Raw genomic sequence first — 57,671 nt, 5'->3', positions numbered from 1 at the left:
CCAAAGCTTGTTGACGGCCAACTCGTCATTACTTCTGACTTGATTGACCGCGTAGCTGACAATGCGCGAAAGGCTAAGACTGCGGTGGAGCAGACGCTATCGGAAAACAACATTGCTCTTGCTAGGGAGTTGATCGTGAATGGGGAAATTTTGTCGTTGCCTGACCAAAATGGTTTTACAATCAAGCTTTACAAGGATAGCTTCACGAATCGTAAGGATGTCGACTATCTTACCGTCCATGCGGGGGATGCGAAACTGACGTTTAACCTTGCGACTGTAAATCGCCTGTTCCATTCGCTCCCGGTTATCGTTATTCGCTTGGTCGAAAACAATAACGGCGGATATCACGTACAATTTTTAGATGAACAAGGGCAGGAGCTTTCGAACGTATCAAGCAACATCCGTCTCATTCTGCCTGCAAATCAGGCGGACGCGACAAATAATAGCGTGTTCTATTCGAATGGGAAAAGCACGCAGCCTATCGGTGGAAAGTTCAATCCGTACAATAACGGCATGGAAGCCGAAATAAACCGTTCCGGAACGTATTTCGTGGACGATAATACCAAAACGTTCCCTGATGTTGACAACCGGGATCCTGAACTACAGCAAGCCGTACAATTTCTGGGATCGAAAGGAATCGTAACTGGGAAAGAAGATGGCAACTTTGAGCCTGATTCACCGCTTACCCGTGCTGAGTTCACGGCGATGCTGGTAAGAGCTTTTTACGCTTTGGACGAAACAGCGACGGAGAGCTTTTCAGACGTGAATCCGCCACAATGGCATGTTCCATTTATCGCTTCATCCGAAAAAAAGGATATCGTGAAAGGTTATCCAGACGGCACATTTAGGCCGGATCATACCATATCCCGGGAAGAAATGGCTGCGATTGGCGCAAGATCATTACATGAAAAGAAGAATTACTATTACCCTTCGAATACAGAGGACTACTTGAATCAATTCACAGACCAACACACGATTTCCGAATGGGCGAAACCAACGATGGCTTTGGCTGTGAAACAGCGCTTGATCGATGTTCCTGCGGATAAACAGATTAGAGCTGGCGAGGCTGTCACTCGCGGGGAAGCTGCCCGAATGCTATATCGATTATATTTGCAGCTTTGATACTGTTCATAAATTGCGAAAGGCTTATTCCAACTTGAATGATGAGGGGGAATGAGTCTTTTTGCATGAGAATAGATGGAGGATTTTTAACCCATTCGGAGGTATTTCACAAATCCAAAGAGTATCTTTTAAAAGAATTGGATCGTTTGGATATGCAAAAACTAAAGGAAAAACTGTCACTGGAACAATTCGATGATGTGATGACAAGAAAAGCCTTGTTATTAGAAAAAATTGAACAGAAGCCAATTGCATATCATTTAGATACGATAGTTTAAGTGGAAATTTTCAAACCCATCCCCTAAGAAATTTGACAGCTATTTACATATAGTTGTATAGTAAACTACCAAATGTAACCCCTTATATACATAAACAATTCTTCTATCAAAACTCCACGAGGAGGAATGACACGATGGAAATGTCTATCACAAGAGGACTCTCAGAATTAAAATTACTCGATAAAAGAATCCAAAAAGGAATCAATGAAACGACTTTCATGTCTTCCGCAATTGGACCTAAGCCAGTAACTGGTTATACGTCAACAGAACTGTATGTGGAAACGACAGAGCGAAACTACCAATCCGTTGTTGATCTAATAAAAAGAAGACAAAACATTAAGTCGCTGATCGTCGAGTCCAACGCAAAGACGATGGTAACGATTAGCGGCAAGAGAATGACAGTGGCAGAAGCAATCGAGCGAAAAACGTCCATTCAATACGAGAAATCACTGCTGGAGAAAATGAGAAGAGATTACAACCATGCAGTCACGCAGGTTGAATCGAAAAATGAAGAAGTACAGCTACGATTGGAAAAGCTGCTCGAAGCGAACTTTGGCAAAGACTCCAAGGTGAAGGATACGGAAATGGAAGCGATCTCCAAACCGTTTAAAGAGCAAAATGAAGCAAAGCTCGTAGACCCCTTGAAGTTGAAAGAGAAAATGGATACGCTTAGTAAAGAAATCGATGAGTTTGAGTGTGAAGTCGATTTTATCTTAAGTGAATCCAATACGATTACCAAAATCAATCTTGTGGATTAACAGTGTGGTTTGCTAGTCATTTGAATAGCTGATAAACGAGAGTCCCTTGCCTAGTGGGTTAACTAGGCCATCCTACAAATTATTTGGCGAATACGAGGATGAAAGCTCAAAGATGAACGTTCAGATTTCAAAACTTACGGGTCAAAGCTCTTTAGGCTCAAAGGTTAGGGTTCAAGATGTAAGAATCGATGAAATCTTGGGGTATTGGTCCATAAAAGTACACTCTCTGGACTTTTCAGCAACCACCAAGCTAAATGGTTAGCAACTAGGACTTATTCGAAGTAGAGATATGTTGAGAGAAGATTCTCAGCGTACCTCTACTTTTTTATTTTATAAACGAAACGGTTAAGAGATAGAAAAGATATGTCGATACAAATAGGAAGAAAAGGTAATAAATTGATTGTGCAATACAAGGAAAGTCAGGGAGTGAAGCAATGGAATTTGAGTTTCATGTTACCTTCAACGATCTACAACTTGATGAAAAGGAAGCTTTTATCGATCTCTGCCAATCGGAACAAGTAAAGCCGGTCATGATCGTCTTGGATCAGGGAAATTACATCAATCAACCGATGATAACAGGAGTAATCAAACGACCTGATTTTCATGAAGTGAATAAAGAGATGGAAAAGATTGCAGCTACGTTTCAAAACAACGGTTTTACCATCGTCCGAAAAAAAGTAGAGATTTCTCCAAAAGAAGAAACGTATTTTCACCAGCCCATCATAAACTCGAAGCCTTACTTCGAATGGCATGGAAAAGTACAGGTCGATGATGTCACCGCGTTACGAAATTTATGTGAGGGTCATGGTGGACATATTTCGAGAAACTCTTTGAATGCGAATGGAAAAGTGAGATTTATCACCGTCCGAGAATATGAGAGCCCGAAACAGTTTTACGATCGAGTAGAAAAGATACATACCATTTTGCAAGCAAATCAGATCGGGCTAATCAAAGAACAATATGAACTATGTATTTATGACAGCCGCGAAGAACTGGACAGCGGCTGGATTTCCTAATTTTTAGATGGAGGATCATGATGATTACGTATGATGATGTAGCAGAGTTGGAATATGAAGCGAGAGAGCTCGTTGTTTTGGAAGCACTGTTGAGAAGAATTGCTCTAGTGAATATGCCCTTTGTATTAAAAGGCAGCCTTCTAACCAGACAATATTTGGACAACCGCCAGATTCGGGATGCAGATGATATCGACTTATTGTATGCGGGGAAAATCAGGGACGTCGAACATGCCCATGAAGTATTTACACAATGGATGATTCAAGTAACCGAAATGGATCTGAACGACGGCGTCGTGTTTAGAAGTTTTCGAAAGAATGCATTTTGGAGATATATCGACTACGCTATGGCAGATGATTTTCCGACGATCAATACGGATATTGCCTATTATTTCAAAGGTCAAACAAGGGAAGCGGATGACTATAATGAGCTGAATCTGGATATTTCGTTTCACTTGGAAATGGATGCAGACCCGGTTCCGCTCGAGTACCAACCTGTCTTTGGAGAAAGCTTTCTTGTTCCGTACACTGTGCCCCTGTCTATCCAGGTTGCTTGGAAGCTGCATCAAACAATCGTCAGGCCGAGGTTTAAAGACTTGTACGATTTGAAATTTTTACTCTCTCACCCGTCCTATGACAACGATGCGCTCAAGGAAACATTACAGGCGCTCGTGAACGAATGCAGTATCGATCCATCTATTAAGAAAACGGATATGAAAAAGGTGCTTGTTGATGATTTACAGCCCATATACGATTCATTATCCTACGATTACGACTTGAGAAAATATGCTGGCGGCATGGATCGTGGCCTTTATTTTACGCAGTTTGTCAGTGAGTTGCGTAAAAAGATGGATTTTGCAGGGATTAATGGGTATGCGTTTGAAAATTTGCCAAGTCCAACACCGAAAAAATTGTAACAGGATAGTAAGTAAAGTAGGCTTATTCCGTCTGTCTCGGTAGAAGGAATGAGCTTTTTTTATGGGATACAAGGTTAATGATGAGATTGGTCGGAATCATTCACCATCATCATTCATGAATAATACCCTACATTAACCCAATTTCTTTAGAGCAAATGTGTCTTTTGAGTCAATGGGATGATCCAAACTGTACATGTAGGGGAGTAGCGAATGAGCGAAGGTAAACAGAAAGATAAGAAAATCATTTTTGACTATATTGTTGTAGGCACCGGTCCAGCAGGTTCTGTTATTGCAAAGAAACTAACAGACGATAAAAAAACATCCGTTCTCGTATTGGAATCAGGAGAAAATAATGATAGGGACACGCCAATTAGCAACTCAACGTTTGCCTTAGAGCTGGAGGAGCTGTATCTTCCTCAATATTTTTGGCAAGGAGAAGGAGTACCCCAGGAAAAAGTAAATGAACGAAGTTTTGAATGGACGACGGGTCGATTATTGGGTGGAGGCTCTTCTATTAACACACAGCAGTATGTAAGACCTACCTCAGCAGTTTTTCAACAATGGGAGAAGTTGTTGGGACCTCTTTGGTCTCCAAAGAATGCAACTCGCAGTTTCCGAAAAATGGAGAATTACAATGGGAAGACAAACAATAAAGAGGTTCACGGTTATAAGGGATTGATCGACATTCGGCAAGCACCTGAAAATCCAACACCCATGTCCAAAAAGTTAGTGTCAGCCATCGAGAAAGCAACAGGATTTCGAAAAATTCTCGATTATAATGACCCGAAAACTCCCCTTGGACCCTTTACGCGTTGGCAATTATTTCAGCAACCCAATGGACGGCGAGAAAGTGCTTCCACCGCTTTTTTATCATCAGATATCATGACTACTGCTGGTCAAGGAGTCAATGGTCGAAAGCTGCAAGTTTTCTTTAAATCAACAGCTCTTCGGGTATTATTTAAGAATAAGCGAGCAATTGGCGTTGAATTTCTCAAAGAGGGTAAACGCGTACGAGCCTACTCTCGGAAAAAAGTAATCATCTCAGCAGGCATCCATAGTTCTCAGCTTTTAATGCTTTCTGGAATCGGTCCCGCCAAAATGCTTAAGGACGAAGGAATCCCAGTTGTTTTCGCCAACTCCCACGTTGGCAAAGGCCTTAGAAACCACACGCTCAACTTTGCTGAGTTTAGTGCCAATCCGAAAGATAACCCATTGCCTGATGATGATCCAAATGCGCTTTTTTCAGGTGGCGCCTTTTTGCCAGATCCCACTCCAGGCTCAAACAAAACTCGTCGTGCAGTCCAACTGATTGGAATCGGCTCAAAAGGGAAACTGACGATAGCTATCCTTTTCCTAAAACCAAAGAGCCGTGGTTCCATAAGTATACAAAGTAATGATCCGTTGAAAATTGTGCTGGCTGATGAAGGATATCTCAATAATCCCGCAGATCTTGAAGCAGTTAAAAACTGCTATAAGGTATATATCAAGAAAATAGCCGCACAATTAACCGCGATCGATCGATCATACCGGCTTATTTCACCAACTCTAGACATCATCAACAATAATCGCAAGCTTGAAGAGTTCATCAAAAATAATTTTGACCATAATCATCATGAACAAGGTGCGCTTCGCATGGCGCCTCTTAGCAAGGGGGGAGTGGTGGATAGCCAAGGTCAAGTCCATGGAGTAAAAGACTTAATTGTTGCTGATGATTCGATTATTCCATTCACGGTGGATGGCAACACGTCTGCACCAGCCTACCTTATTGGAAATACAATTGCGCAGCAGCTCTTGAAACAAAACTCGCGAGATAATATGAAAAAGTGAAATTAGTAATGAAAATAGTAATATCCCGTGAATCCGCAATTGTACGGAGATTCAGGGGATATTATTCATGGATTGCCGTTGTACGAAATCTCGGGTTTTTGGTTTGTAGCTACAGCGAAAATCTAGGACGATAGTATCGCGTCTTTAGATGCCGCTGTATTCTGTTATTGGTTGATTAACCCAAAAAGGCAATAGAACGCTTCACTTTCCTGGCGAATGCAATGGGATTATCAATTGATTCCCAATGAATATACATAAGACGCGGGTTTTCAAAGAGCCAGTGATTATGGACTGCTGTTACCTTTATCCCGTTTTTGCGAAGGTTTGACAACAAACGGTTTACCTGGTTTTGGAAGAGAGCCGTTTCCCCTAAACATAGGGCACGTCCTGAACTGTTTAAGGATTCGAACGAGAACAGTTGATAACGGACCAATGGGGATGTGGTTCTTCTGCCTAATATGGACGCATTGAATATTCTATTTCTGGAGACGAAACAAACGGGACCTCTCGTAATTTCATGCTCTGTTCCACCTAAAATGGCAGAAAATCGGTTACACAGTCTTCTAAACTGGGGACTTGCCTTTGCTTTTGCCTTTACTTTGCCCATATCCGTCATCCTTTCGATTATGATGAAATGAAAACTTCATGGCTCCACCATGTTAACCCAGGAATGCGATGGACTCTTTGGTTTTCCTGGCGAATACGATCGGATTTTCTATCGCTTCCCAATGCATATACATTAAGCGCGGGTTTTCTTTTAGCCAGTGGTTGTGAAGTGCTGTCACTTTAATCCCACGTTTGCGGAGATTCGACATCAAACGGTTCACCTGATTTTGGTGAACGGCAGTCTCGCCCAAACAAAGGGCACGACCCGACTTATCAAGGGATTCAAACGAAAACATTTGAGCTCGAACTAAAGGGGAAAGCGTTCGTCTTCCCAAGATTGTTTCTCGAAGATTTGTAAGCCGCATGACAAAACAAACAGGCCCATTATCAACTTCCGACTCGCCCCCTAATATTCTTCCAAATCGGGCACAGAGCCTTTTAAATTGGGGGCTAACCTTCGCTTTTGCTTTATTCGCCATAGTAATCCTCCTTTTGTCAATCTAGAAATATCTTATGAATGACAGAAAAAAGGGAAATGAGTAATCTGTGGCTTTTTTACATGAAAAAGATACAGATTTCATTCTAGGTTCTAGTTATTCTCCCTAATCAAGCTTCTGAAGATTTTCTCGTAGCGGAGTTTATCGGATAAATATCATGACGATGCAGTATTGTTTGGGAGTGAGACAATCATCGTTGATCACGTAAAACTTGAATATTGAATGGAGGTGACCAGTATGTACAAAGAATTAGATGTTTTCATAACAGGCTGCCAAAATACTGTTGATTATTGGTATGACTATGGCTGCATAATAGCGTCTGACATGCTAGCGAAGTTCAGCCAAAAGGATTGGGAAGACTTGTCCAGTCATGTGCTGATGAAACCGTTAGAATGGCAGCGAAAACTCGCATACTGTATGGACAGTTCTTGTAACGAGCATGAACTAAATATTCTACTATCGTTGCTGGATACGGATGATGAGGAACTTTTCGTGATCTGTGTAGATACGTTGAGAAGCTTTACGACTCTAGAAGGGAAACAAATGATACGTGACAATCCTGCCATGCTCGTTCGCGTAAATGAATTGCTTCCCAGAGCTGGCGTTGCGACTAGGAGAGTATTAGAGGATTTTCTTGTGAAAATACATGGCTAAGTTAGCTTCATTACTTAAGTTGCTAAATTACGGAGAGCTGTATTTAGCAGTACAGGGAATATTCTTGCCAATGCTTTATTTTTTTGTATAAGGAATGCAGTGGAAATAGGGCGAGGAAGTGCAATTAGAGGGATTGAACGGAGTCTTCCTGTTGAATACAGCCATGTCTGTATGGGAAGTGAAAAGAAGGGAGGGAAGATTCTGCTAGCGGTCTTTATCTCGCAAGCGGAATACGAATGGAAATGAATTTTTTCGAGCTTCAATATTTGATAGCAGACAGCTTCTATACCGAGGTATGCGTGAATGGACGTACTTACGGACAAGCTGCGGGTATTTGTCATCTCGCTTTCGATCAATACATCTATTCCGATACGATTCTAAGTATCGTAGCTGTATCATTACTAACCAAATTGATGGTAAGGCATGACGTACCACTATCCGAAAGTGATCGAGAGGATATGCTAAGGGTCTTACGTTTGGCAAAAGAGATGGATTATCGGCCAATGTTGTCTGAGGATGAAACGGAATATGTAGAAGAGTATCTTTCGCTCGTTCGTCAGAAATACGAGGAAAAGGACTGACGAAAGATGATAACCCAAAAAGAAATCAATCAGATGATTGATAAGCATGAATTATGGCTTAGTGGGGAGAAAACGAAGGGTGTACAGCTATATGTTGAGGATGGCATTTTCTCAGAACTAAACGTAGCTGATAGATTCTTAATCGATGTCATGTTGGCAGGATCAACAATAAAGAAATGCACATTAGCCAATACAGACTTTTATTATTCTAACCTTGCGTCAGTCATTTTTTTAGAAGTGAGAATGAGTGGGGTTATTCTGACAAAATCAAATCTGGATTACTCCATAGTAAAAAATTGTGATGTGACTTCTTCGAAATTAATTAGAGCGACCCTTTGTGAAGCAGAAGTGGAAGGAGTTGATTTTTCCAATTCAGATATGATAAAGGTTTGCTTTACGGATGCAACTCTGAAAAATGTAAAGTTTATCAATTGCGATTTAACATGGGCTTCCTTTCGTAATGCAAGCCTGCAAAATGTTGATTTTACCAGTGCAGACCTTTCTAATGCAGATTTTACAAACGCTACGATTAAAAATGTAGATTTCACCAGGGTGATTTACAATGATAAAACCAAATGGCCTGAGGGCAGCCGAAGGAGTATCTAGAAGGTGGTACAACACTTGAAAAAGATAAATAATGACTGGAAGCATCATTTCATCAGAGGCGTTTTCATCAATCAATCTAGAATATTGAAAAGCATAACGATCATCCTTACAAGAGAAGGTGTTGTATTTGATGAAGTTTGCATGATTGCGACATACGGTAATTTCGATACCGATGATCCTGAGCGATGTGCGATTGACGAAGTTGTCCTGAGTATGCGATTCCACGGGTTTCCAGAGGAAGTGGCCTATGTAACATATGGCGAGTACTTGAACTTAATCGAATGTGGTTTGGAAGAAGTCATGGACAAGTACGAGGAAGCTGCGAAGGAAGAAATTTTACAGGCACTAGCAAAAGCAAGAAATGAGTTGAGGAGTAATGGGAGTGTGAGTCAGTTATGAAACTGCACCTCAGGAATGGAGAGTAAACTTGCTTTCTTACTCCGGGAGCAACTGTGATTTTGCTATATTCAAGTGAATGATTATACAAATTACATACGGAGCCAGCATCACATATTCAGTAGATGAGCTCATGAAAAAATGATACCAAGCAGGCTAGAAGTTCCTCGAGAAATAATGAACGAGACGGCGTCTGGTATAGAACCGAACGATCCACCACATACTACAAACGCTATATCTATACCATGAGAGGTGGAGCGTCCGGATGAGTATGACAATGAGTCGGCCAGTGACCGATGTACTTAATAAACAGGTTGCCAACTGGTCTGTGCTGTATATGAAGCTGCATCATTATCACTGGTTTGTCAAAGGCCCGAATTTTTTTACCCTGCATGAAAAATTTGAGGAGCTATACAACGAGGCAGCCAAAAATGTAGATGAGCTGGCGGAGCGGCTGTTAACGGTTGGGGGCAAGCCTGTTTCGACGCTGAAGGACTGTTTGGAGCAGGCTTCCATTAAGGAAGCGACAGGTGGAGAGTCTGCGGATCAAATGGTTGAAGCGGTCGTGAGTGATTTTACACTCCTGATTAAGGAGCTCCAAGAGGGCATTACAGCTGCGGAAGCAGGGGACGATGAAGCGACTGGGGATATGTTCTTGGGGATTATGGACAGCTTGCAAAAGCATGTGTGGATGCTGCAAGCCCACTTGGGAAAATAAGGATAAATTCTTTTGCTAGCAAAGCTGATGCCATGGGGTATCGGCTTTTTTTCTATGTGCTCATGAAGGCAAAAGTGCAGGGCTAGTCTGATTTGGGACAACCCCCTTGTTCCCAAGAAAGACATGCTGGTGTAAACTAACCTTGTGTGAAATAGAGAAAGCACTTTCATGATGGAAAGGATGTACATTCCCATGGCATCACCCTATGTTACATTTAATCGCGAGCAGTGGAGTGCTCTGCGGGCTTCCACGCCGTTGACCATATCTGATAACGAGCTTTCCCTTTTGCAGGGCTTGAACGAGAAAATGTCCATGACAGAAGTCTCCGACATTTACTTGCCGTTGTCCCGTCTGCTGAATTTGTATGTCGGGGGCACGCAGGAGCTGTACCAGGCGACTCACACTTTTTTAGGGAACCAGGATGGCAAGGTTCCATTCATTATCGGTATTGCAGGTAGTGTGGCTGTAGGCAAAAGCACAACGGCTCGCATTTTGCAGACGCTGCTGTCTCGCTGGCCGAATCATCCGAAGGTCGATTTGGTAACGACAGATGGATTCCTGTATCCGAACAAGGTTCTAGAAGATAGAGGAATCATGAAGCGCAAGGGATTCCCAGAGAGCTATGATTTGCGGCGCTTTATCAATTTTCTATCCGATGTAAAATCGGGTTTGCCTGAAGTGAAAGCGCCTGTTTATTCCCACCTTGTGTATGACATCGTACCAGATGAATGGCAGACCGTCAGACAGCCTGACATTTTGATTGTCGAAGGCTTGAATGTGCTGCAACCGCCTATAGGTGACGAAAACGATGCTCGTATTTCCGAGGTCATTGTTTCTGATTTCTTTGACTTCACGATCTACGTGCATGCGGAAGAGAAGCACATCCTGAAATGGTATGTAGAGCGGTTCAAGCTGTTGCGTCAGACCGCGTTCTCCGACCCATCCTCGTATTTCAAGCGTTACGCGAGTCTGTCTGACGAGGAGGCGACTGAGGTAGCCACCGGTATTTGGACGGAGATTAACGGAGCCAACCTGCGCCAAAACATTTTGCCGACGCGTGTTCGCGCTCAATTGATTTTGGACAAGGGGCAGGATCATATGATACAAAGCGTGAAGCTGCGCAAGCTGTAGATAAAAAGGTGGGAGACGGTTGTCATGAAAGTGATTAGTGCCTGTTTGATCGGCTGTGAATGCCGTTACGATCAGAAGTCATGCTTAGACCAAGAGCTGGAGCAATTGCTCCGGGAAGGAAAGGCTATACCCGTCTGTCCTGAACAGTTGGGAGGCTTGCCAACACCACGACCGCCAGCAGAAATCATCGGGGGGACTGGAGAAGATGTTCTGGATGGTAAAGCACGCATCATAGACAACACTGGCCGAGACGTCACCGAGGAATTTTTGATGGGGGCGAACCAAGCGCTGAAGCTGGCGAAAACGGTTGGAGCCACATCTGCCATCTTGAAAGAAAACAGTCCGTCCTGTGGAAGCTCCTTCGTTTACGATGGCAGCTTTTCCGGGAAAAAAGTGCCGGGTGTCGGGCTGACGGCGGCGCTGTTTCGCAGAAATGGGATTGAGGTAATCTCTGAATCAATCGTATCCAATGAATAAAAAGGGGGGACGCGATGGAAGCGTCCCTCTTTTTACGTCCCTCTTTTTGTAACTACGTTTTACAACTCCTTCAACAACCTCTCCAGCTTCTTCTGCTGTTCTTTCCGTTTTTTCTTCGCAATGCGGTCTTCTTCCTTCAGTGCCAGTACAAGGGAAAAGCACATCAGGACCATGATGACGGTAAAAGGCAGCGCTGCCACAATGGAGGCTGTTTGCAGGCCTTCTAAGCCGCCGCTTAACAAAAGAACGATGGCGATTGCGGATTGGAGGATGCCCCAGGTGATTTTTACCCGATTCGACGGGTCCAGGTTGCCATCAGAAGACAGCATGCCGAGCACGAAAATAGCTGAATCCGCCGATGTGATAAAAAACGTGATGATCAACAGAACCGCAACGACAGCGAGAATGTATCCCATAGGCAACTGCTCCAGTGCGAGGAATAGCGCAGTCGAGATGTCACGTTGTACCGCTGCCCCTATAGGCGCTTGATCAAAAATTTCGAGGTGAAGCGCAGTCCCACCAAACACCGAAAACCAGATGAAGCTCAACAAACTCGGAACGAGCATCACGCAAATGACGAATTCCTTGATCGTGCGCCCTTTGGAGACGCGTGCGATAAACATGCCGACGAACGGCGCCCAGGCAATCCACCACGACCAGTAAAACAGCGTCCAGTTGGCTACCCATGTCCCTTGTGTAAAAGGGGTCAGCCGCAAGCTCATCGAGATGAGATTGTTCAAATAACTGCCGAGCGTGCTGGTGAAGGCGTCAAAAATAAACGAGGTTGGTCCCAATACGAGCGTCAGCAGGAGGAGCAACAAGGCCAATACCAGGTTCGTATTGCTCAAATACTTGATTCCCCGATCCAGTCCTGTCGTAGCCGAGAGCAGAAATAGTACCGTAATAATGGAAATGATCACGATTTGCACGGTGGTGTTGGAGGGCAATCCAAAGAGGTGAGACAAACCTCCGTTTATTTGCAGAGTTCCGAGGCCAAGTGAGGTTGCGACACCGAATGCTGTGGCGATGACAGCCAAAATATCGATCCCTTTTCCGAGCGGTCCATGTATGCGCTCACCGAGCAGCGGGCCAAAGGTGGAGGAGATCAAGCCCTTCGCTCCTTTGCGAAATTGAAAATATGCGAGAGCGAGAGCGATGAGAGCGTAGATCCCCCAAGGATGCAGGCCCCAGTGAAAAAATGCATAACGCAGAGCGGTTTGTGCGGCTTCGGTCGTTTGTCCAGTCACACCTGCTGGTGGAGAGAAGTAATGAGAGACGGGCTCCGCCACTCCCCAAAAGACAAGACCAATTCCCATCCCAGCAGAAAACAACATTAGCAAACCAGGTGGGGAGCGAATATTCCGGCTCGTCATCGTCGCTCCCCAAAGGGATTTGTCCGTATCTGCTAAAGGCAAGAAAGATACAAAAGATCAGAAAACCGAAAGTCACGATTAAATAAAACCAGCCAAAATTCGTCGTGGTCACTTTCAGTACATGGGAAGCCGCAGAGGCGAAAAGCTCAGGAGAAATCGCGCCGAACAGCACAATGACAAATACAATGACCAAGGATATCAGGAAAGTCATCTTTATCCTCCCGGGAATCTACAAGAAATGGTAATAGTTTATCATCCCGCGGGATTTCCAAGATTATTCCGGATGTGACCGCCCCTGAATGGAGTTACGATGAAAACGTCTCGATAAACCGATTCGCCGCTTTGGACAGATGGCGTCCAGACTGCCAGACGACAGCAGCGGAGGAAAAAATGGAAGTTCCGGAGAGTCGAATCCCGCGAATTTGTTCGCTCTGATGAGTTTCCCATGCCGAGATAGGGACGATGGAGGAACCGACCGAGGAGGCGACCATGCTGACGATGAGAGAGATGTCCGGGCACTCGCAGATCACGTGCGGTTCCACGCCTAGACGGGAGAATTCCTTGATAATCAAGTCGTAGATGCCCAATCCTGGTGTGCTCGGCATGATGAGTGGAAGCTCGGCGATCTCGCGCATTTCGATTTCCTTGCGATCGGCATAGGGGGAGGTGGCCGGAACAATGAGCACAAAATCCTCTTCCTCCAACGGAATCATGGTGCAGTTGTTCAAGGAGTGGGGGAGGCGTACGATAGCGACTTCTATGGTTCTGCGCTCCAGCCACTGATTGAGAAGCTGCGTATCGCCTTTCCAGATTTTATACGTAATGAGCGGATATTTTTGCTGAAACACACGAATTTGTTCTGGCAGGCGATAGGCCGAAAGTGCACTGACACCGATGGACAACGTCCCCCGAATGCCTTCGCCTGTTTCTTTGACCTCAGAGAGAGCTTCCTCCATTTGATGAACGATATTGAGCGCCTGCTTATAGAGGGTGGCGCCTGCTTCTGTCAGGACCATTTGTTTGCCCGAGCGTTCAATGAGCATGACCCCGAGCTCTTCCTCCATTTGTTTCAGTTGCTGACTCAAAGGCGGCTGGGCCATATTCAGTCTTTTAGCCGCTCCTGTTATCTGACCTTCCTCTGCTATGGCGATAAAGTAACGCAGTTGCCGAATATCCACACGCAATGCCTTCTTTCCTTACGAGAATGGATCCATATGAAAACGATATGAAAATTAGATTTTATGGATATTTTTCATATTGATGAAGCTATGATAGCATGTTTTCTGTGAATCTTCACTTCATGGAAAAGACATAAAGGAAAGAAGGGGAAATCCGTGCGTACGTGGATGGAAAAGCTATTTCACCTGCGCGCTTACGACACGACGTTTCAAAGGGAACTCATCGCCGGATTCATTGGCTTTGTCACCATTGTCTACATTGTTGCCGTAAACGCTTCGATTTTAAATGATGCTGGAATACCGATGGAAGCAGGCATTCTGGCGACTGTATTGACGGCATTTATCGGGTCACTTCTTATGGCCTTTTGGGCAAATGCTCCTATTATTCTGGTTCCCGGTATGGGGATCAACGCCCTGTTTACGTATACGTTATGCCAATCGATGGGCCTCACTTGGCAGGAAGCATTGGCTGCTGTTTTTGTTTCTGGTCTGATTTTTACTGTGATTGCCTTTACCAAGGCCGCAACGATATTGTCCAATGCGATTCCCTCTTCGCTAAAAGAAGCGATTACCGTAGGGATTGGGTTGTTCTTGACCTTCATCGGTCTGCAAAAAGGCGGGCTGATCGTCATGAACCCGTCTACATTTGTTGCGCTGGGTGACTTGTCCAGCCCGCATGTGATCGTCACGCTGATTACTTTGATTGTTACGTTGATTTTGTTTGCTCGCAATGTGCCAGGCAACTTCTTGATCGGAATTGCGGTTGGTACAGGACTTGGCTTTTTGTTCGGGATTGTCGAGCCAGGAGGGGGAGGAACGTTTTCGTTCGCGGATTACGGAAGCGTATTTGCGGGTTTTTCCTTTTCTGCTATTTGGGCGTTGCCATTTTGGATCGCGACCTTCTCATTGGCGATGGTCATCGTCTTTGAAAATATTGGCTTGATTCATGGGCATACCTCGATGCTTGGACAGCCGCAGAAGTTCGGCCGTTCGCTGCAAGCCAATGCGTTGTCGGCTGCCATCTCTGGCATTTTGGGAACCAGCCCGACAGTTTCGACGGTGGAGACCGCGGCAGGAATCGCAGCAGGAGGACGGACGGGGCTGACCGCACTTGTAACAGGCACCTTGTTCTTGCTCTCGCTCGGTTTGCTGCCTGTCATTAAAATGATTCCGGATGGAGCCATTGCGCCAGTGCTCATTATCATCGGCGCACTGATGCTGCAAAATGTACAGAATATCAATCTGAAGGACTTCTCGGAAGGCTTCCCTGCCTTTTTGATCATCGTGATTATCCCGTTGTCCTACAGCATTGTAGATGGAATTGCGTTTGGCTTCGTGGCGTATCCGCTCATGAAGCTCGCATTGGGCAAACGACGCGAAGTGCCTGCGCTCATGTACGTTATCGCGGGATTGTTCCTGCTGAATCTCATGCTGCCGATATTCGCATAAAAGAGTAGTTTTCCCTCGACTTCGGTCGGGGGTTTTTTGTTCTGTTCTCTAGAAAGTGATGCAAGCAATGTGAAATAATGGATGGAAGGTTATAGAACAGGAGGCTCTTCCATGATCCATGAAATGACGTTTCAATTACGTACTACTGATTTCGCCAAAGGACTAGCCTGGTACCAGAGCTTTTTGCAAAGAGAGCCGGATTTTGTTCCTCATGAAGGATTTGCTGAGTGGGAAGTCCTGCCTGGTTGTTGGCTGCAGCTGGCAGAGGGGACGCCAGCGGAAGGAAGCGGTCCCATGCGATTTGCCGTGGTCGATATCGAGACGGAAAGAGAAAGACTGATCAAAGAGCTGCAAATCGAACCGTTTGAAATTTTCCAACGGGAAGAAGTACCGGTCAAGTGGGGGACGTTTGCCGATCCATGGGGGAATCGCATTGGTCTTTTCGAGTACTTGGATCCTACTGAAAAAGAGGAAAAGTTAAAAAGGCTTGCGAAGCTATAGTAAAGTAAAACCTCAAAAACAATGAAAAAGTCCCTTGCCAATGAGAGCGGCAAAGGGACTTTTTGTGGAGAGATGTGGATAGATTATCGTTTTACAAACGTAAACGCTTGTTTTACTTGGTCCAGAGACATCATCAGAGGGATGAATTTCTTCCCTTCTTTGCTTGCTGGGTCAAATACGGTGTCTTGTGGCAAGCTTGCTACATATACCGTGTTGGTTGCTTGGTTACGTGCAATTTCGTAGCCGACTGGTGGCTCGTCCGGGTTGTTCAATTTCTTCCAGTCATTCAGGTCAAACGCGGTGATAACCACAACAGGTGTACGATCTTCGGCTTTCTCAGCATTGAAGATGAAGCGGGTTACACTCTTTGCTTCTGGCAAGTATTCGTCTGCATTTGGGCCAGTTTTTTCTTCAACTAAGATGTTGCCGTTCCAAGATTTTGGACCTTTAAAAGCAAAGGCAGAGTCTTGGCTTTTGAAAGTATCATGATAGACTTCGAGAGGTTTTACAGCTGGTTCGAAGTTGGCACTCATCAATTCCCATTTGGTTTGGTTCCACTTCCATTTGGATTTGAGGTAGCCGCGAACATCTGCATTGTAATCACCAGTCAGACGCTCTGTGCCTTCCAGTACGTAGAGACCATTTTTGTTGAGATCGATTGGTTTCAGTTCTACGAAGTCCGCTCCGACTACACCTGCTTTGTTTTTATCCAGACCTGGCAGGCCGAGTTCTTTCGCTTTTCCATCCTTAATGTTGTAGATGTGATTGGTTGTGTAGCCACCGCTTCCGCCAGTGCTTGCAGTAACCATGATCTCGCCTTTTTTATCGTAAGTGAAATCTTGAACGGAGAGCTTCGGCTCGTAGCCGTCGTCCTTCACGTCGATGTTAAAAGATTTCTTCGTTTTGCCATCTGTTACTTTGATAGTGAGGTCCTTCACGTATGGGCTGTTTTTCTCTTTTTTCCCGTACAGAACGACTGTGTCTGCGGTCTTGTCACCCGTTACGTCTGCTGTTTTTTTCGTAATCTCTTGCAAGCCTTTTGGTGTAGCAGTTGTGTTGCTTGCATCTGCTGTAATTGCATACCCTCCAGTGAAAAGTACGGAAGTAAGTACAGTTCCTGTTACGAGTTTGTTCAAGTGTTTCATGTGTTTCATGTGATGAATCTCCTCCCCAGTCTTGCTGACTGATCATGATGTAATGTGTAGTGTGCTGTATCTAGTGCTTGTCCTTGCTACACGTTCATTATGTACGATAGTGTGGATGCATTGGTTACAGACTATCGACATAAATCCTACAAATCAGTAACAGGTAAATGTTAGTGGGCTAGGAGGTTGCTCGCTTCTAGGATTAATGACCGAGAAAATATATTTGATTTTAGACAGACCTGTCTGTATACTAAGTCCAAGGAGAGCGGATGCTCCTCCACCAATATTCAACAAACGAAGGGAAGATCGACCATGAGCAAAGACATTCGACCACCGTTTACAAAGGAGTCTGCATTGGCAAAAGTGCAGTTTGCTGAGGATGCCTGGAATTCTCGCAATCCGGAGCGGGTATCTTTGGGATACTCCGTTGATTCCAATTGGCATAATCGCACAGAATTCTTTACCGGCCGAGAGGCTATCAAGACGTTTTTGACAAATAAGTGGGCTAGAGAGCTGGACTACAAACTTAAGAAGGAACTTTGGTGCTACACGGACAATCGGATTGCAGTGCGTTTTGAGTACGAATATCGTGATGCAAATACAGGTCAGTGGATGCGATGCCATGGAAATGAATACTGGGAGTTTGCCGAGGATGGCCTCATGAAGAGACGGGATATGACGGGGAATGATTTTCCTATCAAAGAGGCGGATCGTAAATTCAAATAATGGTTTGAACTATAAAAAAGAAAAAGGATGATAAAAAATGAGTAAAGACATTCGACCACCGTTCACACTTGAATCCGCGTTGGCAAAAGTAAAATTTGCCGAAGATGCTTGGAACTCTCGCGATCCGGAACGCGTGTCACTAGGGTATACCGTTGACTCCAACTGGCGCAACCGCACAGAGTTTTTTACAGGTCGCGAGAATATTAAAGCTTTTTTGACGAAGAAATGGGCAAGGGAGCAGGACTATAAACTCATGAAAGAGCTTTGGTGCTACACGGACCACCGGATTGCGGTTCGTTTTGAGTATGAGTACCGTGATGCAGAAACTGGTCAATGGATGAGATGCCATGGGAATGAGCTTTGGGAGTATGACGAAGACGGTCTTATGAGAAGACGAGATATGAGTGGAAATGATTATCCGATAAACGAAAATGATCGGCGTTACAAATAATCCTCGGGAAATAGCAGCGTGTTCCTGAACCACCGGAAATGAGGTGAAAACGATGACAGTATATTACAAAACAGAAATTGTGGACGGTCTCGCCATTTTTTATCGGGAGGCTGGGAATCAAGAGAATCCGACCATTTTGTTGCTCCATGGGTTTCCATCTTCTTCTCACATGTACCGCAACTTAATTGCCGAGCTCTCTAATGAATACCATATCATTGCACCTGACTATCCTGGTTTCGGTAACAGTGATCAGCCTTCTATGGCCGACTTTGCCTATACCTTCGACAATTTGGCGGATGTTATGGACGCATTTGTCGAGCAGCTCCCATTGAAGAAATACAGCATTTATGTCCACGATTATGGGGCGCCAGTCGGATTCAGATTGGCTATCAAACATCCAGAACGAGTCCAAGCCATTATCTCTCAAAACGGAAATGCATACGAAGAAGGCTTGCTATCTTCGTGGGCTCCCGTACGGACGTATTGGGAAAATCCAGCTGATGATGCCTCTATCAACAATGTTTTAGGTCTGCTGAAACCTGAGTTCACAAAACAGCAGTATGTAAACGGGACACGCAACCCGGAAAAAATCAGCCCAGACAGTTGGAATTTGGACCAATATGTGCTGGAGCGACCTGGGAATAGTGAGATCCAGCTTGCCCTGCTCTATGATTATCAAAACAATTTGAAACAATATCCGAGTTGGCATGAGTATTTCCGGACCTACCAGCCTCCGACATTGGTTGCTTGGGGAAAAAATGATATGTTCTTTGGTCCGGATGGGGCGTTGGCTTACCAAAAGGACTTAAAAGATGTTGATGTTCATCTGCTCAATACGGGTCATTTTCCTTTGGAAGAAGATTTGGAAATCAGCGTAGCGTTAATTAAGCGATTTTTAGGTGAGCGAATAAAGGAATTGGAAAGCGGCGTGCAATAACAGCTGAACGGTGACCCGTGGGATGGGCTCTTTGAAAAACTGGCTCTCTTGCGGGTCCGTTCAAAGATTTTTATAGATCATGATTGACACGTATACTCCAGTTGGATCAACAAATGAATAAAATTGGACTTTGCATACGAAAAATAGATGTAATCCACCAAAAGACTAATAATGGAGGAGCCATATGAAAGCGAGCGACCTTGTGGTGCAATGTCTGGAGGCTGAGGGAGTTGAGTACATTTTCGGCATCCCGGGTGAAGAGACTATTGATCTTATCGACTCCTTATCGCGGTCATCGATTCAATTTGTAGTTACGCGGCACGAACAAGGAGCAGCCTTTATGGCAGATGTGTATGGTCGACTCACGGGAAAACCCGGCGTGTGTCTCGCTACGTTGGGGCCTGGCGCGACGAACCTGATTACAGGTGTGGCTAATGCTCACTTGGACCGCTCGCCATTGATTGCCATTACTGGTCAGACAGATCGTAGCCAGCTGCACAAAGAATCACATCAAAATATAGATACGATACAATTATTCAAAGGAATTACAAAATACAATCAGCAGATTTCATCCGCTCACACAATTCCAGAGATTATCCGTAAGGCGTTTGCTCTGGCAACAACCGACAGTTTTGGCGCTGTGCATCTGCAGCTGCCTGTAGATGTTGCTCGGGATACGGTAGTCGGCTCACCACTTCCCATTGGAAGAAAAGCAAAAGTTTGTCCCGACAAGTCCTCGCTGCACACAGCCGCACAGTTAATCATGGAGGCAAAGAGACCAATCATCCTAGTAGGCAACGGTGCGGTTCGTAGTCGAGCGTGGAAAGAAATTCGACAATTAGTAGAGAAAGCGAATTTGCCATTGGTCAATACTTTTATGGCCAAAGGTTTTCTGCCTTTCGATCACCCGCTGAATCTGTTCACAGTCGGCGGAAGTTTCGATCCTGATGGTTTGCTTCCTCTGCATGAAGCAGATTTGGTAATCGCCATTGGATTTGATTTTGTTGAATTTGATTCGAAATTCTGGAACGAGGATAAATCGCGTAAAGTACTGAGTATTAATACCACCTACGCTGAAACTGATGCTCATTTTCCCGTTGAATTAGACCTTGTGGGTGATTTGCGAGAAACGATTAAGGCATTATCGAACCTGTTAAATCGGAGGCCCGAACCTGTAGACTATGAGAAGATTCGTGTACGTAGAATGAAGAAGTTGCGGGCCATCCCATCAGAACAGGATCTGCCTCACAAGGTGATGTGGACCTTAAGCAAAAAGCTGCCGAAGGAAAGCATCGTGATTTCTGATGTCGGCTTGCATAAGATTTGGGTATCATTCTGGTACCAGCCAGAACTTCCAGGGCAAACGATTATTTTCAACGGTCTTGCATCAATGGGAGCATCGCTGCCTGGCGCTTTGGCAAGCTGCTTGGTCAAGCCAAACTGTCCTGTGGTTATCATAACGGGAGACGGTGGCTTTCTAATGAATGCTCAGGAGCTCGAGACCGCAAAGCGCTTGGGTCTGAGCTTTACTATCATCATCTTTAATGACCAGCGGTATAGCTTAATAGAGAAGCACCAGTGCAATGCCAATCTAGCGGTTACACAGATTTCTTTTACCAATCCGGATTTTAACCTTTTTGCCCAAAGCTTTGGAGTTGCGTACAGACGTGTTACAAATACAGAGGAGTTTCCTCAAGCTCTTACAGAGGCAGTAGATAGTGGAGAACTGAATTTAATGGAGATCGTTATAAGGAACCCAATTAGAGAGATAAAATAACGTTATTCGCAGAAAAAAAGCCGAAAAATTAAATTTGAAATTATATATACTTGTCTGTATAGTAATGGCGAGGAGACAGAAGGATGAGGGGGGACCAAATAATGAGTGACTTCATTTTAGAACAATTAGGATTTGCTCGACGTCAAACGATTAATTATGTGAGAGAAATGAATGACCGCGATGCTGAAATCATTCCTGTTGGGTTGAAAAATAGCATAAAATGGAATGTAGGACACATATATGTCGTTCAAGAAAAATTCGCTTTTCAACTTTCTGGAAAAGAAGTTCAAATGCCCTCGAATTTCAAGACTTTATTTGACCCAGGAACTCAGCCTTCTAACTGGGATATTAAACCTCCAGCATTGTCAGAGCTGATTGAACTATTGACGGCGCAAATGCTAAGGATCGAATCGACACTTTCGAACAATTTGAAAGAAGCGGTAGAGCCTTCCTATAAATCATCTACTGGACTTTCTTTCACAACAGTTGAGCAATTACTTGGCTTTTCCCTATACCATGAGGCAATGCACTTTGCAACGATCAAAAATATTGGGAAATTAATCGCCAACCTTCGCGTTCATTAATAGAGGAGGAGAAGGCATGAGACAAAGAAAAAAAGAGCAAATACTGGATGTTGCCTCATCCTTGTTTTATAAACAAGGAATTACTGCTACGGGGGTCGATCAAGTTGTAGCAGAATCCGGAGTAGCCAAAATGACGCTGTATAACAACTTTCCTACTAAAGAGCATTTGGTGATAGCTTATCTTGAGACAAGAGATTCCCTTTGGAGAAACTGGTTCGAAACTACAGTTTATAAGAAGGAAGTTACCCCGTCGGAGCGTTTGGTTGCTCTATTTGATACATTAGAAGAGTGGTTCTTGCAACCTGACTTTCGTGGGTGTTCCTTCATAAATACGGCTGCAGAATTTAATGAACCTACTCATTCGTTCCATCAAGTATCTTTAAGACATAAGTCACTATTAAAAAATTTTATCAAAAAACTTGTTCAAGAAGCTGGAGTACGGGAGGAAGAGGAACTAGCCAATGCGTTGTATCTTTTGATAGAAGGCAGCATTGTTACTGCAATGATCGAGGGAAATCACGAAGCAGTTCATCATGCTCGCAAAACGGCTCAGAAGCTCGTAAGTATCTTTCTAAAAGAAGCATCAAGCGGCGTGGAAGAGGGTATTCATTAAAAATCGGCGGACATCGATTTTTATTAATGCCATATCCATAAATGGTAGTTTTTACATTGCATTCAGGATAAAATCGACTAGAGGCCTATGCATTGTGATACTGGCCTCTAATAGTACCCATTGATAAGACCATCGCCCTTAGTGATGGCTTTTTTGCTCTGGCTTTTCATTGTTGATAAAATAAAAGAATGCAAGTAAAATGATTGAATGCTCAAAACGGGCCGCGGTTCGTAAACTCCCGCGTTATCAAAACTAGGAGGAAATCATATGTTTAATTTTTGGATCGGAGTGCTTTTTGCTCTGGTGAACTTCGGGCTGTTCCTGCTCTGCTACCGACTGTTCGGCAGAATGGGACTGTACGCGTGGATCGGGATGGCTACCGTGCTAGCCAACATCCAGGTGGTCAAAACAATCGAGATGTTCGGCTTGGTCATGACGCTCGGCAATACGATTTATGCTTCTATTTATTTGGTAAGCGATCTATTGAACGAGAAGTATGGGGAAAGAGAAGCGAAAAAAGCCGTATGGTTCGGCTTCTTTACCTTAATTGCGGCAACGATCATCATGCAGCTTGTGCTGGTGTTTGAACCACAGGAAACAGATATTGCCCAAGGTTCCTTAGAGACGATTTTTGGCTTGATGCCAAGAGTGGCATTGGGTAGCTTGTGTGCGTATTTTGTCAGCCAATTTGTCGACGTGAAAATCTATTCGTGGCTGAAGCAAAAATGTCCAGGTCGTAATCAGCTCTGGATTCGCAATAATGGAAGCACGCTCTTCAGTCAATTGCTCGACTCGGTCACCTTTTGTACGATTGCCTTTTTGGGAGAATTCCCGATGGACGTATGGTGGCAAATCCTGTTGACTACCTACCTGATCAAGTTTGTCGTATCGGCAGCTTCGACGCCGGTTCTTTATATCGCACGCAGCATGAAAGTGGACGAAAGCTAATTGACAAAAACAAAGAAAAACCGCCAAGGACGATGGAGCTTGGCGGTTTTTGTTTTTACAAGTTTAGAAGGATTATACAAACTTTACATCAAATTTACATAAGGTTCAGGTTATACGTTTACCATTTCATAGTAGATACTTCCGAATGATGTGAGGAGGAATGATGCAAGAATGTTGAAAAAAAGAAGAAATGCTTCCAAATGGCCGAAGCTGGCGCTAATGGCCGCGGTCATGATGGGAACCGTTTTACCGACCGGGTGGATGCCACAGGCAAAAGCCGCGCGGGCTGATCATGTGGTGATCAGTGAGGTGTATGGGGGTGGGGGAAATTCTGGCGCTCATTACAAGAACGATTTCATTGAGCTGTACAACCCGACAGATACGGCTGTTTCGCTTGTAGGGTGGTCTGTTCAGTATGCTGCTGCTACTGGACCCAGCTGGAACAAGACCGATTTGACAGGAAGCATAGCTCCCTATGGGTTTTATTTGATTCAGCAAGCAGCAGGAACGGGCGGTGTAGCAGACCTCCCTGCTCCTGAGGTTACGGGAACGCTTGCAATGGCTGGAGCACAAGGAAAGGTCGCATTGGTTAGCCATGCTACGCCTTTAACCGGGGCGGATGTATCCTCTCAACCAGGTGTTGTAGATATGGTCGGATACGGAGGAGCAAATTCATATGAGGGCAACTCTCCTGCACCAGCTACTTCAAACTCGACCAGCACCCAACGCATAAGTGACGCCAGCGGTATCGTACCGAACGGAGGAAATGGCTGGGATACCAATAACAATGGCAACGATTTTATCACAGGAGCACCTACCCCGAAAAACGCACAAAGCCCAGTAGAACCGCTGCTACCAACAGATGCGACCGAAAAGCTGAACGCTACAGAACTTATTTTTGATCATACTGATCCTATCCAAGCAACAATTCGCGGCTATGTCGGTCAAGGGCGGACTATTAAGGTTTATGCGAGTCAGCCTACAGGAACAGGTAGCGACACTCCTTTGGCACAACAAGATTCGGATGCTTCCGGGTTAATCGAGCTGACTTTTACCAATCCCGATCCAAATGCGCAGGGAGTCTATCTGACTGCAACGGAAGGGAGTAAGAAAGAGAGCACGAGCATCGAGCTGAGGCCAGCGGTAGCCAGCTCAGCTTTGATCCAGGGAAAAGTCAGCCTGCAAGCCGTGAATGGTGTGGGCGAGCTGCGAGGAGAAGCTGGAGCGGCAGCAGGGAATGCGAAACTGCGCGCATACGATCCGCAAAAACAACCGCTTTTGCTTAGTAATAAAGAAACAGGAATCGCACAGGCAAACGGGTCATTTTCCTTTACGATTCCAAACATCGATCAGCTGGATCATATTCTCGTAACGCAGCAAACAGCTGGGGAATATGGCAAGTCGTTTGAGAGTCAGGAAGTCAACATCACCAAGTCAGCCTTGGGTTCGACGACGATTGCTGAAGCAAGAAACACCCCTGTAGGAACGAACGTGATTGTCGTTGGAACGGTGACGGCGATGTTTGAGGCGGGCGGACAAAACAACGTCTATTTCCAAGACGATACGGCGGGACTCGTCCTTCGTGCGCCAGGATTGACTGGCAAAATTGAAGTAGGAGACAAGATTCGCGCTACCGGAAAAATGAATGACTATAATGGGCTGGCACAGCTCGAAGCAGCTACTAGCAACGTGGAAATCGTGCAGAAGCAGGTTGGCGTGCCTAATCCACAAGTGGTGATTTCTACTGATTTTGCGGCTGCTACAGGAGAGTCTTTGGAAGGTAAGCTGGTGACGGTAAAAGTAGTCACCGTCAAATCAGTAACGAGCGGCAATTATACGCTGGAGGATCAGCACGGCAAGTTTGTGTCTCGTCCTGCTGCCACTCTTCCGCTTCCAGTGAACAAGAGCTATGCCGCTATTACAGGCGTGGTCAACTACGATCGCAATGAATACAAGCTGGTTCCGCGCACTGCCGCTGATCTCGTAGAGGACGAGAATAAAGTCCCTATGGTTACAGCGAGCCCAGCAGGTCCTATGGTGACACAGGGAACAAAAGTCACGCTTTCAACGACGATGGCTGACGCTACGATCTTCTATACGATAGATGGTTCGACACCAAGCAGGGATAGCCAGAAGTATACGGGTCCGATCCAGATTGATGCGGATACGACCGTTTCAGCCATAGCCGTCAAGGATGGTTACACAGACAGCAATGTAGCGACCTTCCGCTACATGATTCAAAAAGAAAACATTCGCATTCATGACATTCAAGGAACGTCGCACCGATCATCGATGGCCGATGGAACAGTGAATAATGTTCCGGGAATCGTAACGGCTATCGTCAGAAGCGGCAGCAATGTACAAGGCTTTTATATGCAAGACCCGCAACCGGACGCAGATCCATTTACCTCGGAAGGTATTTATGTTTATGAGCCAAAAGCAGCGGTCAGCCCGGGCGATGAAGTAACCGTTAGCGGAACCGTCAAGGAATACGTGCCATCGAACAGAGCGGGTACAGACCTCACGCAGACGCAAATTGATGCGACCAACGTTGTGATCGGCGCTAGACAGGCACTCCCAGACCCACTCATCCTGGGCAAGGACAACTATGAATATCCGAAAGGAATCATCGACAACGACAGTCTCGGTAAATTCGATCCAGACCAAGACGGCATCGACTTCTGGGAAAGTCTCGAAGGCATGCTGGTGCAGATCGACAATCCAATCGTAGTTGGCGAAACCAAGACATTTACCAATCCACGTGCAACGGAATTTGTCGTCATCGATGATCAAGCCCATCCGAGTCAGCCACGTACACCAGCCGGTGGAGTGGTGCTAGCGGCAAATGATTTTCACCCTGAGCGTATCACGGTATCGGACAAACTCGAATCGATTACCGGAGAGGTAAAAGTCGGCGACAAATTTGACGGCCCACTGGTAGGCATCATTGACTACAGCTTTGCGAATTACAAGCTGTTCCATACAAAACCATTTACGGTACAGGCAAGCCATTACGAGCAGCCAGTGACGAGTATTTCCCCAAAGGAAGACAAGCTGACAATCGCTTCGTACAACATCGAGAATTTTTCGGCTAATACCGATTCTGCCAAAATCAATCGCATCGCCGAGACGATTGTGGACAACATGAAGGGGCCGGATATCATCGGTGTGGTGGAAATGCAGGACAATAATGGGCCAACGGACAATGGGCAAACAGATGCTACACAGTCTGCGGACGCATTGATCAAAGCGATTGAAAGCAAAAACGGCCCGACTTACCGATACACCGATATTGCGCCACAGAACAATCAAGATGGTGGACAGCCAGGAGGAAACATCCGTGTCGGTTTCTTCTACAATCCAGAACGGGTACAGCTGGCAGAAGGAACGCCAGGAAGTGCGACAGATGCGGTGCAAATCGAGAAAAGAGATGGCGTGGCGCATCTTTCTCTCAATCCAGGGCGGGTAGATCCGACAAACGAGGCGTTTGCTTCGAGCCGTAAGCCACTGGCTGCGGAATTCGTTTTCCAAGGTGAGCCTGTCATTGTCATTGCCAACCATTTTAACTCCAAGGGTGGAGATCAAGCGCTGTTTGGAAAAGATCAGCCGCCACAGCTGGTGAGTGAAGTACAACGCATGAAAATTGCCCGTGTGTTAAACAACTTTGTAAAAGAAATCCATGCGGCGGAAGCGAAAGCAAATGTTGTGGTGCTGGGTGATCTCAACGATTTCCCGTTTTCGAATCCGGTGCAGGAATTGGCAGATGGCGTTTTGACCAATATGGTGGAGACACTGCCAAAGGGTGAGCAGTATACGTACGTGTACCAAGGGAACTCCCAAGTCTTGGATCAAATTTTGGTCAGCAACCATTTGGAGGACGACACGAAGGTTGATATCGTTCACATCAACGCTGGCTTGACTGAGAGAGAGGGACGCGTGAGTGATCATAATCCTGTCCTTGTACAGCTGGACTTGAAGGATCGTGGCACGCCGGAAAGAACAGCACAAGAAGTGGCAGAAAGCATTACGCAGCTCACACAGCCAGCAGCGGGTGAGACGCGCTTGAAGCTGCCAGAAGTACCTTCAGGCTTTACCATCGCGATCAAGTCGTCTAGTGATCCAGCGATCATTGCGCAGGACGGCAAAATTACGCCGCCAAATCGCCAGACGAATGTAGACCTGATTTTGGAGGTCACACGAACATCCGACCAATCGACAGCAGTGACGAAAGCATTGACCGTGCTGGTTCCAGCTAAGCCGGACTCACCACCGCCAGTTACACCGCCGGACAGAACACCGACACCGGACTCGCAGCGAGATTTGAATAAGCAAGCAGCTCAGGTCATCTCCGCAAGTAACGAGGAGAACGCCATTTTAGGACAGGTGGATCAAGTACTCAGCCATCTGGAAAAACTTCTAGATGCCCAGCAGTGGACGCCGACTGAGAAATGGGAGACAGTCACTGATACGATCGCGACTGTACTCGAGGCAGTGGCTGAGCAGGCCGAGCGAGGAACCATCAGTGAAGAGGCACTCCAAGATGTGACCAAGAGCTTTTTGGACAAAGCATTTGACCCGCTTACAGAAGAGGGCATCGAGGATGAAGAGATTGCCCGTCTGGCACTTGCCTCCTTGACGAGCTTGGCGAAAACAGCGCTGGAGCCGCTCGATGAAAAGGATATTTCCAAAGAGGTAGCCAAGCATGTCCGTACACTGGCGGAAAAGCTTTTGAAAAAGCTTGGCACTATCGTCATTGAAGATGGGGATGAGATCAAGGCAGATGACGAACAAGTAGATGAACTTCTGGACATACTCGGGGAATTCATGAAAGCAATCGAGTCCGTGAAAGAAAAAATCGGCTTTGCTCCGGTGTTGTTCATTCAGGTGGAAGAAAGCGATGACGATGCGAGCGACACGCGTTCTCGCAAGGAAGAATCTGATCCGACGGTGACGCTGGAACAGCAGCTGGTTGAACAATTGAAGAAAAAAGAGGTAGGCATCCGTGTAACTTTGGACAGCGAAGCATGGGTAGAGGTGCCGGGTGCATACTTTGCTGCTGAGCGTGCACGAGAGTTTGCCCTCTCCCTGACAAAAGCAAATGAAAACGGCTGGAAGGGCGTGCCGAACCCGGGTGAAGCTTATCAATTGCAAGCGTGGAGCAAGGGTAAAAAGCTGACAAGCCTCGGAAAAACAGGCTTTACACTCGGGCTACCCATCGCTGAAGATGCAAGCGAAAAGCTCCAAGCCTACTCGTACCGGAGTAATATGTGGAGGCCAGCTATAGGACTGAAAGGAAAACCAGTCAAAGTGGTAAAAGAAGGCGATGTAGGGATCTTTACAGTAGTGACGGCTTCCTCTTATGTAGTCGGTGAGACTGCCCTGAAAAGAATCGAGATCAAACCGAAGTCTCTCAAACTAGCACAGGGTGAGGAAGCACAGCTCGAAGTTACAGCTATTCTCGGGAACGATGCAGAAGAAGACGTTACGGATGCAGAAGGAATCGAGTTCAAATCGAGCAAGCCCGATCAGGTAGAGGTGGATGAAACAGGTCGGATTCTCGTTTTGGAGGATGCCAAACCAAAGACGAGAGTAACCATCACGATCAGCTATGCTGGCAAGACAGCCAATGTAACCGTTACGGTTAAGTAGCAAGAGAAAAAAACGGGTTGGGAGATAGCTTCCCAGCCCGTTTTTTGTTGTGGAAATGGATTAGATACGTGCCATCCCCATCACTTTTTCAACTTTGTACAGCATCTCGTTCGCGACCTTATTCGCTTTGTCTGCCCCGGCAGTCAGGATATCATCCAGCTCAGAGGAGTGGAACAGCTGCTCGAAGCGTTCTTGAATCGGACGCAATGTTTCTACGACAACTTCTGCCAACTCGGTTTTAAATGCGCCGTAACCCTTACCCTCGTACATCGCTTCGATCTCATCCAGAGTTTTTCCGGAGCAGAGGGAGTAGATGGTCATGAGGTTAGAGACAGCAGGCTTTTCTGCTTTGTCATAACGCACAACGCTGTCGGAATCCGTTTGCGCGCGCTTGATTTTTTTCGTGATGGTGTCTGCATCATCCAGCATGGAGATGAAGGCACCTTGGTTTGGATCGGATTTACTCATTTTCTTGGTGCCTTCAGCCAGGGACATGATGCGTGCCCCAGTCTCCGGCAGGCGAACTTCTGGAATGGTGAAAATGTCACCATAACGGTTGTTAAAACGAGCGGCTAAATCACGAGTCAGCTCCAGATGCTGCTTCTGATCCTCGCCCACAGGGACGAAATCAGTGCCGTACAGCAAAATATCAGCAGCCATCAATGGAGGATAAGCCAGCAGACCGCCTGGAATGGATTCGCCGCGTCCATCGGATTTGTCCTTGAATTGGGTCATGCGCTCCAATTCACCCAAGTAAGAGGTACACAGCATGATCCAGCCGAGCTTGGCATGAGCCGGTACTTCCGATTGGACGAACAGCGTCATTTTGTTCGGATCGAGGCCAACGGACAAATAGAGAGCCGCGAGACGACGGATGTTTTCGCGCAGGACAGCAGGCTCTTGTGGAACGGTGATCGCATGCTGGTCTACGATGCAGTAAAAGCAGTTGAACTGATCTTGAAGCGGAACGAAGTGCTTCATTGCGCCCAAGTAGTTGCCGAGTGTCAGAATGCCGCTCGGTTGAATGCCGGAAAAGATGGTTTTCATGGGAAAGCTGCTCCTTTCAATGTTAGATGCGAGTTTAGAAAGTTGAGTTCAAAAAGTCGACTTTTCGATGCCACATAAGCTTTCAGGACTACTTCGTGATCAAAAGTCGATTTTTTGAATGTCCGCTTTAGAATACAAAAAGGTCCATCCGCCCTGGACAGGGACGAATGAACCGTGGTGCCACCCTTGTTATTTCACGTACGGAATCATCCATACGCAAAATCTCTTTGATCCGTACCGTTTCTGTGTCAGACAGCTTGATACGGTGTCCATTGTAACGTACGGACGTAACGCCAAAGCCTACTGCCGCCATGAGAGCGGGTTCGGTTTGGAGCTCGGAAGCCCATTCATCATTTCCTTAACACTGATTCGCACCAACCATCAGCTCTCTGAAGTCTCGAAAAATGACTACTCTTCTTCCTCATTGCCATCAAATGATACCCTTTGAGCAAACATTTTACATAGAGTGGAATAAAAAAGCAAGTGGGTATTGACAAGGAAATCCAAAAGATGTAAAAGTAACTCAAGAGTTATATAACTTTCGAGTTACTTTTGGAGTGAGAAAATGACCAATGACAAATTGTCGAAAGGGGAGCAGAGTCGCGGTCGGTTACTTGCGGCGGCAGCTTCTGAGTTCGCGGCAAAAGGCTTTCATCGTACACGGGTGAGTGACATCGTGAAAGCAGCAGGCCTGACACAGGCGTCGTTTTACCAGTATTTCGACAGCAAGGAAGGCTTGTATCAGCAGTTGACGGACACATTTGCCACCAAGCTGTGGGAATTGGCGGACAGCGGTCAGAAGGTAACGGTCTTGACGAAGGCAGATGTCTTCGGTCAAGTACGGGAGAATCTGCTCGCCTTGTTCCGATTTTTTCAGGAGCAGCCTGAATTGACCCGGATCGTACTGTATCAGGCGGAAGAGGGCGAAGAGCTGCATCGTAAGCTGGCTTCAATTGTTGCTGTCAACCTGCGAAAAAATCAGAGTGCTGGGCACGTCCGTGTCGAGTTGTCTGTGGAGGTGGCGGCAGAGGCAATGATCGCAGTCGTAGACCGTATGACGACGCGGTATTTGCTGACGGGCGAGAAAACAGCGGAGCAGCTTGCGGACGACGCAGTATCTTTTTTGGCATATGGAATTTTGCAGGCAAACGAATAGGAAGAGGGTGCTTGTATGCTGGAGCTGTCCCATCTGATTTGGCTGTTTTTAGTCGTTTTCATGGTTCATGATTTCGAGGAGATCGTGATGGTAGAAGGTTGGGTGCGAGCAAAAAAAGACCTCATTAGACAGACAATGCCAGAACGGCTAATGAAGATGATGGAGCCTTCGCTTTCGATGAGTACAGCGCAATTTGCGGTCGCAGTCTCTTGTATTTTCGCCGTTTTATCGGTAGCGGTGATCCTGACTGTCACGACGCTTTCGACTGGAACGTACCTCCCGTTTTTTCTAGTTTGTCTGCATGTGATGTTTCTCCATGTTTTCATGCATGTTGGTCATACCGTTGTCCTTCGCACGTACACACCTGGTGTGGTGACGGCTGTGGCATTCGTTTTGCCATATAGTTTGTATACGTATGATCGATTGCTTGAGGCTGGGCTTGCGACGTGGCCGTTGATATGGAGCACGTTGCCGTACAGCTTGCTGATCATTCCTGTTTTATACGCGGCACACCGGATTGGGGAGGCAGCAGGTAAAGTGATCCCCCGATGAGAAAAAGAAAGGGAGTATGTTATCCTAGTAGTGGTTGTTCAAAAAGTTGTTTTTTTGATCACAGAAGCAGTCCACAAGTAGGAAGAGATTGGTGTGAAAGAGGGAATTTTGTTGAAGCTGCGACTAGGCGTAATAGGCGCGGATGATTCACTTGCCATCATCGAATCAGTCATGCGAGAGTTTCCCGAAATTGAATACTTGCCGATTGTCTATTGGAAAGAAGAAGAAATCCTCGGTCTGATCTTGCCGCATGTGGATGAGGTGGATATGTGGCTTTTCTCCGGACAGGTCCCTTATGCCATGGTGAGCGAGTCAGGCAAGGTCCAAGTGCCGATGGCTTATGTGCCTCATCTCGGTGCGAGCTTGTACAGAACCTTGCTTCATCTGTCCCATCAATTGGGAATTCGGGTGGATGAAGTGAGCTTTGATACATTTTCACCAGAAGAACTGGAGCATTTTATGGACGAAGCGGGTATCGATGGTGGTTACAAATGGCTCAAGCATTATGAGGGAGCAATCTCAGCGGATGAACTGGCCGATTACCACGAACAGCTTTGGAGAGCAGGCAAGACTAAGGTGGCTGTCACCTGCTTGCGGACAGCAGATGTAGAGCTGGCACGGAGAGGTGTCCCTGTACATCGGGTCGTGCCGACACGTGCAGGCGTGATTTCGGTTATTCACATGCTTTTGCGTACGCACGAAATGCTTCACTTCAAAGATACCCAAATTGCCGTGCAGATGATGGAGATCGATCCATTTCGTGAGCTTGCCGGTGGCAACTTTTCCACAGATGAATGGCAAAATGCCGAGATCAAGACGATGGAAAAGCTGTTGCGATACGCGAAGTATTTGCAAGGCTCACTGAAGACAGCAGGTCCCGGACGATACGTCATTTATACAACGCGGGGTAACCTGCAAGAAGTGACTCGTGACTATGCGACCATGCCGGATTTGGAAGAGCTGTTTGGCATTCGTGCTGATCTGGTGACGTGCGGAATCGGGATCGGCAAGACCGCTTATGAAGCAGAAATCCACGGGGGCGCGGCTTTGTTGCACGCCAAAGAGCGCGGTACAGGAAACTGGATGGTCTTCTTTGATGACAAAAGTGTCGTGGGGCCGCTTGGCCGTGCTGAACAGATCACCTATCGGTACGACTCAGAAAAGCTGCAAGAGCTCAGCCAGCTTACCTCTCTCAGTGTCATGACGCTCGCCAAGCTCTACTCCATACTCAAAAAGCGAGGCTCTCAGGAAATTCATGCGACAGAATTAGCCTCGTATCTACAAATTTTGCCACGAAGCGCCAGACGCATCCTGATTGAACTGGAGTCAAAGGGACTCGCACAGGTGATCAGGGAAGAAAACCCGCACCCGCGGGGTAGACCGCGCAAGGTGTATCGGATCGTATGGCAAGGGCAATTGTAATAAATTTACCAATTAATCATTTCTTTCGGGAAATGATTTTTTTGTCGTTAAAAAATTGTTCTCAAATTCACATTTATGACAAATAATAAGAGATGTAAACAACTATGAACTTACATAAAAAACAATATTTTCCAAGGAGGAGTTAACAAGTATGAAAAAATCGGTTTTTGCAGTAACACTCAGCTTCGCATTAGGTAGTTCTACCTTCCTGCCGCTAGCTGCGCAGGCCGAATCCGAAAGCATCGTCTATAGCGCTGAGTGGGATACCCCCGAATTTATTGGAGAAGAGTTCGAGGCAGAAGATCTGGATGGCGAAGACAAAGTTTGGGGATTCCTGGAGCAACATCAAGATTCCTTCCGCATTGACGGAGAAGTGAGAGATCACTTTAAAGTGCTTGATGAAGTGACAGACAGAGAGACAGACATGACTCACTACCGCGTACAAGAAATGTACGAAGGCATCCCGGTCTATGGTTATCAGCAGACGATTCACGTAAACGAGGATGGAAATGTAACGGCATTCCTCGGTAACTACGCGCCTGACCTGTCAAACAATGATAAGCTGACGGAAAAACCAAAACTCAAAGCAGATAAAGCGGTTAAAGAGGCCATCAAGGATTTGGAGGATGAGATTGACAAAGAAGTGAAGAAGTTCGAGGTGAAGCCAAAAGGGAACCTCTATATCTACATCCACGAAGATGAATCGTATTTGGCTTACGAAGTGGAGCTGAATTTCCTCGATCCGCAGCCAGGGCGTTGGAAGTATTTCATCGATGCAAACACTGGTGACGTGATTAACAAATACAATATGCTCCATGAGGTTACAGGAACGGGTACGGGGGTACTTGGTGACTCTAAGTCCTTCGAAGTAACGAAAGTAAGCAATACAAACTACACGGCGAAAGATACGACTCGCGGTAAGGGAATTGAGACGTACAATGCACGGAACAGATACACCCTCCCAGGCACGCTTGGCTCTGATACCGATAACAAATGGACAGATGGAGCACTTGTAGACGCGCATGCCTATGCACAGAAAACCTACGATTACTACAAAAACGCACATAACCGCAACAGCTATGACAACAACGGTGCGAAATTGATTTCTACTGTCCATTACGGTAGCAACTACAACAACGCATTCTGGAACGGCGTGCAAATGGTATACGGGGATGGAGATGGCAGCGTATTCCGCCCATTGTCTGCTGGCTTGGATGTCGTCGCACATGAATTGACACATGCCGTTACAGAAAAAACAGCTAATCTGATCTATCAAAATGAGTCCGGTGCGTTAAATGAATCCATCTCTGACATCTTCGGGGCAATGATTGACAACGATGATTGGCTCATGGGTGAAGATGTATACACACCTGGAACGCCTGGCGACGCACTGCGCTCTCTCGAAGATCCAACAGTTGCTGGTGATCCTGACCACTACAGCGATCGCTACACAGGTCCAAATGACAACGGAGGCGTACACACTAACAGCGGTATCAATAACAAAGCAGCATATCTCCTCGCAGAGGGTGGTTCACACCACGGTGTAACGGTCACAGGCATTGGTCGCAATGACACAGCAAAAATCTACTACTACGCCCTAACAAACTACCTCAATCCAAACTCTAATTTCTCCGCTATGCGACAAGCAGCTATTCAATCCGCAACAGTTCTTTTCGGTGCTAATTCCCAACAAGTAGAATCAGTAAAAGATGCGTATGATGCAATTGGAGTGCAATAATCAAATAAAGTATTTTGTTACACGAAATATTTGTCATACTATTTGAAAAATTGCTTTGCTCCTATTGTGGGGCAAGGCAGTTTTTTGTATGTTGAGACAGCAGTGCATCTAAAGCAGAGAAATTTAATTGTAATAAATTTACAAAAAATAGTTTTCAAATTCAGAATTATGATAAATAATAAAAGATATAAACAACTATAATTTACATAAAAAACAACATTTTCCAAGAGGGGGTTTAACAAGTATGAAAAAATCGGTATTTGCAGTAACACTCAGCTTCGCATTAGGTACATCCACCTTCCTGCCGCTAGCTGCGCAGGCCGAATCCGAAAGTATCGTCTTTAGCGCTGAGTGGGATACCCCCGAATTTATCGGAGAAGAGTTCGAGGCAGAAGATCTGGATGGCGAAGACAAAGTTTGGGGATTCCTAGAGCAACATCAAGATTCCTTCCGCATTGACGGAGAAGTGAGAGACCACTTTAAAGTGCTAGATGAAGTGACAGACAGAGAGACAGACATGACTCACTACCGCGTACAAGAAATGTACGAAGGTATCCCGGTCTTTGGTTATCAGCAGACGATTCACGTAAACGAGGATGGAAATGTAACGGCATTCCTCGGGAATTACGCACCTAACTTGGCAGATAACGATAAGCTGACGAAAAAACCAAAGCTGAAGGCAGATAAGGCAGTAAAAGAGGCTATTAAGGATTTGGAGGATGAGATTGACGAAAAAGTGGAGAAGTTCGAGGTAAAGCCAAAAGGAAACCTCTATATCTATATCCACGAAGATGAATCGTATTTGGCTTATGAAGTGGAACTGAATTTCCTCGATCCGCTACCAGGCCGTTGGAAGTATTTCATCGACGCAAACACTGGTGACGTGATTAACAAATACAATATGCTCCATGAGATTACAGGGACGGGTACAGGAGTACTAGGTGACACCAAATCGTTTGAAGTAACGAAAGTAAGCAATACCAACTATACGGCGAAAGATACGACGCGCGGCAAGGGAATTGAGACGTACAATGCACAAAACAGATATACCCAACCTGGTACTCTAGGTTCTGACTCGGATAACAACTGGACAGATGGAGCAATAGTCGACGCTCATGCCTATGCTCAGGCAACCTACGATTACTACAAAAACGCACATAACCGCAACAGCTTTGACAACAAAGGTGCGAAAATCATCTCCACAGTCCATTACGGTAGAAACGATAACCGCGCATTCTGGAACGGCGTGCAAATGACATACGGGGATGGAGATGGACGCAGATTCGGCCCATTGTCCGCTGGCTTGGATGTCGTTGCTCATGAATTAACTCACGCTGTCACAGAACGAACAGCCGGTCTGATCTATGAAAACGAGTCTGGTGCGCTGAACGAATCCATGTCTGACATCTTCGGGGCGATGGTTGATAATGACGATTGGCTAATAGGTGAAGATGTATACACACCAGGAACGCCTGAAGACGCACTACGCTCACTCGAAGATCCAACCATTGCTGGCGATCCTGACCACTACAGCAATCGATACATGGGTCCAAATGACAAGGGAGGCGTACACATTAACAGCGGAATCAACAACAAAGCGGCATATCTCCTCGCAGAGGGTGGCAAACACTCCGGTGTAACGGTCACAGGGATTGGACGAGATGACACAGCAAAAATCTACTACTACGCACTAACAAACTACCTCAATCCAAACTCTAACTTCTCAGCGATGCGACAAGCAGCGATTCAATCCGCGACAGTTCTGTTCGGTGATAATTCCCAACAAGTAGAATCAGTAAGAGATGCGTATGATGCAATTGGTGTGCAATAATCACTAAAATATTTTGTGATACGAAATATTTGTCATACTATTAAAAATTGTCTTGCTCCTATTGTGGGGCAAGGCAATTTTTTGTATGTTGGTGATAATTAGTCGCGGGTGTATACGAAGTTAGAGAGGAGTACCACATGGATCATTTCAAAACCATATTGAGACACCATTATGATATAGACGCTGTTGATGTTACCCCTCAGCAAGGAGGATGGTCGGCGCTTGCTTATAAAGTCATCAGCGACCAGCGTTCCTATTTTTTGAAGGTCTATGAAAAAAGCAGAGCATCTACGCCCAAGTGGACAGCGCTGATCGACAAGTATGTCCCCATTATCCAGTGGCTATCACTCCAAAGCAGACTACAAGGCAAAATTCCAGTTCCACTGCTGACTAGAACCGCAGCGTATAAACATGAAGACGACATGGGAATCTATCAACTGTTTGCCTATATTGAGGGGAAAACCATTGGGAACCAAGCGTTAAACTCGTTGCAAGTTCGCCAGTTAGCAGAAATCATAGCGGAGTTGCATTTGTACGGAGAAGAAATCCCGGTCAGTACGGCTGCCATCAAGGAAGACTTCTGTATCCCATTTGCCAAGCAGTTTAGAGAAATGCTGAACGAAGATATCCACCCTCTGCCTGATGATGTGGATGAAATCGTCAAACCTTTTGCCAACATATTGGCTACCCGCATGAATGATTTGGAGAGGATTGCCGAGCAATTGCGAGGCAGTGAGGTAAAAATGAAGCTTTGCCATACGGACATTCACAACTGGAACCTGATGCATTCTGGTCAGCAGCTCATTCTCATAGACTGGGAAGGATTGAAGCTGGCTCCGGTAGAAGCCGATCTGATGTTTTTGGTAGATCAGCCTTTTTTTGAAGAGTTTATGGCTACTTATCGGAAGACACATACAAATTATGTGATCAATCGGCAAGCGCTGGAGTTCTATCAAATTCGACGTATATGGGAAGATATATATGAACTGTTAGAGCAGCTCTTGTTTGATGAGCAAGAGGAACAGGACCGAGTAGAGACGATCCGGCATTTGGAAGGGGAATTGAGGAAGATTGATGGAGGTTAACATGATCGACGTTACTTACCTGAAACAATTATTCCTAAATAGAAGGGAAGATTTACATCTCAGATTGGGTGATATTGGTGATTTGCTGGAGTATGGAACCCATAACCCGAATGACGTTATAACATTTACAGAGTATGTCTTAGACCTTGCGATTGCAGAAGAAAGCTTTGTTGTAAAAGAAAGTTTGTTTCATCTACTTATGATTGCAGTAACCTTTCAAGGAATCGCAAGAAATGTAGAATGGGATCCATTAGCAAACGTTCTGCCTACACTAGACGACGCTATCCTCGTTTATGCATTAGCCATCATTGGTTGTTCAAAAAAACGAAAATTTATAAAAGTAATTGAGCCATACTTACATTCTCCTACTGAATATATTAGGCAGACTGCGGCAGAAGCGTTGGAGGAAATCAATTATAACGTAGAAGAATCTCCATAAGGAATATAAGGAAGATTGCTGGGGGGTGGGATAGCTTCTTGACAGGTTGCATCGAGGTGGTTATTGTGGACATCTAAAGTCTTTGATCTGAACGTATCCCCCAGACTCTAGCGGAGTCCTTATAAATGGAAAAGCTTTTTTTTGGATGTGGGATACGAATCAGCGAAAGTAGAAGAGATGGGAAACACCATCATGACAAAAGTTTCTTTTCTATCTGAACCTAAAATCGAACAGCTATTGAGAGAAGCTGGCTTTACGCATATAGGCAGGTTTCATTCTACGGGACTTTTTGGGGGATGGATTTGCCATGCGGAATGAATGGCGGCGGCAGTCTAGGACTTTATTTCGAGGTCCATGGCTACCGCCTTTTCAAAATAGACAGACTATTATACAATTAAGGACATAACCGTTAATCAACCGTTATTGGCTCTGTATAGAAGGAGGAGTGGCGCGTCATGATCAATTCGGATCGATTGTGGGATCGTTTGGGACAGCTTGGCAACATTGGGAAGCAAGAGGCGGGCGGCATCACGCGGTTGTCTTTTACGCCTGAGGAACGTGCGGCAAAAGACCTCGTCACAGGCTTTATGAAGGAAGCAGGTCTCACCGTTCGCGAAGACGAGGTTGGGAACTTGATTGGGCGAAAAGAAGGGAAAAATCCGGCCGCCCCTGTCGTTTTGATTGGCTCGCATATCGACTCCGTACCAAATGGCGGCGATTATGACGGTCCACTTGGCGTACTGGCTGGCGTAGAAGTTTTACAGACGATGCAGGAACAGGGGATCGAAACAGAGCATCCGATCGAAGTCACCGCGTTCACGGATGAAGAAGGAACGCGTTTTGGTTACGGGATGATCGGCAGCCGCGGTATCGCGGGTCTGATCAAGCGAGCCGAGCTGGAACAAGCAGACAAGAATGGGGTCACGATTGCTGAAGCCATGCGGAAAACGGGGCTTGATCCGGACCGCACCAGTCTCGCGGCGAGAACTCCCGGAAGTGTGAAAGCGTATGTGGAGCTACATATCGAGCAAGGCAAGGTTCTAGAGAGCCGCGGGCTATCTGTCGGGATCGTGACAGGAGTGGCGGGTCCGCTCTGGTTGAATTTCGTGCTAGAGGGAGAAGCCGGTCATGCTGGGGCAACGCCGATGAATTTGCGTTGTGATCCGATGGCAGCAGCCGCTCAGGTGATGCTTGCTATCGAGGAAGAAGCGGGACGGACTGGAACCAGTGTCGGGACGGTTGGAAGGCTGCAAGCATTTCCAGGCGGAGTGAATGTCATTCCTGGACGCGTCGAGTTTTCGCTTGATTTGCGCGACGTGGACGAAGCGATCCGCGATGAAGTGGAACAGCGCATTTACGAACAGGCAAAAGCGATCTGTGCTGAGCGCAATGTGACATTGAAAGTAGAGCTGCTGCAACGCATAACTCCTGCTGTTTGCTCGGACGATATCCAGAATGCTGTAGCCGAAGCGTGTGAGGTTGAAGGCTTGGAAGCATTTAGACTACCGAGTGGCGCAGGGCATGATTGCATGCAACTAGTTGAGCTGTGCCCGGTTGGCATGATTTTCGCTCGTTCCAAGGACGGCATTAGCCACAACCCGGCAGAGTTCACGACAAAAGAGGATTGCGCGAACGGAGCCCAAGTACTGTACCGCACCGTTTTATCCTTAGCAAAATAGGCATAAGAAATAGTAAGTGGGGGAGCCACGTAAATCAGGAGGAGAGCGGCATGACAGCAACGGCAGTGGTAACGCTTAATAAGGCGGTCGAAGAAATCAAGGATCAGGTAATCGCGTGGAGACGCTATTTGCACGAGAACCCTGAATTATCCTTCCATGAAGAAAAAACAGCACAGTTTGTATACGAGACACTGCTTACCTTTGGCAATCTGGAAGTGTCCAGACCGACGAAAAACAGTGTGATGGCCAGATTAATCGGTTCCGAGCCCGGAAAAGTGCTCGCCATGCGCGCTGATATGGACGCATTGCCGATTACGGAAGAGAATACGTTTGAATTCGTATCGAAAAATCCAGGCGTCATGCATGCGTGCGGACACGATGGACATACTTCCATGCTGCTCGGAACGGCAAAGCTGCTGTCAGGGATGAAGGATCAGATCAAGGGAGAGGTTCGTTTCTTCTTTCAGCACGCAGAGGAAGTATACCCAGGCGGAGCGGAGGAAATGGTACAGGCAGGTGTCATGGACGGCGTAGACATGGTGATTGGTACGCATCTGTGGTCGACGATGGAGTTTGGGACAGTGGGTATCTGCCCAGGTCCAATGATGGCAGCTCCTGATACATTCTGGATCACCGTTCTTGGAAAAGGCGGACATGCGGCGCTTCCGCATGAAACGATCGACAGCATCGCGATTGCATCACAAGTGGTGACTAACCTCCAGCACATCGTATCCCGCAATGCGGATCCGCTCGATAATCTGGTTCTCTCTGTCACACAATTTGTGGGGGGAACGACACATAACGTCATTCCGGGTGCTGTAGAGATTTGCGGGACAGTCCGCAGCTTTGACAAAAATCTGCGCGAGTCCGTTCCGGGACTCATGGAACGCGTGATCAAAGGCATTACAGAAGCACACGGCGCGGGGTACAAGTTCAAGTACGAATTTGGCTATCGCCCGGTTATCAACGATGCCGAAGTGACGAAATTGATGGAAGAGGTCGTAGAAGAATCACTGGGAGCAGAATGGGTAGAGCATATGCGCCCAACCATGGGTGGTGAGGATTTCTCCGCCTTCCAACAAAAAGCGCCAGGCTGCTTCTTCTACGTTGCTGCCGGAAACAAAGAAAAAGGTATCACTTATCCGCACCACCATCCACGTTTTACAATCGACGAGGAGGCGCTCGAAGTCGGCGTGAAAATGTTCGTCAACGCGGCAAGAAAAATCGTGATGTAAAGAGAGTGGCACACATGCAAAAAGAGCTTCCAGTCAAGAGAGACGGGAAGCTCTTTTTGGAGTGCGAAAGTCGGTATCAGACGTTAGTGGGTGAGTTCTTTTTCTTTGGTGTGAAATGATTTTTGAATCTGCGAAATTTGTCCGGCATGGATACCCGTGTGATACATGAGGCGACCCAATGCTTCTAAAGGAGTAGAAGACCCCAATGGGGTTTCAACGGGTTTGTGCCAAGCTTCCTCAGGTAAGTCACGCATCGCATCGATCAAGTGTTGGTTGGAAGCGGTCATGAAATCAGCGAGCTCTTGCACGTTGGTAAATGCAGCTTTGGTTCCGGCAGGACCGCTTTTCGTCAATAGCTCTACGTCCGCTGGGATGCTCCGACCGAAAAACCATTCGGCAAACATGTACTCGACCTCAGCGCTATGGCGCAGCATATACCCGATGGAGACTGCATTCATGCTCAACCGCAAATCTTGTTCGGGCAAGCTTTTCGCAGTCTTGTGAAAACGTTCCTGGATGGTGAGCCAAAGTGTCAATGCGGTTGAATAGGTCATGAATGATGCTCCTCCGTTATTTTTTGGATGTGTGGCCATCTCGGTTGACGTGGACAAATTTATCGGCTGTCAGGTCAATGTCGTAAGCCTGACCGAACCCAGCTACATAGCGTCCCTCTGATGGTGTTAATTCGAACAAGGAAAAATCAAGGCCACGCAGCATATCCATCATGTTTTTTCCAAATGACTGTGCAAACAGCTCGAAAATCTCATCGTAACCCGCATTACCCAAATTCAGGGCCGAACACACGAAGCGGGCGCGCTGGCGAGCAAACAGATTGGTCGCTTTCGACTCGTCTTCAATGAGCATGACATCGACTGCCGGATTTTCTTCCATGTAGCGATAGTGGTTCGCAATTTTACTAATGTAGATGTAAAACTTTCCATCGTATTTGACGAACGGGGCGTAGGAGAGAAACGGTTTTCCATGCTCGTCGACTGTGCTTAACATGAGTGTCTTCATGTTCGCAGCAAACGATTGGTACTGGGCCTTCATCGCTTCCTTATCCATCGCTTTCATACGAGCACCTCACTTGTTTAGTTTGCTTTTTTCAGTATGTGAATCCTGGGGCTAGAGCTGTCTGGCGAGTACTGAATCTCGGTTTCGACGCCGTACACTTTGCGAATCAGCTCCATCGTAAGCACATCTTGAGGTTTTCCAAAAACACGCAGGCTTCCGTCTTTGATCACACAAATTTTATCGCTGTAGGCGCTGGCGTGATTCAAATCATGCAGCACCATGACAACCGTCAGTTTCAAATCCTGATTCAGCTTGCGAACGAGCTCAAGCACATCCAGTTGATGGGCGATGTCCAAATAGGTAGTTGGCTCATCGAGCAACAAGATTTTCGGTCGTTGAGCCAAAGCCATCGCGATCCATGCACGCTGTGCTTCCCCGCCAGACAATGAGACGAGGTAGCGGTCCTTGTAGCTGAGCAAACCGGTTTGTTCCAAAGCCCACGTGACGATCTCATAGTCTTCGCCACTCAGGCGCTCAAACCATTTTTTATGGGGAACGCGACCATATCCGACCAGCTCTCCTACAGTCACGTCTGACGGGCACGTGTTGGATTGGCAAAGCATGCACATGATGCGAGAGATTTGCTTCATACTCAGGCTGTTCAATTCTTGATCCGCAATACATACACGGCCGCTTTTACAAGGAATCAGACGTGAAATCGCTTTGAGAATCGATGATTTTCCTGAACCGTTTGGCCCAATGATCGAAACAACCTCTCCTGCTTGAATATCGAGGGAAAAGTCATGGACGATCGACTTCGGACCGTAGCTGATGTTCAACGATTGCACCTGTAACATGTCACATGCCTCCTTTTCGCATCAAGTAAAGGAAATAAGGTCCTCCCACGATTGCCATGACAATCCCGGCAGGAATCTCCAAAGGAGCGAATGCAGTTCGACCAAACGTATCGGCTACAAGCAAGACAAGAGAGCCAAGCACGAGGCTAAACGGCAAGCTCAGACGGTAATCAGAGCCGACGAGCATGCGAGCCATGTGCGGCACGACGAGTCCGATAAATCCAACAAGGCCGACAGTCGATACCGAAACAGCTGCCAGATAGACCGCGATGATAGAAAGAGAGAGGCGCAAGCGATGCAAGTTCTGCCCTAAATTGTGAGCGACTTGTTCTCCGAGGCGTAAAATGTTTGCTTGCCTGATCGATAATAGCGCTGCGATCCATCCGACGAGCGAGTAGGGAAGCATCACCATGACATCGCCCATGCCTTTTCCGGACAGACTACCATTCATCCATTGCAGCGCACCCGGTAGCTTGTCACTGTACAAGATGGATAATAACCCGATTGCTCCACCGAAGACAGCATTGACGGCAACCCCCGATAAAATGATGCGCACAGGGGTTAATCCGCCCTGTTTTTTCCAAGCCATGGAGTAGACCATGCCTGCTGCTACTCCGCCGCCAATGATGGCAGCTAGGGGTACCAGGTAAGAATAGTCGGGCACGACCAGCATGATGAACAGCACCGTAACGGCTGCCCCGCTGGATACGCCAGTCAAACCAGGATCGGCCAGCGGATTTTGCATGACTGCTTGCAAGAGGGCACCCGATGCAGCGAGATTCGCTCCAATCAATAGTGCGAGAAAAATACGCGGAATCCGGATATCCCACAGAATGGTTTGACTAGCGGCATCGCCGTGTCCGAGTATGGCTTCTATCGTTTCGGTAAGAGAGAGGCGCACGCTCCCCAGACCAATGGAGAGCAGTGCAGCTACAACGAGCATGATGCAAGCTGTCACCAAGAGAGCTGCTTTCTTGCTCGGAATGTTCTGGGTCACTGGAAAAACTCCTTATTTGTTATACAGGATGTTCGCGAGCTCCTCGTAGGCAGCCGGGACTTTTACCAGGGAAGCGATCCCAAATGTGCTGTAATCGAGTGCTTTCATTTTGCCATTTTTGAATGCACTCAGTTTTTCCCATGCGCCGTTTTTCTTCACGTCTTCTTCGAATTTTTTGGTTACTGCGCTCGGATCGCCATGCGCTACCAGTAAAATGACATCGGGATTGGCAGCTACGATCGATTCCATATTGAGAGGCACGTATGTATCGGTTTGTTTCAGGACATCGGAAGCGACGTTGGATGCGCCGAGATTGCGGGCAAGGCTTCCGACAAACGTATTTTCATTCATGACCATAAGGGCCTCGGCTGAACCGAACAAGAACAATACTTTGGGAGCGGATTTCCCTTTGGTTGTGTCGATGATGGTTTTTTCCTTTTCCACGATGGATTGGAGAAACGCTGTTGCTTTCTCTTCCTGCTTGAACAGGCGTCCGAGTACGACGGTAGACAGTTTGAGCTCGTCGATTGAGTCTACAGGTAAGTAAGCAGTAGGTAGCGCGGCGGGCTTGAATTTTTTATCGATGCTCGCTTGGATTGAGGTAGGGCCGAGAATGATGTCAGGCTGAAGCTTCGCGACTTGCTCCAAATCAGGCTGGTGAGAAGTGCCGATACGCGGAACATTGTCGAGGGAGGCTGGCAGCTTGCTGCTTGTCGTCGGTACGCCTACGGGAGTGACACCCAGTTCGTTTAGTATCTCGGTAATCGCTACGGAAACGGTCACGACTTTTGTAGGTGGCTGGGTTTTGAATTGGGAAAGTAGCTCCTCTACTTTCGTTTCATCTGCGCTGATTGTATGAACGGCTTGTTGACTTGATGTCGACGAGTCCGACTGTGAGCTGGTAGCAGATTGTTGTGTTGGTGTGGCAGCTTCGGGGGACGTGGAATTGCTGCATCCAACTACACCTGTCAGTAGTAAAGCAATCATCCCGGTTTTCCATCCTGCGTGTTTCAATGTACGTAGCCTCCTGAAAATTTATGATAATGAGAATCAATCTCTTTTGAATTGATTATGATTATATAGAGAATGATTACTATTATCAATAAGAAATTTCCATAGAAAAGAATGGCGAAAACAGGAGAAAAACCGCGGAAAAAAGAGGAAAAGTAGAGGGGGGTGAGATAAGAGCGAAGGCTGCCCGGAGCAACTGGATGGAGCGTATAGCATGATGATCTGGTTATTTCGTAAGCGAGACGTCCGGGCATCCTACGTCAGCTGGCAGTGAGAAAAAAGATAGCGATCATATAAATCTTGCAGCCGTTTAACGAATCCGAAAAAGCTTCTGCCAGATCGATGTTTTCCGTTCAGCGTCTCTAATTTTGGCTAACTCGATTTTGGCATCCATAATATCATTCATTGCCTTGGTCAAGCGGCGATCACGTTCTTTCAGGTTGTTGGTAATATAGGTTTCCTGCTTTTCTACACGTGCTAACAGCGCTAAGTAGGCGGCGTCTTGTTGCTGGACATGGGAAGCCAAGGCATGTAGCTTTACATCCAGCTCATCAAGGGCAGCAGTATGGTTTAAAGCCGGATATGAGGAAACAGGGGGAAATGTAACCGCAACGGCCGTTTCCTTTCGGGCAGGTTCAGGTGAGCTTTGCGTAGCAACCATTCGGGCAGCTTCATCTTGTGGAATGAGTTGATCCTTTGTTAAGCTGTAAAACCGCTGAAGGCACGTAATATCTACCTGCCTGTACTCCCGACGATTCTGACTATCCCGCAAAAACCAGTAGCCGTGCTGTTCTAAGAGCATGCTCCACTTGCGCAAGGTGCTCGCCCCAATACCTAGCAGACCCGCAACATCTCTGCCACTGTACGTTCTCTCCCGCGCCAATAATTCGATAACCTCTCCCATGGAAATCCCTCCTCTACAAAAGTCCGCTCATCTCTTGCTATACGGTTTCTGTACGTGAAAATGGTTTTCCTTGTGGAATCGTGCGACAAAATCTCACAGTGTTCGTAAACGGATGGCTGTTTTAGCGTCAATTTGTCACCAGACGACAAAGTTGTTGAAAATGGGGACAAATGACGGACGGGTACAAGTACATTTTCTCTTTGACTCCGCTTTTGCTTAGTAGGGCTATGCCAAATGTTCATAGGATGCATGAGAAGGAGGGATTAACCATGGCATTCAAAGACCAGGTAAAAAAATTCGAAGGCAGAAATGTTAGGGTTGCCACTGTAGAAGGTACTTTTTTCGGTCGTCTGGTACAAGTAAAATCGACCACCATTATTTTGGAAGAGCGCAATGGTAATCGTCGCACCATTATTCGTGATTCGAAAATTATTGCCGTTACAGAGCATGACGGCGACGATTGCTAGGTACTGATTGTAGAAAATTAGGATTTGTTTCTCAGGCTGTCGAGTGATCGACGGCCTTTCCTATTCTTTACACCCTGCGGCATGGTAACATAAAAGGGACTGAAAAAACGCTGCTAATAGAGGGGGTACCACTATGTTGGATATTCGGTTTCACGGACATTCTTCCGTGCAGGTTACAAGTGAAGGGCATTCAATCATGATTGATCCATTTATTTCAGGAAGCCCAGTGGCAGCAACCAAGCTGGAAGACATCTCTGTTCAGTACATCCTTCTGACACATGGACACCAAGATCATATTCTGGATGCGGTAGAGCTGGCCAAGAAAAACGATGCGACAATCGTTGCAACCCATGAGCTTGCTACCTATTTGAGCTGGCAGGGAGTCAAGACCATCTCGATGAATCTGGGAGGCTCTGTCAAACTGCCATTTGGAAAAGTGAAAATGACACAGGCGTTCCACAGCTCCGGTGTCGTACTGGATGATGAGAAACAAATCGTGTACATGGGAATGCCAGGGGGCTTTGTGATCGAGCTGGGAGGAAAAACGCTCTATCACGCAGGGGATACAGGACTGTTCGGTGACATGAAGCTAATCGGAGAGCGTCATAACATCGATTTGGCGTTCCTGCCGATTGGAGATGTGTTCACAATGGGACCTGAGGATGCACTCGTGGCAGCCGAGTGGGTACAAGCCGACTTTGTTGTGCCCATTCATTACGATACATTCCCACCGATCAAGCAGGATGGGGAAGCATTCGTAGCCGAGTTGGCTGAGAAAGACATCAGAGGCAAGGCATTGAAACCAGGCGAGACATTGCGTTTGCCATAACTCGATCTTGATACATAGAACCGTTAATCTAGGTGGATGAGATTAGCGGTTTTTTTATGGAGTTGCTATGTATGTGGCTGCGGTGAGGAGAAGAATATTTCCAGTCTAGGCTCCAGGCTCCGTCCTGCTGGGGTCAAGACTGGCCGCTCCGAAGGGATTTGCGGGGAAACGCAAAAGTGGTAGCCGCTCCGTAGCTCGGGCACGTTGCGTTTCTGTTGCCCGCAAATCCCTTCTCCGCTGGGTAGGACTTCACAAGTCGCTACGTCTGGAAATATTCTTCTCTGTCGGAATTGAGCACATTCTTCAATCTTTTAAGGCATTTAAGATCCGTTTAACACGGAAAGCTCGTAGAGGAAACAGGAGAAATAAGCGAAGATCTTTGGTACACCGACCGAGACGCAATGAAAAAAAGAGAAACAAGCTCTTAGCGACCACCTCTGAGACGCCTCTTGAATGGACCACTTTGGACGCGGGTTTCGCTTTTTTTCATGGAGTCGGGCAGTCAATCCCCCAGCGGGTGGGACAAGAAGCTGAGCGTTTTCTCCTGTTTCCTCCCCAGCACTACAGCAACAACTAAAGAATCCTATGTTTGTAGCTACGGTGGGGAGAAGAATATTTCCAGTCTAGGCTCCAGGCTCCGTCCTGCTGGGGGCCACGACTGCCCGCTCCGAAGGGATTTGCGGGGAAACGCAAAAGTGGTAGCCGCTTCGTAGCTCGGGCACGTTGCGCTTCTTTTGCCCGCAAATCCCTTCTCCGCTCGGTAGGACTCCACAAGTCGCTACGTCTGGAAATATTCTTCTCTGTGATAACTGATGAGGCTCTACCATCTTTTAAAACTCGGATCATACGGAAAGCTCGTAGAGGAAACAGGAGAAATAAGCGAAGATCTTTGGTACACCGACCGAGACGCAATGAAAAAAAGAGAAACAAGCTCTTAGCGTCCACCTCTGAGACGCCTCTTGAATGGACCACTTTGGACGCGGGTTTCGCTTTTTTTCATGGAGTCGGGCAGTCAATCCCCCAGCGGGTGGGACAAGAAGCTGAGCGTTTTCTCCTGTTTCCTCCCCAGCACTACAGCAACGTACCAGTTTTTTCCCATACGAAAAAGAAATCTCTGAAACTAGCATGAAAAGAGAACGACCACTCATAGATATAGAAGAGAAAGAAAAGTAAAGAAAGAAGAGGAAAGGGTGACTTCCTGGATGAGATTGGTGCACAATATTCTTCTATTTCTTGCAGGAGTGGTCGTTTATTCACTAGGTGGTCTTGCTTTTCCAGACGGTGGGGCCTGGTATGCTTCCCTTGCCAAGCCCGATGGAACACCGCCACTCTACTTGTTTCGTATCATCTGGCTCATTTTATACGCACTCATAGCATGGTCGTTACTGATCTTGATTCAAACGAAGCAAATAGACCGCGAGCTTTTGCTTCTATATGGAATCAATTGGTTTTTTCATCAACTTTTTTTCGTCTTGTTTATCGGTTATCAACTGCTCGTGTTGGCTGCGCTGGATACCATTCTGGTGATGTTTTCGACATGGGTGCTCATTCGCGCCATTCGTCCCCACCATAAAATCGCATCCTCGCTGCTCATTCCCTATTTCATGTGGAGCGTGTTTACCATGTGTCTCGCGATTGGCTTCTGCCTACTCAACCTGTGAGCACAAAAGCAATTACAGACCCTCGACGAGTCGGCTGGCTCGTGCTGTCGCTTCTCTCTTTATTTCCTCCCAATAGAGGGTTTGGAATTGGCGCTGATGCATCAAGATTTCTCCGTTCACAATGGTTGTATCTACATCGGCTCCCGTCGCGCTGTATGCAAGCAGGGCAGGAATGTCATGGACAGGCTGCAGATGCGGTTTATCCAGATCGATCAGGATGAGATCAGCTCTCTTCCCAGCTTCCAGAGTTCCGACCTCGTGATCGATCGCAAGCAGCTTCGCACTTTCAATAGTAGCCATGCGCAAGGCTGCTTCGGCAGGAAGTACCGTCGGATCACTGTGCTTGAGCTTTTGCATCCAAGTCGCGGCTTTGATCTCGGCAAACATATCGAGAGTCGTAGCACTGCCAGCACCGTCTGTTCCCATCCCGACAGTGACCCCAGCCTCGATCAGCTCTCTGACAGGGGCGATGCCGCAGCCGAGCTTCAAATTGCTGACAGGATTATGTGCGACTCCGCCTCTCATCCCGCGAAGAAGTGCGACATCCGAGTCATTCAAATGAACAGCATGCGCGAGCAAAACGTGCGTGTCGTGGAACATGCCCAGTTCATGCAAATACTCCGTGGGAGTCTGATTGTACTTGGCCCGGATTTTCTCTCCTTCCTCAATCGTTTCAGCCAGATGGATGTGGAGCGGGATTTGGCGCTTGCGGGCAAGCTCGATGACTCCTTGCAAAGGCTTCGGCGGGCACGTATAAGGAGCGTGCGGACCGAGCATCGTCGTGATTCTGCCATCGCCAGCCCCCGTCCAGTTGTCGATGAGGTCTAAGGCTTCGGCCATTCGTCGTCCTCCGTCATCCTCGAAAAAGACCATGCCGCGAGTCAAGGAAGCGCGTATACCGGAATCAAGTACCGCTTGGGCAACAGCATCCATATGCACGTACATATCGGCAAAAGCGGTCGTGCCAGAAGCGATCATTTCCGCGATTCCAAGTGTCGTTCCCCAGTAGACATCTTCTCTTGTCATCCGGGCTTCAGCCGGCAGCATCTTTTTGTCCAACCAATCCATCAGCTTGAGATCATCGGAAAAAGCACGCAGCAAGGACATGCTGGCATGGTTGTGCGCGTTGATGAGACCGGGCATCGCGACTCTATTTTTAGCTAGTATGACACGGTCTGCTTCCTCTTCAAGGGATGGTCCGATTTTGGCGATTCGACCATCCACGATCCAAATATCCCCGAGAAATGGCTTCTCTCCCTCAACCATCGTCAATATCATGCAGTCTTTAATCAATAACGTTTTCATGGAAAAATCCTCCTTTTTATTCCTGTTAGCGATGCAAGCGTAAAGCCTGACGCCACGAGAAAGTCAAGGAGGGAATTTTTAGAAAAAGAGAGAACAAATTCAGAAGAGTTGTGCTGAGCTTCGTGGTTTTGAAATATTGTTTATTAGATAACAATTGACGAGAGAAATAATGCTACATAAAATATAGATAAGATTTGGGGGAAGAAAGCGATGTCACATATGTTAAATGGAGGGCTTGTCAGCCTACAAGCAATCTTGGATCAATTGAAGCCTTCGGAGCGAAAAGTCGCTGATTATATCCTGGCTCACCCGGAAGATGTCGTGAAGCTTTCTGTCCAAAAATTGGCGGAATTGAGTGGGGTTTCTGAGGCGACGATTATCCGTTTGGCTCGCTCTCTAAATATGAAGGGATATCAGGAGCTAAAGCTGCGCGTCGCAGGAGATTTGACGAAACAGACGGCGATGGGCAGTTATCAGGAGATTATGATGGAGGGTTCAGTTGAATCGATTATGCAAGCGGTCAGCTGGAACAACATTCAATCCATCCAAGATACGCTCTCCGTCTTGTCCAACGAAGAAGTAAAGAAAGCAGTCGACGTGCTGTCAGTAGCGAGGAAGATCGATGTCTACGGCGTCGGTGCATCGGCAGTCATCGCTGACGATATCCGGCAAAAATTTTCGCGGATTAACTTGTGGTGTGAGGCTTATTCGGATTTTCACGCACAATTGACGTCGGCAGTCACTTTAACGGAAAAAGACGTGGTTATCGGCATATCTTATTCAGGACAGACCGAAGACATTATTCAATCGTTGACGGAGGCCAAGCAGCAGGGAGCGACCATCATTACCCTGACCAAATTCGGACCCTCGCCAGTAGCCGAACTAGCCAACATCCGGCTGTTCACCAGCTCGGTAGAAAAAAGCATTCGCAGCGGAGCCATGGCTTCACGCATTGCCCAATTGAACGTCATCGATATTTTGTTTATTACCATGATCAGCAGGATGCAAGAGCAAGTCATTCCCCTGTTGGAAAAATCAAGGCTTGCTGTCAGTCGGACGAAACGCTCATCGACGTAGGAGAAGGGAGGGAAGACATGGACGATCTGGAGCTGCTATTGCAAGGATGGGTGGACAACGGTTTGCTGCCGGGAGCTGCCTTGCGAATCGTACGTGATCATCGTATCTGGTATGCGTGTGATGTCGGAACGACGAGTATCACCAAAGACCAGCGGATGACGCCGGATACCATGTTTGACCTGGCGTCGCTCACCAAAGTGACAGCGACGCTGCCTGCTATCCTCTTGCTCGTGCAGGAGGGAGTGGTAGCGCTAGATGATCAGATTGGCCGATTTTTTCCCGATTGTCCCGCTGATAAAAAGCGGATCACACTCGCGCAACTGCTTGCGCATACCTCAGGAATGCCAGCAGATTTGGCAGAGAGAAGACGCGATAGCGCGATCGATTTGCCAGAGTTGTTGTATGCGCAAGAATTGATTCACGAGCCAGGGACCCAAGTAGTTTACAGTGATTTGGGCATGATCTGGTTGGGCCTCGTTATCGAGCAAGTAACCGGAGAGCGCTTGGACCAGTTTGTTACCCGACGCATCTTCACCCCATTGGGCATGGTACATACCGTCTACTGTCCAAATCAACAAATTTATCGGAATATTGCGTCTACTGAGTATTGCAGACTCACCAACGCCTACATTACAGGCGAGGTTCATGATGAGAAAGCATTTGCGATGGGAGGGGTTGCCGGACATGCTGGACTATTTTCAACGGCTGACGATCTGTGCCGATACGCGATGAGCTGGTTGTACCAAGATCCTCGAATATTTGCGAGCGAATGGTACGAACTGGCGATTCGCAATCATACGGAGCAAGCAGGGGGGAGTAGGGGCTATGGCTGGGAGCTCAATCAAGCATACACCACCTTGAGCTGTGGAAGCGGCTTGCATCGTAAGAGCTTCGGGCATACGGGCTTTACTGGAACCAGTATGTGGATCGACCCGGAGCAACAGTTTGCTGTCATCTTTCTCACTAACGCCGTTCATCTAGGCCGCAATCATCAGCTTCGGCAATTACGTCCGATTTTGCACGATGCTGTTACGGCCCAGCTTTTTCAGACCTAAGAGAAGAAAAAGGGGAGGGTTTCGCATGAAGCAATTTCGTTTGCGCTATGTAGCTTCAATGGTGTTGGCTGCAGTTATGGTGGTGACAGGATGTAGCAGTGGAGGAACCGAAACAGATTCTGGCGGCGGGCAGAGTGGAGGACAGCAGGTAACACTCTCGATGCATAGCTGGCGTGTAGAAGACACGGAGGGCTACAAAGCCATCATCAAAGCTTTTGAGGCAGACAATCCGAATATCAAGATCGACTTCAAACCATTCAAAGCAACGGAGTACAATACCATCCTGAACACGGCGCTCCAAAGCGACAGTGGTCCAGATATTTTGCAACTGCGTCCTTACGCTCCAGGGATTACCCTAGCTGAAGCTGGACATCTGGAGCCTCTCGACAATGTACCAGGAATATCTACCATACCAAAAGACGTCCTCGCAGCGGCCACAGGTAAAGATGGGAAAGTCTACGGTGTCCCACTATCCCTGAACTCCACCCAATTTTATTACAACAAGAAAATCTTCGAGCAAAATGGCCTTCGGGCACCGAAAAGCTGGGATGAGCTGATCGCGACAGCCAAAACATTGAAAGAGAAAGGAATCGTCCCGATCTCTTTCGGAGCAAAGGAAGGCTGGCTCCTCTCTCTCAGTCATGGTGTGATTGCTCCAGCTAGCTACAACGGAACGGACTATCTCGACAAGCTGCTGAAAGGAGAAAGTGACCTGAAAAGCGCCGAGTTCCTCCAATCCGTGCAGCGTATGCAAGCACTTATCCCTTATTTCCCGGAAAATTATGTGGGTCTCGAATTGAATGATATGCGGACGTTGTTCGCCACGGAAAAAGCAGCGATGTTCATCAATGGCAGCTTTGAACTGGAAGGAATCAAAAAGCTCAACCCCGATTTGCCACTTGATTTCTTCCCGATGCCAACCGATGACGGAAAACAAGTCCTGACAACCTGGGTCGATGGTTCCTATGCCGTCAATGCCAAGTCCAAACATAAAGCAGAGGCATTGAAATTCATGGAATTCATGGCGACGAAAAAGTTCGGGGAGCTATTCGCAAATCAGTTCAAACGAATCAGCGCGGTGCCAGGTGTATCGACTGACGATCCGTTGGTAAACAAGATGGCAGAGCTGTCCCAAACAAGCGCCACACCTTATTTAATGGTCGTCAACTTCGCGGAAGGAAAACCGACCACGAAGCAAACATTGGAAAACGCCCTTCAAGGCATGTATTTAGGCAAGCTCACCCCTGAACAGGTCGTAGAAGAAGTACAAAAGTCGGCGGCTACCTGGTTTCCTCCCTTTAAAAAGTAGAAAATAGCAGACGGAAAGGGGGAGTGGACCCGAGTGGGGTTCACTCCCGGCTTCTGAATAGGCCGCGATGATTTTCGTAAAAAAGGGGTGGGGTATCATCGAGACGGTAAATAGGAAAAGCATTCGAACAAAGGGGCAAGGGAGCTGGCTGATTCACTTATTTCCGCTGCCCGCACTTGTTATTTATACGTTGTTTGTCGTGTACCCGATCTTTTCGGCATTCTTATACAGCTTGTACGACTGGAATGGCATCAAGCGCGGGGTTTTTGTCGGACTGCAAAATTTCATTACGCTGTTTACAGTAGAGCCTTTCAACGAAATGTTCTGGAATGCTTTTCGGCATAACGTCTTCTACTTTGTGGTCGAAATGATTGTGCAAAATGGGATAGCTTTCGGACTGGCTTTTCTCATCTATCGCAAAATACGAGGTTCCGGGTTCCTCAAGATCGCTTATTTCATGCCAAGGCTGTTGTCTGTTATTGTAATTGGATTTTTATGGAAGTTGATCTTAAATCCGAATTACGGTGCACTCAATACATTTTTGGGAAAAATTGGTCTAGAAGAGTGGGCCAGACCATGGCTCGGTGACCCGGATACAGCGCTTCTCGCAATTATTTTGATTAACTGCTGGTTTGGCATAGGCTTTGCCATGCTGATCTTTTTGGCGGGACTTCAGTCGATCCCGGAGGATTTGATCGAGGCGGCAAGGTTGGATGGGGCAACAGGCTGGCGGATGCTGTGGAAAATGATTTTGCCGCTGTGCATGCCAGCGATCACGATTATGACGATATTTACGTTCATTCAGGCGTTTGAAGCGTTCGAGCTCGTCTACGCCATGCAAGGCTCGATGGGTGAGCCGTTTTATTCGACGGATACGCTAGCTGTTTACTTTTATCGTATGGCGTTTAGCAGCGGAGCTGGGGATGTCACACTTGGACTCGGTTCGGCGTTGGCTGTCGTGTTGTTTTTTATCGTGGGATCTGTGTCGGCGCTGTCACTCTATTTGATGAGGAAACGAGAAGTCCAACACTAGTTGCGTATTCCTGAGTGGAAAGGAGGATGCGATGTGAAGATGACTGTAGGTGGGAGAGCTGTATCTTATGTGCTGGCGTATTTATTTGCGTTAATCGCGCTATATCCGATCGTACTGATGATTTCTTCTTCCTTGAAAACAAATATGGAGATATTTGCGAGTCCGCTCTCGCTTCCGAAGGCGTTTAGCCTGGATACGTATAAAAAGCTGTGGGAAGCCGTGCCTTTTGCTGATTTTTTATGGAACAGTGTATTCGTCAGTGCCATGTCTGTCATGTTGATTACGGTTTTTTCAGCGATGGCGGCTTTTTACTTGTCGCGATTTTCTTTTAAATGGACAGGGGGGCTATACTTCTTTTTCATTATTGGCCTGATGATTCCGATCAAGCTGGGGATCGTTCCTTTGTTTTTGCTGATGAAAAATCTCGGGCTCTTGAATTCATTGTGGTCGCTGATTCTGATTTATACGGCGAGTGGTATCCCGATCTCTGTTTTTATTTTGACGGGCTTCTTTCGGACGTTGCCGATTGAGCTGGAGGAAGCGGCGCGGATTGATGGGTGCAGCCATTTTCAGGTGTTTTGGCGCGTGCTCTTGCCGCTGATTCGTCCGGCCTTGGCTACGGTAATCATTATTAATTTCATCCATGCGTGGAACGACTTTTTCTTCCCGTTGATTTTCATTCAAGAGGAAGCGCTCAAGACGATTCCGGTAGGCATGATGGTGCTGTTTGGAGAATATGAAACGGATTGGAGCCTGCTGTTTGCTGGGCTCACATTGTCTGCCTTACCGATGATCATCGTGTTTTTGATGGCATCGCGGCAGTTTATGGAGGGGTTGACGGCAGGTGCAGTCAAGTAATGCGGAAAAGTGGTTTATCGGGATCGATGGAGGCGGAAGCAAAACCAGGGCAGCGATCTGCAATAAGGCGGGACAGGTACGGGCAATTGTGGTGGGGGAATCATCAAACCCGCTCTCCAGGAGCTGGGGGGATGTGGAAGCTACTCTGCGCCAACTCATTGAAGCTGTGAGAATAAAGGCAGGTGCCAGAGAAGAGGAAGTAGCCGGGCTGTTTATCGGGCTTGGCGGTGCAGATCGTCCGCAGATTAAGGAAAGAATTCAACATGCCTTTGCCGATGAGTGGGGAGAACGGCTGCTGATTGATAACGATGTAATCGCAGCTCTTTATGCGGGAACATGGGGGCAGCCAGGCGTCGTTCTCCTTGCCGGTACAGGTTCGATTGCCTGTGCCTTTTCAAAAGACGGAGCGCGGCACCGCGTAGGCGGATGGGGGTATTTGGTAGGAGATGAGGGCAGCGGGTTTGATTTGGGCAAAAAAGCGGCAATCGCTGTATTGCGCGAATACGATGGGCGCGGTGAATCGACAGTACTGACGCGTATGTTTATGGATCACTATGGCGTAGAACGTCCTGATGAGCTGATCAACCTGATCTACGGGGGAAGCAATCCGCGAATGGAGCTGGCAAAAACGAGTCAGCTCGTGGAACAAGCCGCAACACTAGGCGATGCGGTGGCGAATGCTTTGATCATGCAAGCAGTGGAGGATTTGCTAGAGTTGGCCGATGCTTGCTTACAAAAGGTCCAGGAGCCTGTACCGGTCGTTTTGGCGGGGGGATTGTTAACTGCCGGTACAAACCTTCGGGAACAACTGGTTGCGAGAGCTTCGTTTCAAACAGTGATTCCCACGGTTTCACCTGTCGTCGGTGCACTGGTCGCGGCAATTACGAGGCAGGGCTTGGTTGTTGACGATAAAATGGCAGAGCAACTGCGTGTGAGCGCAGCGGTACTGGAAAAATTGCACATTTAAATTTTCCGGGGGATGGAAACAACAGAACGAATAGGGTAAAATTGGGTGAGAATAGGATTTGAGAACGTTGCAGGCTATTTCCGTAATTTGGAGTAGCCGTTTTCTCGTCCCAGGAGGGAGGGGCACGATGAAAAATTTATTGGACAGTGGATGGAGAAGTGGTCATCTCTATCGTTCCTTCTTTGATCAAATGATTCAGGCCACTTTTCTGCTCGATCAATTTGGTAGAGTTTTTAAAGGCAATCCTGCCTGCCAAGTGTTGAATGGCTACTCCGTAGAAGAATGGGAAGGGTCCTCATTTTGGAAGCTGGCTGTTTCGGAAGAACAGGAAATGGTACGCCTTCAAACGCAGTTTGCGATGAATGGCGATCCGAGACCTTTTTACACCGCTTTTCGTCATAAGGATGGGACAAATATTCCTGTGCATATTACATATGGAACTTTTTGGGAGGAAGGCACGTCTATTGGGTATTATGCGATGGTGCAGAGGCTGCCGGCCGCGTTTGGGGACGGATATGGTTCCAAAAGGTGTAGAGTATTGGATATTTCCGGTGAAGGTGCGTTCATCTACCATGCTGGGGAGCTTCAATACGTCAACCAGGCAGGGATGCAACTAGTTGGGGCTTCCGGCTTGGACGAACTGTTATGGTATCCTTTTCAGTCGTTTTTCCATCCCCGTGATGTACCGAAGATCAAGGGACTCCTCCGCATTTTGGAGCAGGGGGAAACGGCCGCGCCGATTGAGGTTGAGCTGATCCGCTTGGATGGCAGTCGGACGGAGGTAGAAGTATGTGGAACATCCGTGCCGATGCAGGACAAGCCCTCTATGTACATACTGATCCGAGATATCACGGAACGCAAACGGGCGCAAGAATTTTTGCAAAACTCGGAAAAACTCGCGCTAGTCGGGCAATTGGCGGCAGGGATCGCACATGAAATACGCAATCCGCTTACCTCGTTAAAAGGCTTTGTGCAATTAATGCAAAAGGATGGCATGAGAAAGCCAGAGTATTTTTCGATCATGAGCTCGGAATTGGCGCGGATCGAGATGATTGTCTCAGAGCTGTTGGTCTTGGCGAAGCCGCATACTGCGGTGTTTGAAGCCCGCGATCTGACCAACCTGATCACGCATGTGGTGACGCTTTTGGAGACGGAGGCGATTTTGAAAAAGGTCATGATTCAGGTCGTTTTCGAATCGGAAGTCCCCTTGATCCACTGTGATGAGAATCAGTTG

General features: G+C 47.0%; 54 protein-coding genes, 1 pseudogene and 1 other annotated feature (2 of these 56 cut by a window edge). Of the genes and pseudogenes, 42 read left to right on the top strand and 13 right to left on the bottom strand.

What is annotated here, in order from left to right; translation table 11 throughout:
• From HPY28_RS23315 to HPY28_RS23290, 6 genes are all read left to right on the top strand, one after another.
• Positions 1-1,122, top strand: partial view of an S-layer homology domain-containing protein gene (locus HPY28_RS23315; protein WP_174231507.1) — the 3' end only. The gene continues 1,599 nt to the left of window position 1, outside the view; the window shows 1,122 of its 2,721 coding nt (coding positions 1,600-2,721); its start codon lies off the left edge, out of view; the stop codon is at positions 1,120-1,122.
• A gap of 65 nt (positions 1,123-1,187) precedes the next feature.
• Positions 1,188-1,397, top strand: a complete 210-nt coding sequence (locus tag HPY28_RS23310) for an Imm3 family immunity protein (protein WP_174231506.1) — start codon at positions 1,188-1,190, stop codon at positions 1,395-1,397.
• A gap of 134 nt (positions 1,398-1,531) precedes the next feature.
• Positions 1,532-2,155 (top strand): hypothetical protein, encoded by a 624-nt coding sequence (locus HPY28_RS23305; protein ID WP_173623149.1) that lies wholly within the window; start codon positions 1,532-1,534, stop codon positions 2,153-2,155.
• 434 nt (positions 2,156-2,589) lie between these two features.
• On the top strand, positions 2,590-3,171 hold the full coding sequence (locus HPY28_RS23300) for a hypothetical protein (RefSeq protein WP_173623148.1): 582 nt from the start codon (positions 2,590-2,592) through the stop codon (positions 3,169-3,171).
• 17 nt (positions 3,172-3,188) lie between these two features.
• Positions 3,189-4,085: a nucleotidyl transferase AbiEii/AbiGii toxin family protein gene (locus HPY28_RS23295; protein WP_254613179.1), complete on the top strand. Its 897-nt coding sequence runs from the start codon at positions 3,189-3,191 to the stop codon at positions 4,083-4,085.
• A gap of 210 nt (positions 4,086-4,295) precedes the next feature.
• Positions 4,296-5,912, top strand: a complete 1,617-nt coding sequence (locus HPY28_RS23290; protein ID WP_174231505.1) for a GMC family oxidoreductase — start codon at positions 4,296-4,298, stop codon at positions 5,910-5,912.
• A 175-nt stretch (positions 5,913-6,087) separates the two neighbouring features.
• On the opposite strand, the gene HPY28_RS23285 is transcribed toward HPY28_RS23290, so the two are convergent.
• Positions 6,088-6,519: a DUF1259 domain-containing protein gene (locus HPY28_RS23285; RefSeq protein WP_069846206.1), complete on the bottom strand. Its 432-nt coding sequence runs from the start codon at positions 6,517-6,519 to the stop codon at positions 6,088-6,090.
• 52 nt (positions 6,520-6,571) lie between these two features.
• The gene (locus HPY28_RS23280; protein WP_174231504.1) at positions 6,572-6,997 is read right to left on the bottom strand and encodes a DUF1259 domain-containing protein; all 426 of its coding nucleotides are present in this window, start codon (positions 6,995-6,997) and stop codon (positions 6,572-6,574) included.
• Between the two features lie 255 nt (positions 6,998-7,252).
• Between HPY28_RS23280 and HPY28_RS23275 the strand changes: the two genes are divergently transcribed.
• From HPY28_RS23275 to HPY28_RS23245, 7 genes are all read left to right on the top strand, one after another.
• On the top strand, positions 7,253-7,669 hold the full coding sequence (locus HPY28_RS23275; protein WP_174231503.1) for a hypothetical protein: 417 nt from the start codon (positions 7,253-7,255) through the stop codon (positions 7,667-7,669).
• A gap of 236 nt (positions 7,670-7,905) precedes the next feature.
• On the top strand, positions 7,906-8,250 hold the full coding sequence (locus tag HPY28_RS23270; RefSeq protein ID WP_174231502.1) for a hypothetical protein: 345 nt from the start codon (positions 7,906-7,908) through the stop codon (positions 8,248-8,250).
• A 6-nt stretch (positions 8,251-8,256) separates the two neighbouring features.
• Positions 8,257-8,856 carry a pentapeptide repeat-containing protein gene (locus tag HPY28_RS23265; RefSeq protein WP_174231501.1) on the top strand — a complete coding sequence of 200 codons (600 nt, stop codon included), beginning with the start codon at positions 8,257-8,259 and terminating at the stop codon, positions 8,854-8,856.
• Positions 8,857-8,871: 15 nt separating this feature from the next.
• On the top strand, positions 8,872-9,255 hold the full coding sequence (locus HPY28_RS23260; RefSeq protein WP_217444873.1) for a hypothetical protein: 384 nt from the start codon (positions 8,872-8,874) through the stop codon (positions 9,253-9,255).
• Positions 9,256-9,517: 262 nt separating this feature from the next.
• Positions 9,518-9,970, top strand: a complete 453-nt coding sequence (locus HPY28_RS23255; protein ID WP_017247348.1) for a Dps family protein — start codon at positions 9,518-9,520, stop codon at positions 9,968-9,970.
• A gap of 192 nt (positions 9,971-10,162) precedes the next feature.
• Entirely contained in the window at positions 10,163-11,101 is a 939-nt protein-coding gene (gene coaA / locus HPY28_RS23250) for a type I pantothenate kinase (RefSeq protein WP_238144679.1), read from the top strand.
• A gap of 24 nt (positions 11,102-11,125) precedes the next feature.
• Entirely contained in the window at positions 11,126-11,578 is a 453-nt protein-coding gene (locus HPY28_RS23245; protein WP_069846192.1) for a 2-thiouracil desulfurase family protein, read from the top strand.
• Positions 11,579-11,637: 59 nt separating this feature from the next.
• On the opposite strand, the pseudogene HPY28_RS23240 reads toward HPY28_RS23245, so the two are convergent.
• Positions 11,638-13,162: pseudogene (locus HPY28_RS23240) on the bottom strand (glycine betaine uptake BCCT transporter).
• Positions 13,163-13,256: 94 nt separating this feature from the next.
• The gene (locus HPY28_RS23235) at positions 13,257-14,129 is read right to left on the bottom strand and encodes a LysR family transcriptional regulator (protein WP_174231500.1); all 873 of its coding nucleotides are present in this window, start codon (positions 14,127-14,129) and stop codon (positions 13,257-13,259) included.
• 168 nt (positions 14,130-14,297) lie between these two features.
• Between HPY28_RS23235 and HPY28_RS23230 the strand changes: the two genes are divergently transcribed.
• Both HPY28_RS23230 and HPY28_RS23225 read left to right on the top strand, forming a co-directional pair.
• Positions 14,298-15,578, top strand: coding sequence for an NCS2 family permease (locus tag HPY28_RS23230; protein ID WP_217444877.1), 1,281 nt, complete (start codon positions 14,298-14,300; stop codon positions 15,576-15,578).
• A 111-nt stretch (positions 15,579-15,689) separates the two neighbouring features.
• A complete protein-coding gene (locus HPY28_RS23225) occupies positions 15,690-16,079 on the top strand; it encodes a VOC family protein (RefSeq protein WP_017247342.1) in 390 nt (129 codons plus the stop codon).
• Positions 16,080-16,162: 83 nt separating this feature from the next.
• Here HPY28_RS23225 and HPY28_RS23220 read toward each other — a convergent pair whose 3' ends face one another.
• The gene (locus HPY28_RS23220) at positions 16,163-17,233 is read right to left on the bottom strand and encodes a hypothetical protein (protein ID WP_069846179.1); all 1,071 of its coding nucleotides are present in this window, start codon (positions 17,231-17,233) and stop codon (positions 16,163-16,165) included.
• Positions 17,234-17,536: 303 nt separating this feature from the next.
• Between HPY28_RS23220 and HPY28_RS23215 the strand changes: the two genes are divergently transcribed.
• The 8 genes from HPY28_RS23215 (at position 17,537) to HPY28_RS23180 (ending at position 28,909) form a co-directional block, all read left to right on the top strand.
• The gene (locus HPY28_RS23215) at positions 17,537-17,950 is read left to right on the top strand and encodes a nuclear transport factor 2 family protein (RefSeq protein ID WP_106839119.1); all 414 of its coding nucleotides are present in this window, start codon (positions 17,537-17,539) and stop codon (positions 17,948-17,950) included.
• Between the two features lie 37 nt (positions 17,951-17,987).
• The gene (locus tag HPY28_RS23210; protein ID WP_174231498.1) at positions 17,988-18,401 is read left to right on the top strand and encodes a nuclear transport factor 2 family protein; all 414 of its coding nucleotides are present in this window, start codon (positions 17,988-17,990) and stop codon (positions 18,399-18,401) included.
• Between the two features lie 52 nt (positions 18,402-18,453).
• Entirely contained in the window at positions 18,454-19,338 is an 885-nt protein-coding gene (locus HPY28_RS23205; protein WP_174231497.1) for an alpha/beta fold hydrolase, read from the top strand.
• 184 nt (positions 19,339-19,522) lie between these two features.
• Positions 19,523-21,115, top strand: coding sequence for an acetolactate synthase large subunit (locus tag HPY28_RS23200; protein ID WP_174225402.1), 1,593 nt, complete (start codon positions 19,523-19,525; stop codon positions 21,113-21,115).
• Between the two features lie 101 nt (positions 21,116-21,216).
• Entirely contained in the window at positions 21,217-21,699 is a 483-nt protein-coding gene (locus HPY28_RS23195; RefSeq protein ID WP_173623141.1) for a DinB family protein, read from the top strand.
• Positions 21,700-21,715: 16 nt separating this feature from the next.
• Positions 21,716-22,312: a TetR/AcrR family transcriptional regulator gene (locus HPY28_RS23190; protein ID WP_017247335.1), complete on the top strand. Its 597-nt coding sequence runs from the start codon at positions 21,716-21,718 to the stop codon at positions 22,310-22,312.
• Positions 22,313-22,579: 267 nt separating this feature from the next.
• Complete coding sequence (locus tag HPY28_RS23185; RefSeq protein WP_174231496.1) at positions 22,580-23,260, top strand: queuosine precursor transporter; 681 nt, start codon at positions 22,580-22,582, stop codon at positions 23,258-23,260.
• A 171-nt stretch (positions 23,261-23,431) separates the two neighbouring features.
• Positions 23,432-28,909 carry a chitobiase/beta-hexosaminidase C-terminal domain-containing protein gene (locus HPY28_RS23180; RefSeq protein ID WP_174231495.1) on the top strand — a complete coding sequence of 1,826 codons (5,478 nt, stop codon included), beginning with the start codon at positions 23,432-23,434 and terminating at the stop codon, positions 28,907-28,909.
• A 60-nt stretch (positions 28,910-28,969) separates the two neighbouring features.
• On the opposite strand, the gene trpS is transcribed toward HPY28_RS23180, so the two are convergent.
• The gene (trpS, locus tag HPY28_RS23175) at positions 28,970-29,956 is read right to left on the bottom strand and encodes a tryptophan--tRNA ligase (RefSeq protein ID WP_069846170.1); all 987 of its coding nucleotides are present in this window, start codon (positions 29,954-29,956) and stop codon (positions 28,970-28,972) included.
• A gap of 156 nt (positions 29,957-30,112) precedes the next feature.
• Positions 30,113-30,390: a binding site (T-box leader), on the bottom strand.
• Between the two features lie 131 nt (positions 30,391-30,521).
• Here trpS and HPY28_RS23170 point away from each other — a divergent pair.
• The 9 genes from HPY28_RS23170 (at position 30,522) to HPY28_RS23130 (ending at position 41,093) form a co-directional block, all read left to right on the top strand.
• Positions 30,522-31,112 carry a TetR/AcrR family transcriptional regulator gene (locus tag HPY28_RS23170; protein WP_173623137.1) on the top strand — a complete coding sequence of 197 codons (591 nt, stop codon included), beginning with the start codon at positions 30,522-30,524 and terminating at the stop codon, positions 31,110-31,112.
• A gap of 15 nt (positions 31,113-31,127) precedes the next feature.
• Positions 31,128-31,664: an HXXEE domain-containing protein gene (locus HPY28_RS23165; protein WP_174225405.1), complete on the top strand. Its 537-nt coding sequence runs from the start codon at positions 31,128-31,130 to the stop codon at positions 31,662-31,664.
• A 93-nt stretch (positions 31,665-31,757) separates the two neighbouring features.
• Positions 31,758-33,086, top strand: a complete 1,329-nt coding sequence (locus HPY28_RS23160; RefSeq protein WP_371813533.1) for a helix-turn-helix domain-containing protein — start codon at positions 31,758-31,760, stop codon at positions 33,084-33,086.
• Positions 33,087-33,237: 151 nt separating this feature from the next.
• Positions 33,238-34,824 carry a M4 family metallopeptidase gene (locus tag HPY28_RS23155; RefSeq protein WP_017247328.1) on the top strand — a complete coding sequence of 529 codons (1,587 nt, stop codon included), beginning with the start codon at positions 33,238-33,240 and terminating at the stop codon, positions 34,822-34,824.
• Between the two features lie 244 nt (positions 34,825-35,068).
• The gene (locus HPY28_RS23150; RefSeq protein ID WP_174231494.1) at positions 35,069-36,655 is read left to right on the top strand and encodes a M4 family metallopeptidase; all 1,587 of its coding nucleotides are present in this window, start codon (positions 35,069-35,071) and stop codon (positions 36,653-36,655) included.
• 137 nt (positions 36,656-36,792) lie between these two features.
• Complete coding sequence (locus HPY28_RS23145; protein WP_174225408.1) at positions 36,793-37,740, top strand: aminoglycoside phosphotransferase family protein; 948 nt, start codon at positions 36,793-36,795, stop codon at positions 37,738-37,740.
• Position 37,741: 1 nt separating this feature from the next.
• Positions 37,742-38,179, top strand: coding sequence for a hypothetical protein (locus HPY28_RS23140; protein ID WP_174231493.1), 438 nt, complete (start codon positions 37,742-37,744; stop codon positions 38,177-38,179).
• A 455-nt stretch (positions 38,180-38,634) separates the two neighbouring features.
• On the top strand, positions 38,635-39,858 hold the full coding sequence (locus HPY28_RS23135) for a Zn-dependent hydrolase (RefSeq protein ID WP_174231492.1): 1,224 nt from the start codon (positions 38,635-38,637) through the stop codon (positions 39,856-39,858).
• Between the two features lie 50 nt (positions 39,859-39,908).
• Positions 39,909-41,093 carry a M20 family metallopeptidase gene (locus HPY28_RS23130; protein ID WP_017247441.1) on the top strand — a complete coding sequence of 395 codons (1,185 nt, stop codon included), beginning with the start codon at positions 39,909-39,911 and terminating at the stop codon, positions 41,091-41,093.
• Between the two features lie 83 nt (positions 41,094-41,176).
• Here the strand turns inward: HPY28_RS23130 and HPY28_RS23125 are convergent, their stop codons facing one another.
• The 6 genes from HPY28_RS23125 to HPY28_RS23100 all read right to left on the bottom strand — a co-directional run bounded on the left by HPY28_RS23125 (position 41,177) and on the right by HPY28_RS23100 (position 45,876).
• Positions 41,177-41,647: a DinB family protein gene (locus HPY28_RS23125; RefSeq protein ID WP_174231491.1), complete on the bottom strand. Its 471-nt coding sequence runs from the start codon at positions 41,645-41,647 to the stop codon at positions 41,177-41,179.
• Between the two features lie 16 nt (positions 41,648-41,663).
• On the bottom strand, positions 41,664-42,167 hold the full coding sequence (locus HPY28_RS23120) for a HugZ family pyridoxamine 5'-phosphate oxidase (protein WP_088906299.1): 504 nt from the start codon (positions 42,165-42,167) through the stop codon (positions 41,664-41,666).
• Positions 42,168-42,184: 17 nt separating this feature from the next.
• A complete protein-coding gene (locus tag HPY28_RS23115) occupies positions 42,185-42,964 on the bottom strand; it encodes an ABC transporter ATP-binding protein (protein ID WP_017250701.1) in 780 nt (259 codons plus the stop codon).
• A 1-nt stretch (position 42,965) separates the two neighbouring features.
• The gene (locus tag HPY28_RS23110) at positions 42,966-43,961 is read right to left on the bottom strand and encodes a FecCD family ABC transporter permease (protein WP_174231490.1); all 996 of its coding nucleotides are present in this window, start codon (positions 43,959-43,961) and stop codon (positions 42,966-42,968) included.
• 12 nt (positions 43,962-43,973) lie between these two features.
• Positions 43,974-44,975: a helical backbone metal receptor gene (locus tag HPY28_RS23105; protein ID WP_174231489.1), complete on the bottom strand. Its 1,002-nt coding sequence runs from the start codon at positions 44,973-44,975 to the stop codon at positions 43,974-43,976.
• Positions 44,976-45,282: 307 nt separating this feature from the next.
• Positions 45,283-45,876 carry a MerR family transcriptional regulator gene (locus HPY28_RS23100; RefSeq protein WP_174231488.1) on the bottom strand — a complete coding sequence of 198 codons (594 nt, stop codon included), beginning with the start codon at positions 45,874-45,876 and terminating at the stop codon, positions 45,283-45,285.
• A gap of 269 nt (positions 45,877-46,145) precedes the next feature.
• Here HPY28_RS23100 and HPY28_RS23095 point away from each other — a divergent pair, with 269 nt between their 5' ends.
• The 3 genes from HPY28_RS23095 (at position 46,146) to HPY28_RS23085 (ending at position 48,833) form a co-directional block, all read left to right on the top strand.
• Positions 46,146-46,343 (top strand): hypothetical protein, encoded by a 198-nt coding sequence (locus tag HPY28_RS23095; RefSeq protein WP_007726095.1) that lies wholly within the window; start codon positions 46,146-46,148, stop codon positions 46,341-46,343.
• Between the two features lie 133 nt (positions 46,344-46,476).
• Positions 46,477-47,172, top strand: coding sequence for a metal-dependent hydrolase (locus HPY28_RS23090; RefSeq protein ID WP_017250705.1), 696 nt, complete (start codon positions 46,477-46,479; stop codon positions 47,170-47,172).
• 1,202 nt (positions 47,173-48,374) lie between these two features.
• The gene (locus HPY28_RS23085) at positions 48,375-48,833 is read left to right on the top strand and encodes a TspO/MBR family protein (protein ID WP_174231487.1); all 459 of its coding nucleotides are present in this window, start codon (positions 48,375-48,377) and stop codon (positions 48,831-48,833) included.
• 12 nt (positions 48,834-48,845) lie between these two features.
• Here HPY28_RS23085 and HPY28_RS23080 read toward each other — a convergent pair whose 3' ends face one another.
• Positions 48,846-50,138, bottom strand: a complete 1,293-nt coding sequence (locus HPY28_RS23080) for an amidohydrolase (protein WP_174231486.1) — start codon at positions 50,136-50,138, stop codon at positions 48,846-48,848.
• Positions 50,139-50,357: 219 nt separating this feature from the next.
• Here HPY28_RS23080 and HPY28_RS23075 point away from each other — a divergent pair, with 219 nt between their 5' ends.
• The 7 genes from HPY28_RS23075 to HPY28_RS23045 form a co-directional block, all read left to right on the top strand.
• Entirely contained in the window at positions 50,358-51,215 is an 858-nt protein-coding gene (locus HPY28_RS23075) for a MurR/RpiR family transcriptional regulator (RefSeq protein WP_483296514.1), read from the top strand.
• Between the two features lie 17 nt (positions 51,216-51,232).
• The gene (locus tag HPY28_RS23070; RefSeq protein WP_174231485.1) at positions 51,233-52,270 is read left to right on the top strand and encodes a serine hydrolase domain-containing protein; all 1,038 of its coding nucleotides are present in this window, start codon (positions 51,233-51,235) and stop codon (positions 52,268-52,270) included.
• A 25-nt stretch (positions 52,271-52,295) separates the two neighbouring features.
• Positions 52,296-53,579 carry an ABC transporter substrate-binding protein gene (locus tag HPY28_RS23065; protein ID WP_017250710.1) on the top strand — a complete coding sequence of 428 codons (1,284 nt, stop codon included), beginning with the start codon at positions 52,296-52,298 and terminating at the stop codon, positions 53,577-53,579.
• Positions 53,580-53,646: 67 nt separating this feature from the next.
• The gene (locus HPY28_RS23060; RefSeq protein WP_017250711.1) at positions 53,647-54,612 is read left to right on the top strand and encodes a carbohydrate ABC transporter permease; all 966 of its coding nucleotides are present in this window, start codon (positions 53,647-53,649) and stop codon (positions 54,610-54,612) included.
• A gap of 33 nt (positions 54,613-54,645) precedes the next feature.
• Entirely contained in the window at positions 54,646-55,470 is an 825-nt protein-coding gene (locus HPY28_RS23055; protein ID WP_174225417.1) for a carbohydrate ABC transporter permease, read from the top strand.
• Complete coding sequence (locus HPY28_RS23050; protein WP_174231484.1) at positions 55,457-56,437, top strand: N-acetylglucosamine kinase; 981 nt, start codon at positions 55,457-55,459, stop codon at positions 56,435-56,437. Before HPY28_RS23055 ends, HPY28_RS23050 begins: the two co-directional genes overlap by 14 nt.
• A gap of 127 nt (positions 56,438-56,564) precedes the next feature.
• Positions 56,565-57,671 carry the 5' portion of a PAS domain-containing sensor histidine kinase gene (locus HPY28_RS23045; protein WP_069846121.1) on the top strand. It continues 306 nt past the right edge of the window, so the window shows 1,107 of its 1,413 coding nt (coding positions 1-1,107); it begins with the start codon at positions 56,565-56,567; the stop codon falls past the right edge of the window.

This window comes from Brevibacillus sp. HB1.2, assembly GCF_013332495.1.
Classification (GTDB): Bacteria; Bacillota; Bacilli; order Brevibacillales; family Brevibacillaceae; genus Brevibacillus; species Brevibacillus porteri.
Note: the sequence above shows the minus strand (reverse complement) of the source record. Positions and strands in the feature narration are given on the sequence as shown.

Coding starts and splice junctions, on each gene's coding strand:
- HPY28_RS23310 (WP_174231506.1), top strand. CDS start 1,188: ATGAGAATAGATGGAGGATTTTTAACCCATTCGGAGGTATTTCACAAA.
- HPY28_RS23305 (WP_173623149.1), top strand. CDS start 1,532: ATGGAAATGTCTATCACAAGAGGACTCTCAGAATTAAAATTACTCGAT.
- HPY28_RS23300 (WP_173623148.1), top strand. CDS start 2,590: ATGGAATTTGAGTTTCATGTTACCTTCAACGATCTACAACTTGATGAA.
- HPY28_RS23295 (WP_254613179.1), top strand. CDS start 3,189: ATGATGATTACGTATGATGATGTAGCAGAGTTGGAATATGAAGCGAGA.
- HPY28_RS23290 (WP_174231505.1), top strand. CDS start 4,296: ATGAGCGAAGGTAAACAGAAAGATAAGAAAATCATTTTTGACTATATT.
- HPY28_RS23285 (WP_069846206.1), bottom strand. CDS start 6,519: ATGGGCAAAGTAAAGGCAAAAGCAAAGGCAAGTCCCCAGTTTAGAAGA.
- HPY28_RS23280 (WP_174231504.1), bottom strand. CDS start 6,997: ATGGCGAATAAAGCAAAAGCGAAGGTTAGCCCCCAATTTAAAAGGCTC.
- HPY28_RS23275 (WP_174231503.1), top strand. CDS start 7,253: ATGTACAAAGAATTAGATGTTTTCATAACAGGCTGCCAAAATACTGTT.
- HPY28_RS23270 (WP_174231502.1), top strand. CDS start 7,906: ATGGAAATGAATTTTTTCGAGCTTCAATATTTGATAGCAGACAGCTTC.
- HPY28_RS23265 (WP_174231501.1), top strand. CDS start 8,257: ATGATAACCCAAAAAGAAATCAATCAGATGATTGATAAGCATGAATTA.
- HPY28_RS23255 (WP_017247348.1), top strand. CDS start 9,518: ATGAGTATGACAATGAGTCGGCCAGTGACCGATGTACTTAATAAACAG.
- coaA (WP_238144679.1), top strand. CDS start 10,163: ATGGCATCACCCTATGTTACATTTAATCGCGAGCAGTGGAGTGCTCTG.
- HPY28_RS23245 (WP_069846192.1), top strand. CDS start 11,126: ATGAAAGTGATTAGTGCCTGTTTGATCGGCTGTGAATGCCGTTACGAT.
- HPY28_RS23230 (WP_217444877.1), top strand. CDS start 14,298: ATGGAAAAGCTATTTCACCTGCGCGCTTACGACACGACGTTTCAAAGG.
- HPY28_RS23225 (WP_017247342.1), top strand. CDS start 15,690: ATGATCCATGAAATGACGTTTCAATTACGTACTACTGATTTCGCCAAA.
- HPY28_RS23220 (WP_069846179.1), bottom strand. CDS start 17,233: ATGAAACACATGAAACACTTGAACAAACTCGTAACAGGAACTGTACTT.
- HPY28_RS23215 (WP_106839119.1), top strand. CDS start 17,537: ATGAGCAAAGACATTCGACCACCGTTTACAAAGGAGTCTGCATTGGCA.
- HPY28_RS23210 (WP_174231498.1), top strand. CDS start 17,988: ATGAGTAAAGACATTCGACCACCGTTCACACTTGAATCCGCGTTGGCA.
- HPY28_RS23205 (WP_174231497.1), top strand. CDS start 18,454: ATGACAGTATATTACAAAACAGAAATTGTGGACGGTCTCGCCATTTTT.
- HPY28_RS23200 (WP_174225402.1), top strand. CDS start 19,523: ATGAAAGCGAGCGACCTTGTGGTGCAATGTCTGGAGGCTGAGGGAGTT.
- HPY28_RS23195 (WP_173623141.1), top strand. CDS start 21,217: ATGAGTGACTTCATTTTAGAACAATTAGGATTTGCTCGACGTCAAACG.
- HPY28_RS23190 (WP_017247335.1), top strand. CDS start 21,716: ATGAGACAAAGAAAAAAAGAGCAAATACTGGATGTTGCCTCATCCTTG.
- HPY28_RS23185 (WP_174231496.1), top strand. CDS start 22,580: ATGTTTAATTTTTGGATCGGAGTGCTTTTTGCTCTGGTGAACTTCGGG.
- HPY28_RS23180 (WP_174231495.1), top strand. CDS start 23,432: ATGTTGAAAAAAAGAAGAAATGCTTCCAAATGGCCGAAGCTGGCGCTA.
- trpS (WP_069846170.1), bottom strand. CDS start 29,956: ATGAAAACCATCTTTTCCGGCATTCAACCGAGCGGCATTCTGACACTC.
- HPY28_RS23170 (WP_173623137.1), top strand. CDS start 30,522: ATGACCAATGACAAATTGTCGAAAGGGGAGCAGAGTCGCGGTCGGTTA.
- HPY28_RS23165 (WP_174225405.1), top strand. CDS start 31,128: ATGCTGGAGCTGTCCCATCTGATTTGGCTGTTTTTAGTCGTTTTCATG.
- HPY28_RS23155 (WP_017247328.1), top strand. CDS start 33,238: ATGAAAAAATCGGTTTTTGCAGTAACACTCAGCTTCGCATTAGGTAGT.
- HPY28_RS23150 (WP_174231494.1), top strand. CDS start 35,069: ATGAAAAAATCGGTATTTGCAGTAACACTCAGCTTCGCATTAGGTACA.
- HPY28_RS23145 (WP_174225408.1), top strand. CDS start 36,793: ATGGATCATTTCAAAACCATATTGAGACACCATTATGATATAGACGCT.
- HPY28_RS23140 (WP_174231493.1), top strand. CDS start 37,742: ATGATCGACGTTACTTACCTGAAACAATTATTCCTAAATAGAAGGGAA.
- HPY28_RS23135 (WP_174231492.1), top strand. CDS start 38,635: ATGATCAATTCGGATCGATTGTGGGATCGTTTGGGACAGCTTGGCAAC.
- HPY28_RS23130 (WP_017247441.1), top strand. CDS start 39,909: ATGACAGCAACGGCAGTGGTAACGCTTAATAAGGCGGTCGAAGAAATC.
- HPY28_RS23125 (WP_174231491.1), bottom strand. CDS start 41,647: ATGACCTATTCAACCGCATTGACACTTTGGCTCACCATCCAGGAACGT.
- HPY28_RS23120 (WP_088906299.1), bottom strand. CDS start 42,167: ATGAAAGCGATGGATAAGGAAGCGATGAAGGCCCAGTACCAATCGTTT.
- HPY28_RS23115 (WP_017250701.1), bottom strand. CDS start 42,964: ATGTTACAGGTGCAATCGTTGAACATCAGCTACGGTCCGAAGTCGATC.
- HPY28_RS23100 (WP_174231488.1), bottom strand. CDS start 45,876: ATGGGAGAGGTTATCGAATTATTGGCGCGGGAGAGAACGTACAGTGGC.
- HPY28_RS23095 (WP_007726095.1), top strand. CDS start 46,146: ATGGCATTCAAAGACCAGGTAAAAAAATTCGAAGGCAGAAATGTTAGG.
- HPY28_RS23090 (WP_017250705.1), top strand. CDS start 46,477: ATGTTGGATATTCGGTTTCACGGACATTCTTCCGTGCAGGTTACAAGT.
- HPY28_RS23085 (WP_174231487.1), top strand. CDS start 48,375: ATGAGATTGGTGCACAATATTCTTCTATTTCTTGCAGGAGTGGTCGTT.
- HPY28_RS23080 (WP_174231486.1), bottom strand. CDS start 50,138: ATGAAAACGTTATTGATTAAAGACTGCATGATATTGACGATGGTTGAG.
- HPY28_RS23075 (WP_483296514.1), top strand. CDS start 50,358: ATGTTAAATGGAGGGCTTGTCAGCCTACAAGCAATCTTGGATCAATTG.
- HPY28_RS23070 (WP_174231485.1), top strand. CDS start 51,233: ATGGACGATCTGGAGCTGCTATTGCAAGGATGGGTGGACAACGGTTTG.
- HPY28_RS23065 (WP_017250710.1), top strand. CDS start 52,296: ATGAAGCAATTTCGTTTGCGCTATGTAGCTTCAATGGTGTTGGCTGCA.
- HPY28_RS23060 (WP_017250711.1), top strand. CDS start 53,647: ATGATTTTCGTAAAAAAGGGGTGGGGTATCATCGAGACGGTAAATAGG.